Raw genomic sequence first — 56577 nt, 5'->3', positions numbered from 1 at the left:
TCTCTGCGGCTATATCAACGGCCTGCTGATTGCCCGCATGAAGCTGCCGCCGTTCATCGTTACCCTCGGCATGTGGCAGATCGTGCTTGCGACGAACTTTCTCTATTCGGCCAATGAGACGATCCGCGCTCAGGACATCGAAACCCAGGCGCCGCTGCTGCAGCTCTTCGGCAATACGTTCCGCATCGGCGGCGCAGTCTTCACCTACGGCGTCATCGCCATGGTCCTGCTCGTCGCCGTCCTCTGGTATGTCTTGAACCATACCGCCTGGGGCCGGCATCTCTATGCCGTCGGCGACGACCCAGAAGCCGCCGGCCTTTCCGGTGTCAACGTCAAGCGCATGCTGGTTTCGACCTACGTACTCTCGGGTCTGATCTGTGCGCTTGCCGGCTGGGCTCTGATCGGCCGTATCGGCTCCGTCTCTCCGACAGCGGGCCAGTTTGCCAACATCGAGTCCATCACGGCCGTGGTGATCGGCGGCATCTCGCTCTTCGGCGGCCGTGGCTCCATTCTCGGCATGATGTTCGGGGCGCTCATCGTCGGCGTCTTCTCGCTCGGCCTGYGTCTTCTCGGCACCGATGTCCAGTGGACCTATCTCTTGATCGGCGTGCTCATCATCGCCGCCGTTGGTATCGATCAGTGGATCAGAAAGGCAGCAGGCTGATGGCAACCGAACCCCTTCTCACGGCGCGCGGTCTGGTCAAACGCTATGGCCGCGTCACGGCCCTCGATCATGCCGACTTCGACCTCTATCCCGGCGAAATCCTCGCCGTGATCGGCGACAACGGTGCGGGCAAGTCTTCGCTCATCAAGGCGATCTCGGGCGCGATCCGTCCCGACGAAGGAGAGATCCGGCTGGAAGGCCAGCCGATCCACTTCTCGTCACCGATCGAAGCCCGCAAGGCAGGCATCGAGACGGTCTACCAGAACCTCGCTTTGTCGCCGGCGCTGTCGATCGCCGACAACATGTTCCTCGGACGCGAGCTTCGCAAGTCGGGCTTCATGGGCCAGTTCTTCCGAAAGCTCGATCATTCGGCAATGGAAAAGCAGGCACGCGCCAAGCTCTCCGAACTCGGCCTGATGACCATCCAGAACATCAATCAGGCGGTGGAAACGCTCTCCGGCGGCCAGCGCCAGGGCGTTGCCGTGGCACGTGCTGCCGCCTTCGGCTCCAAGGTCATCATCCTCGATGAGCCGACGGCAGCGCTCGGCGTCAAGGAAAGCCGCCGCGTTCTGGAGCTCATTCTGGATGTCCGCTCACGTGGCATTCCGATCGTGCTGATCTCGCACAACATGCCGCATGTCTTCGAAGTGGCCGACCGCATCCACATCCACCGCCTCGGACGCCGCCTGACGGTGATCAATCCCAAGGAATACACGATGTCGGATGCCGTCGCTTTCATGACAGGCGCCAAGGCAGCCCCCACGGAGCCGGTCGCCGCATGAATGTCAGGATAGATGAAATCACCGGCGCGGTTCTTGACCGCGCCGGAAGTGCGAAGCGCTTCCTCGTGGGTATCGCCGGCCCGCCCGGCGCCGGCAAATCGACTATGGCCGACAACCTCGCCAACGGCCTGAAAGCACGCGGCGAAACCGCCGCTGTCTTGCCGATGGACGGCTTTCACATGGACAATGCCGTGCTCATCGAGCGCGGCCTGCTCGCCCGCAAGGGCATCCCCGAGACCTTCGACGTCCGCGGCTTCCTCGATATCGTCCGCGCCGTGCGTCCGGCCGATCAGGAAGTTCTGGTTCCGGTCTTCGACCGCTCCCGCGAACTGTCGATCGCCTCTGCCCGGCCCATCTCGCCGCACGACCGTTTCATCATCGTCGAAGGCAACTACCTGCTGTTCACGCAGGGGAAGTGGGCTGCTCTCGACGGCATCTTCGACTACACGATCATGCTGGCCCCGCCGATGGAAGTGCTCGAGGAGCGCCTCTGGGAGCGCTGGCGCGGCTACAAGCTCACCGAAGAAGAGGCCAGCGCCAAGGTCTATGGCAACGATCTCCCCAACGGCCGCCTCATCCTGGAGAACCGCCGCCCTTCCGACATGACATTGGAGATTGCGCTCTAGGGCCGATCTGGTCACGCCTAAACGGTTGTTTCCATCGGCCTGTTGATGCTATCGAAGCGCCACCCGCAGCGCTCCGGAGGTTCCCATGCAATCGATCACCATCCGCCGTCCCGATGACTGGCACCTGCATCTGCGCGATGGCGCCATGCTGGAGGGGGTGATCGGCGATACCAGCCGCGATTTCGCACGCGCCATCATCATGCCGAACCTCGTGCCTCCCGTCGTCACCACCACAGATGCGCGCGCCTACCGCGAGCGGATCATGAAGGCGCTGCCGCAGGGCGATCGCTTCGAACCGCTGATGACACTTTATCTCACGGAGCATACGAGCGCCGACGATGTCGAAGAGGGCAAGAAGAGCGGCCTGGTCACCGCGGTGAAGCTTTACCCGGCCGGCGCCACCACCAATTCTCACGGCGGCGTGCGCGATATGGACAAGGCAATGCCTGTTCTGGAGCGCATGGCGAAGATCGGCCTGCCGCTCTGCGTCCATGGCGAAGTGACGACGCCGGAGATCGATATCTTCGACCGTGAAGCCGTCTTCATCGAAACCGTGCTCGAGCCGCTGCGCAAGCGTCTGCCGGAACTGAAGGTGACGATGGAGCATGTGACGACGGCCGATGGTATCGACTACATCAAGTCGTCGAAAGCCAATCTGGCGGGCTCGATCACCACCCATCACCTGATCATCAACCGCAACGCCATCCTCGTCGGCGGTATCCGTCCGCATTATTACTGCCTGCCAGTCGCCAAGCGCGAAAACCATCGCCTGGCGCTGCGGGCGGCTGCCGTCAGCGGCGATCTGCGCTTCTTCCTCGGCACGGATTCGGCTCCCCACGTCGATCCGCTGAAGGAATGTGCCTGCGGCTGCGCCGGTATCTACACCTCGATCAATACGATGAGCTGCCTGGCGCATGTCTTCGAACAGGAGAATGCGCTCGACAAGCTCGAGGCTTTTACTTCGCTGAATGGTCCGGCCTGGTATGGCCTGCAGCCGAATGACGAGAAGGTCACGCTGGTCAGGCGTGATGAAGCGATCACGTTTCCGTCAAAGATCGAGACGGGGGCGGGCCCTGTGACAGTCTTCGATCCGATGTTCCCGCTGCATTGGGATGTAGAACGCTAAGGAAAACCGGCTTTACCGTCAATTTCGGCGGGTATCCGTGTTGCCGATACTATGACAGGCTCGCGGTTCGAATATTCGCGTTCGCGGTCCATGATTTTTTAACAGAATGCATAAGACATTCGTCACCAGTGACAGGCTAGTTTCTGGACGAATTGTAGGGCGCGGCAGAAGCCGCGGAGTTTTGAAAGCATGATGCTGGATTATAATTCCCTTTTGCTGGCGCTCGGCGTTTCAGCAACGTGTCTGGCTGTGACCCTGATGGGCAGCTGGTTTGCGCGGCGTGCCGAAACCTTTTTGCTGACCTGCACCTGCGGCCTCGTTCTCGTCGTCAGCGGTATTTTCGTCTACAGCGTCTATGTTTCGTCGCCCGGTCTGATCTCTGGCACCGCCAGCTTTGTCCTCTTTCAAGCGGGCTTCGCTGCCATATGGGGCGCCGGCTATCAATTCCGCACCAGCCGTCTGCCGCTCGCGGGCATTCTCTCATATGCGCTGCTTGCGATGCTGGTGCCGGTCGGCAGCATGATTGCTGGCTACGATGGACTTGGTTTCATCGCTGATAACACGTCGATCACCCTGCTGCTGCTCGCCACCGCCTATCAATACTGGCGGGCGCGGGCCGAGGCGCCGGCACCCATCATGGGTATCACCGTCCTTTACACGCTGACGGGCATATCCTTTGCGCTCTGCGCTGCGGTGCTGATCTATGATGGCAAGATGGTGCTGGGCGCTGCACCCAACAACTGGGCCGAGGATCTGAGCCTTGCCGTCTGCATCGCCAGCATGACCGGTATCGGCGCCCTGTCGCTGGCGCTGCATCAATGGCGTCTGGCGGCCCGCCACAGGCAGGATGCGATTACCGATCCGCTGACCGGCCTGATGAACCGCCGTGCGCTGTTCGATCGTCACGGCGAGAGGCTGATGGGCGCCTCCACGGCCGTCATCATCTTCGATCTCGACCATTTCAAGTCGATCAACGATCGCTATGGCCACGCTGTCGGCGACCGCGTGCTGCGGGTCTTCGCCGGCGAGCTCGGCGCTCATTGCCGCGATGGGGATACAGTCGCTCGTCTCGGCGGCGAGGAGTTTGCCCTCGTCCTCAAGGAGATCATGCCGGGCCGGGCGGAGATGATTGCCGAACGCATCCGCCGCACCTTTGAGGAGCGCGAGATCTATGTCGAAGACGAGACGTTGCGCTGCACCGTCAGCATCGGTGTGGCGCCGGGCCGCGCGACACCGATGGATTTCGACACCATGCTGAGTGAAGCCGACAAGGCGCTCTACGCCGCCAAGCGCGCCGGCCGCAACCGCGTTGAACTTGCCAGCCATCTGCTGGCTGTTCCCGACGCGCCCTCCGTTCGTAGCGCCTCTTGATCATCCAACATTAATCGCTAATCTCGGCGCTGGCCGGATGCAGCCAGCCGTCCCGCGGCGCGCAAGCGCTAAGGTGAATGCATCCAGATGAAATCCTTCACATCCTTGCCAATGGCGAACGATGGCGAACGGGTCAGCAGACGCGGGCACTGATCTTACTGTTCGCCGCCGATGGAAGGATGAAAGATGCGCGATTTTCGCGATGCCAAGACCATGGCAAAAGCACTGCGGCAGGCGCTGGCCAGCCGCGACATTTCCCTGACGCACAGCGAGACGCTGGAGATCGTTGCCAGGCAATTCGGTTTCGATCAATGGAACATCCTCGCCTCCAAGCTCGATGAAACCCAAGATGGCGAGCCATTGATCGCGATCGAGCCGCCGATCCCGATCTTCCGCATTTTCGACGTGGCGAAAGCCATGGAATTCTATTGCGGCTTCCTGGGCTTCACCCTCGATTGGGAGCACCGCTTCGGCGAAAACTTTCCGCTCTATTGCCAGGTGTCGCGCAGCGGCATGATCATGCATCTGAGCGAGCATTCCGGCGATGCCAGCCCCGGGGCCAAGGCTTTCGTCTGGATGAAGGGTGTCCGCGCCTTTCAGGCCGAGCTTGCCGGCAAGGACTATCGCTATATGAAACCCGGTGTCGAAGACGCGCCCTGGGGCGCCGAGATGACTGTCATCGATCCGTTCAGCAACAAGATTGCCTTCTGCGAGCGGGCCTAAACTGACGGATGAGGCGGGAGCTCTGTCTGCCGCCTCGCTTTCAGAGCAGCATCAGCGAGCGCACGAAGGCTATCGCCGAAGCCAGCGATGCCACGGTGCGGACATGATTCCACCAGGTCCAATCCCTCAGATAGACATTCCACACATCGGCCGCTGCGCTGCCATCGCCGCTGACTTTCGCCAGCGCATCGTTCATCGGTACGTTGAAGACGATCGTCGAGACGAACGAGGCAATCAGATAGCAGGCGGCACCGGAAATCATCCAGAGGTTGGCGCTGCCGCGCCAGTCCGTGAAGGCGATGACTGCAATCCCCACGCAGATGATGGCGACCGGGATGAACAGCAGCATGAAGGGCGATCGGACGATGGTGATGTTGATCGAGTTCATTGCCGCGATGCCTTGTTCCGGCGGAATTTTCGCGAAAGCGCTCATGATGAAGGTCGAGAACGCGAAGAATATGCCGGCAATGAGACCGCTGCCGATCGCGGCGGCGACGAGAAGAATGGGAAGGGCGGCGGCCATGGCGAATTCCTCCGGTTAAAATAAGAGAAAATCTCTTATTTGCAAAATGAGATAAACTCTCTTATTTTTCTTGTCAACTTTCGAGAGGCGCACCATGGATGAGAAAATGCCGCCCCGGCGCAGGCGCGCGGATGACAATACCGGCCAGCCACGCCGCATTCCAAGCCAGCAGCGCGGCCGCGAGCGCTTCGAAAAGATCCTGGCGGTGGCCGCCGAACTCATTGAGTCGAAGGGCAGTGACGCGCTGAAAATGAGCGAGATCGTCGAGAGGGCGGATCTGTCTTTCGGAGCGCTTTATCAATATTTCCCCGACAAGAGTTCGATCATCCGAACCCTGGCCGAACGCTTCAACGAGCAGGGCAGGCGTTGCGTGGAGGATGAACTGTCGCGTGTTTCGGATGCCGCATCGCTGCATCGGGCGCTCGCCAATATTACCGACGAATATTACCAGTTTTTCCGCCGCGAACCGGTCATGCGCGATATCTGGCACGCGACGCAGGCCGACAGGCTGCTGCGCGCGGTCGATGCCGAAGACATGGAATTTCACGCGCAGGCCCTGTTTGCAGTCCTCGCAAGGCTCTGGCCCGCGCGGCCGGCGGGCGAGCTTCTGCCGCCCGCGCGGTTGCTGATGCAACTTCTCGCCGCCGCTGTCCGCTATGCAATCTCGCTGGATGAGGACGAGGGGGATAGGGCGATCACGCTCTACAAGAGGATGCTGCCCGCCGGTATCGAAGGGCTGATCTCAAGTGCTTCCTGACCAGGAAGCACTCAGCTTGCAACGCTTTCTCCGGTAATCGATTTCGCCACCGCCCACTGAACCGTATTGCGGCCGCTGTTCTTCGCCGAGTAGAGTTTCCGGTCGGCCGCCGTCAGCATGACCTTCAAGCTTTCATTCGCCGGGTCGCCACGATAGACGCCGAAGCTCGCGGTCACGCGCCCAGCCGGCAGGACGCCGATCGCTCTCGATGCCAGTTCCTTGCGAAGTCGCTCTGCAATGGCGATGGCCGCGGCCGTCCCGGTCTTCGGCAGGACCAGGCAGAATTCCTCGCCGCCGATGCGGGCAGCGATATCGTAGGGCCGGAGATTGTGCTGGATGGTCGCACCCGTCGCCATCAGTACCTGATCACCGACGTCGTGACCGAACTCGTCGTTGATCGACTTGAAGTGATCGAGGTCGAAGACGACGACCGATACCGGCGTGCGCTCGCGCATTGCCCGGGTGATTTCCATGGATCCGATCTCTTTCAGCCAGCGGCGATTGCCGAGACCGGTGAGAACGTCGGTTGTTGCCTGACGGCGAAGCTGGGAGAGTGTTGCATCGAGCTCGGTGATCAGCATCGAAATTCCGTTCGTGACGACGCCCACCTCGTCGGTCCGTTTACTGCGGATCGGTTTGACTGCGCCTGTCGAACGGTACGCTTCGACGGCGACCGAGATTTCATGCAGCGGCTTGATCAGCATCCAGACGGAGGCGAGGCAAAAGCCCGTTCCGAGCAGCGTCGCGGCAAGCACCGTACCGAGAACGGGCATCGCTTCGCTGCGGAAGCCGGTAACCAGATAAACGACCAGTGCCAAGAGCGGAATGTGGGTGGATGCAAAGCAGATAGAGAAAATCTTGAACGTCAGGGAAGCGCTGACCTTCTGAGTAATCTCGGATACCGTCAGACTCATTCTGGACTCCTTGCCCGGTTCTCATAACCGCGGCGAAGGTGACCCGTCAGGTCTCATCCAAATGTTAAATGGATCGTTAAAATTCGAGTAATTTCAGGGATCTGGCGTGGTGAAATGGCTGAACGCTCTGGAATGCAATGAATATCATAAATTACTGAAGTATGCTCGGCATTGTGGAAGAATCGCGGGCTGTATCAGTTTAGGCGCGCTATGGTTTTGTGGTCTGCGCGCCATCTCGCGCCCGCGTCGAAAGGTCAAAAAGTTCCGGCACTGGAAAGATTTTTTGGTTGCTGCTATTGCCGCGTAACACCGTGAGCCAAGGAGAGAGCAATGACCCATACGACATTTCCCGATCGCGCCACTATGGCAGAACTCCTTGCGAAGATGCTCTGGGAAATCAAGGCGGTTCATTTCAACGCCGAGCAGCCCTACAAGCTGGCCTCCGGCATGGCGAGCCCGGTCTATATCGATTGCCGCAAGCTGCTCTCGTATCCGCGCGTCCGCTCGGCCGTGATGGATTTTGCGGCCAGCGTCATCACCCGCGACGCCGGCTTCGAGCGCTTCGATTGCATTGCCGGTGGCGAAACCGCGGGCATCCCTTTCGCGGCACTCCTGGCGGATCGTCTCAGCCTGCCGATGATCTACGTGCGCAAGAAGCCGAAGGGTCACGGCCGCAACGCGCAGATTGAAGGCCATATGCCGGAAGGTTCGCGTGTTCTGGTCATCGAGGATTTGACGACGGCCGGTGGCAGCATGTTCACCTTCATCGATGCGATCCGCGCAGCCGGCGGCATCGTCGATCACGGCATGGCGCTGTTCTACTACGGAATCTTCAACGAAGGTGCCTTGCGCTTTGCTGACGGCAAGGTGAAGCTGCATCATATCGCGACTTGGCGCAACGTTCTGGCTGTCGCCAAGGAACAGAAGCTTTTCGACGAGAAGACGCTGAGCGAAGTGGAAGCCTTCCTGGATGCGCCGCTCGCCTGGTCCGGCCGGAACGGTGGCGTCAGTGAGCTTTCGCTCTAGCCTTTTGACAAAAGCTCACTTAATGGATTGAGGCAACACGGCCTTTTTGGGAGGAAATCCGATGATTTTGTGCTGCGGCGAAGCGCTGATCGATATGCTGCCGCGTGAGACGACGCAGGACGAAAAGGGTTTTGCGCCCTATGCCGGCGGGGCGATCTTCAATACCGCGATCGCGCTCGGCCGCCTTGGCGTGCCGACCGCCTTCTTCACCGGCATCGCCGACGACATGATGGGCGAAGTCCTGCTCAGCACGCTGAAGGCCAGCAATGTCGACTACAGCCCTTGCGCCATCACCCCGCGGCCCTCGACCATCGCTTTCGTCAAGCTCGTCAACGGCCAGGCGACTTATGCCTTCTACGACGAGGGCACGGCGGGACGCATGATCACCACCGACGACCTTCCTGTTCTCGGCGATGATTGCGAAGCGCTGCACTTTGGCGCCATCAGCCTGATCCCGAGCCCTTGCGGCGAGACCTATGAGGCGCTTCTCGACCGCGAGGCCGGCAAGCGCGTGATCTCGCTCGATCCCAACATCCGCCCGGGCTTCATCAAGAACAAGGAAGCCCACATGGCGCGCATCAAGCGCATGGCGGCCAAGTCGGACATCCTGAAGTTCTCCGATGAGGATCTGGAGTGGTTCGGTCTCGAAGGCAGCCATGACGATCTCGCCGCCTACTGGCTGAAGCACGGCGCCAAGCTCGTCGTCATCACCAAGGGCGCCGAAGGTGCATCCGGCTATACGAACGAGCGCAAGGTCACCGTTCCCAGCGAGCGCGTGACCGTGGTCGATACCGTCGGTGCCGGTGACACGTTCGATGCCGGCGTTCTCGCGTCGCTGAAGATGGACAACCAGCTGACCAAGGCGCAGGTCGCCTCGCTCGACGAAAAGGCGCTCGGCAACGCTCTGGCGCTCGGCGCCAAGGCTGCGGCCGTCACCGTCTCCCGTGCCGGCGCAAACCCGCCCTGGGCACGCGAAATCGGCCTCTGAGATCAGGTCCTGCGCTTGAGAAAGCCCAGGACCTCTTCATTGAAGAGCGCGGGACGCTGCAGCGGCGCAAAATGGCTGACGCCGGGGATGAGAATGAACTTGGCGTCAGGAATGGTCTTGGCAAGATATTCCATGTGCTCGCGCCGGATGAATTCGTCGCTCTCGCCGATCGCAACCGTGACCGGCACCTTGATCGCCTGTAGCTCGGACGCCGTATAGTTCGGCTCGCTCTGCATCATCTTCCCGACATCGGCAACGAAGGCTTCGAAGCCTTCGGGTGTTGCCGAGAGCGCCTGATAGTCTTTCCGATGGCGGCTGAAGCAGCGGTCGATGACCGGCGTCGGCCGGAATTTGAGCGTGCCCGTTGCATCCATGTTGCAGGCAAAGAAGAAGACGCCCGACACGCGCTCCGGATGCCGGTCGGCAAGGATCAGCGCCGTACAGGCGCCATCGCTCCAGCCGATCACCGCGGCTTTCCCGATCTCCAGATGATCCATGACGGCAAGCACGTCATCGGACATCAGGACATAGTTGAACGGCCGATCATCGCGCGTGCTGCGTCCATGGCCGCGGCTATCGATGGCGATGACGCGATATCCGGCATCGACCAGCGCTGGCACCTGGTAGCCCCAGTTCCCGGAATTCCCGAGTCCGCCATGCAGCAGGATTACTGCCGGACCGGCGCCATAGCTGGCATACCATATCTCCGCCCCATCATTCGAAATGCGATGATCCGCACCGGAGGCGGGAAGCGGCTCAGCGCCGCTCTCATCGAATTTGAAAAGCTCGTCGTCGGTAAATTCCATGGGCAATCTCCTCGTGCATTTCCCATAGGACGAATAGATGTCCCGTCATTCGACAGCATCAAACAAAAAAGCCCACCCGCGCTGGCGGATGGGCTTGATAGTTGATTGAGGGGTCGCCTACTTGGCAAGCTTCGCCAGCGCGGCGACAAGACCCTGCGTCGAGGAGTCGTGGCTCGCGGCACTTTCCTTTCCTTCGACGACAGGCAGCAGGCCCGTTGCCAGTTCCTTGCCGAGCTCGACACCCCACTGGTCGAAGGAGTTGATGCGGAAGAGCACGCCTTCGACGAAGACCCGGTGCTCATAGAGTGCGATCAGGCGACCAAGCGCGTAAGGCGTCAGCTTGTCATAAACGAAGGTGATCGACGGGCGGTTGCCGGTGAAGACACGGTGCGGCGCGATGAAATCGGCTTGTCTGTCTTCCATGCCCTTGTCGGTGAGCTGCTTCTTGGCTTCCTCGAAGGTACGGCCCTTCATCAGAGCTTCCGACTGGGCAAGCACGTTGGCCATCAGCAGCTGGTGCTGGTGGCGCAGCTCGGGCTCGAAGGCGTTGGCCGCAATCATGAATTCCGCCGGGATGATGCTCGTGCCCTGATGGATCAGCTGATAGAAGGCGTGCTGGCCGTTGGTGCCCGGCTCGCCCCAGACGACGGGACCGGAATTGCCCTCGACCGGCGTGCCGTCGATCGTCACGCCCTTGCCGTTCGATTCCATGTCGAGCTGCTGCAGATAGGCCGGGAAGCGCGACAGGCGCTGGTCATAGGGCAGCACGGCGCGCGTGGGATAGCCGAGAACGTTGCGGTGATAGAAGCCGATGAGGCCGAGCAGCATCGGCAGGTTTTCGGTGACCGGCGCCTTACGGAAATGGTTGTCGACGGCATGGGCGCCATCGAGGAACTTGCCGAAATTGTCGGGGCCGATGGCGATCATGATCGGCAGGCCGATGGCCGACCACAGCGAATAGCGGCCGCCAACCCAATCCCAGAAGCCGAAGACGCGCGCGCTGTCGATGCCGAATGCGGCCACCTTGTCGAGTGCGGTGGAAACGGCCGCGAAGTGGTGCTGGACGGCGGCATCGCCAAGGGCCTTGGCAATGAACTGGCGCGCCGTCTGCGCGTTGGTCATCGTCTCGACGGTGGTGAAAGTCTTCGATGCGATGATGAAGAGCGTGGTTTCCGGCTGAACCAGCTTCAGCGTATCGGCGATGTGCGCACCGTCGATGTTCGACACGAAATGCGCCCGCGGGCCGTCATGGAAAGGGGCGAGCGCCAGCGTGGCCATGACCGGACCGAGGTCCGAGCCGCCGATGCCGATATTGACGACGTCGGTGATCTTCTTTCCGGTCGCTCCCTTCAGCGCACCCGAGCGGACGCCGTCGGCAAACTTGCCCATGGCGGCGAGCACGCCGTTGACGTCAGGCATCACATCCTTGCCATCAACGAGAACAGGTGTGTTGGAACGGTTGCGCAGCGCGGTGTGCAGCACGGCACGGTCTTCCGTGAAGTTGATTGCCACGCCGGAGAACATCTCGTCGCGTTTCTTCGCAACGCCGCCTTCTTCAGCGAGCTTGACGAGAAGCGCCAGGATCTCATCGTTCACGGCGGTCTTCGAGTAATCCATCAAGAGATCGTCGAGAGAGGCGGTGAAGCGCGAGAAGCGCTTGGGATCGGCAGCGAAGGCAGCGCGGATATCCGTTGCTTTGGTGGCGGCCGCAGTGCTCTTCAGCTTTTCGACGATGGCATTCATGGGAGGCTCCTTTGGAGGCGGAGAGGGTTGCGGAAACTATTCGCTTTGTAGGGCGCAAATCAAGTTCAGCCACAGGCTGCCTGCAAAAAATGACACGAGTTGTGCCGCGCTTGATGAAAAGGGAGAGTGCAGGTATAGTTGCGGAGTGGCAGACGGAGTTGTAGCTCCGCCTGCCTAGGCTTATTTTCTGTAAGTTACCCGGACGGACACTGACCAGCTCGTCCGGGTTTTCCTTACCATAAGCGTAACGCTTAGCGGTTTATACCACATGGCATTACCTCCGTTTCGCAAAGCAAGGCTCTTGCCAAAGCCGGTGCGGCCCATCCTCACCGGTGGGCCGGCTGGTCTCGACCCGTGCTGCTTTTGCCTGGAAACGGTGTGATCAGATCACATCTTATGGTTGCTTTCAATTATACGTGAGTTTATCCGCGCAGATCCTTGCGCAGAATTTTCCCGACCGGGCTCTTCGGCAGCTCGGTGCGGAATTCGATGATCCGCGGCCGTTTGTAATTGGTGAGGTTTTCAGCGCAATGCGCCTTCACCTCGGCTTCGCTCAGGTTGGGATCCTTGCGAACAACGAATAGCTTCACCGTCTCGCCGGAGTGGCCATCCGGAACGCCGATCGCGGCGGCCTCGAGAATGCCGGGGTGCATTGCGGCCACTTCCTCGATCTCGTTCGGATAGACGTTGAAACCGGAAACGAGGATCATGTCCTTCTTGCGGTCGACGATTTTCGTATAGCCGCGTTCGTCCATGTAACCCATGTCGCCGGTGCGGAAATAGCCGTCCGGGGTCATCACCCGGGCCGTTTCCTCCGGCTTGTTCCAGTAGCCGGCCATGACCTGCGGCCCACGGATGCAGATCTCGCCGATCTCGCCGAGCGGCAGCGAATTGCCGTCTTCGTCCCGGATATCGAGTTCGGTCGAGGGGATCGGCAGACCGATCGAGCCGGTGAATTCAGCAGAGTCGAAGCGGTTGGCAGTCGCGACCGGCGAGGTCTCGGAGAGGCCGTAACCTTCGGTGATGTGCGAGCCCGTCATCTTCAGCCAGCGCTCTGCCACAGGCCGCTGCACGGCCATGCCGCCGCCGAGCGACATGACGAGCGACGAGAAATCGAGCTTGGCGAACTCGGCATTGTTCATTAGCGCATTGAACAGCGTGTTGAGGCCCGGGAAGATATGGACGTTCGCCTTGCCGAACTCCTTGACGAAGCCCGGAATATCGCGCGGGTTGGCAATCAGGATGTTATGGGCGCCGAGCGACATGCCCATCAGAGAATTCACCGTCAGCGCGAAAATATGGTAGAGCGGCAGGGCGCAGAGGAAGTTCAGCACCTCCGGCTGCTTCTTCTTGTCGAAGGCCGATTTCAGCCACAGCTGCAGCTGCAGCTTGTTGGCAAGCAGATTGCGGTGGGTCAGCATTGCACCCTTGGCAACGCCGGTCGTGCCACCGGTATATTGCAGGAAGGCGATGTCATCGCCGCTGAGCGCCGGACGCTGCAGCGACCGGCCGGAGCCTTCCGACAAGACCTGCTTGAAGGTCTTGTGTTGCGGGATGGACCATGAGGGCACAAGTTTCTTGACCTTGCGCACCACCAGATTGACGATCAGGCCCTTGGCGCCGAGCATCTCGCCAAGCGAGGTGACGACGACGTGGCGCACGTCTGTCTTGACAAGAACCTGCTCCACGGTGCGGGCAAAATTCTCCAGCACAAAGATCGCCTTCGCGCCGGCATCGCGCAACTGATGCTCGAGTTCGCGCGGGGTATAGAGCGGATTGACGTTCACGACCGTCAGGCCGGCGCGCAGGATGCCGTAGACCGCGACAGGGTTCTGCAGCACGTTCGGCATCATGACGGCGACGCGATCACCCTTCTGCAGTCCGAGCCCCTGTAGCCAGGAGGCGACCTTGCGGGTCTGCACTTCCAGCTCACGATAGGTCAGCGATTTGCCCATGCTGGAGAAGGCGACACGATTGGCATAGCGCTCGCAGGACTTTTCCAGCAGTTCGGCCAGCGAATCATATTCCAGCGGCGGCAGTTCGGGGGGCACGATATCCGGATAGGTGGCAAGCCAGGGCCTTTCCCGCTTGTCGCCGCCAGGATGGACGGAAATGCTGTTCATCGTGTCTCTCTCCCTATCCGGCCACGAATGCCGGTTTGCGGCTGCCGGCGGACAATCCTCCATCATCCTTGCGGGCAGCTTATGCCAATGGCCGAATGGTTCAAGCCGCATTCAGCGTTACACTAACTTTGACGTAAACGTCAATAATATGCAATCGCGCATTTGCGATAAGGCGTGGAACAATGACTCCAGCGTGGCGTTCTCCCATCATCAAAAACAGCAAAGGAGCAGACAATGCTTAACCAGGATACAGACGCCAGCCGCCGTGATCCCAACGTCAAGGACACGCATTCGCTGATTGCCAGCGACCGCGTGGAAGGCACCCGCGTTTATGGTGCAGACGGCAAGCATATCGGCTCGATCGAGCGCTTGATCATCGGCAAGCGCGATGGGCGTGTTGCCTATGCCGTGCTGAGCTTCGGCGGCTTCCTCGGTATCGGTCACGATCATTACCCGCTGCCGTGGGAAAAGCTGAATTACGATACCCAGCTGGACGGCTACCGCATCGATCTGACCAAGGAACAGATCGAGGGAGCGCCGAGCTACGCGGATGATGACGACACTTGGTACAACGACAACGGCCGCCGTGTTTACGATTACTATGGCGTGCCGCCCTACTGGATGTAATTCGTTCTTCGGGACGAGCCGGAAAAGGCCCCGCTGTTTGCGGGGCCTTTTGGCGTTTAGGGGAGGAGATCGTTGGCGCAGCGAAGAACGATGCCCGGAGTGATATCCTGAGCCTTTAATGTCTTGCTGGTCTTGATCGCGAACGCATGGCTTTCGCCCGGCAACAGCGTGATCAGCATGCTATCGACAACAGCAGACGGATCCCGCCGGTCCGCCATCAGGCAGAGATCCTTGAGGAAAGTACCCGCCGTGACGATGACATCGACACCATCGGCGGTCGCATTGATCGAAACCGTCATCTCGGGCTTCGGCAATTTCAGATCGATATCCTCGACGAAATAATGGAAGGCGCGCTTGTCGAGCATCTGCACCACCACGACCTCATCCGCCGCGTTGTCCGGCGTCGCAATGTCATCTGCGAGCTCGAATTCCTTCGCCTCGAACCGGTCGCAGAGCAGCCGCCAGAATTCGAATTCCGCCAGCACGGTGCCGTCGAGGCGCATGCGCTTGCCCGATATCTTCGATCGCCAGAACAGCGTTCGCTCATTGACGGCAACCACCGCCAGCTTGCCGCTACGCGGCTGGATGGTTAGCAGACGCGGATCAAAGGCCTGCTGCATCGCATACCAGAGTGGCTTACGGCGGCCGGCGGAATCGAGCGCTGCCCAGGAGGTTACCGGCCAGCAATCGTTGAACTGCCAGACGATGGCGCCCTTGCAGATCGCCCGGTGCGAGCGCATGTGCTCGACTGCGAAGCGGATCGCCCTTGCCTGATTGAGCTGTGTCGCGAAATGCCAGTCATTCATCGTCTCAGGCACCGGCAGGTGGCCCGAGAGGCCGCGGATCAGCTTCTCATTGCCCTGCGTTGCCTTCTGGTGGTGGAAGACACCATGTGACTGCGGCGTCAGCGGCGCATCATGGACGCTCTCTTCCAGAGTTGCCCAGTTCGGCGGCGCCTGCCAGCCGAATTCGGAGCAGAAGCGCGGAATGTAGTTTCGGTAGACTTCCCAGCCAACATCGTTCCAGACGTCCCAGATATGCTTGCAGCCATGCCGGTCATCGTTCGGCTCGATATCCATGCTGCCGGAATAGGGGCTGCCGGGATAGTAAGGCCTATCAGGATCAAGCTCGGCGCAGAGCTTCGGCAGAACATCGAGATAATAGCCAAGCCCCCAGCTGACGCCGTCCTTGATGATCGGCCGCCAGCCCCACTCGTCGAAGCCCCAGATGTTCTCGTTATTGCCGTTCCAGACCATCAGCGAGGCATGTGGCATCAGCCTGACGACATTGTCGCGAACCTCGGCTTCCACCTCGCCACGCAGCGGCTCCTCTTCCGGATAGGACGCGCAGGCAAAGAGGAAATCCTGCCAGACCATCATGCCGGCGCGGTCGCAGGCCTCGTAGAATTCATCCCGCTCGAAGATGCCGCCGCCCCAGACCCGCAGCATGTTGATATTCGCCGCCTTCGCCTCATCGATCCGCGCGGCGTAGCGTTCGGCAGTCACGCGCGATGGAAAACAATCGTCGGGGATCCAGTTGGCACCGCAGGCAAACAGCGGCACGTCATTGACGATGAAGGTGAAAGCCGAGCCGTGCTCGTCCGGCGCGGTGTCGAGGCGGATGGATCGGAAGCCTATCTCCTTCGCATAGCTGTCCAGCACATGGCCGCCGGCATCGCGCAATTCGAGCGACAGCGGATAGAGCGGCTGTGCACCGAGATGGTGCGGCCACCAGATCTGCGGCGAGGGAACCGCCACCTGAAAGCTTGTCTCGCCAGAAGCGCCGACCTCGACAGCATGCGAAACGCCGCCGATCTGTGCCACGATCGAGCAGCCCTGGCAGTCCTGTTGAGCCGCGATCCTGGCGTTGATCGTTACCACGCCATCACCACCGGCAAGCGCCGCTGAAACACGCGTCTCCGCCAGCCGCGCCCGGTCCCAGCTTTCCAGACGCACCGGCTTCCAGATCCCCGCCGTGACCAGCGTCGGACCCCAGTCCCAGCCGAAATTGCAGGCCATCTTGCGCATCAGGTTGCCGGGGCCGGGATAGTTGTTCGGCCGGTAGCCGTATTGCTTCTCCATCTCCGCGCCATAGGCATAGGCTGAGTGGAAGGTGACCGAGAGTTCGTTTTCGCCAGCCTTCAGACGGTCAGAAACATCGAAGCGGTAGGTGCGGTGCTGGTTGAAGGTTCGTCCGATCTCCTCGCCGTTCAGCCGGATCGTTGCGATCGTATCGAGCCCGTCGAAGACCAGCTCCTGGACCTTGCCATCATCGGGCGCCGCCTCGAAGCTCAGCCGGTAAACCCACTCGCAACGGCCGATCCAATCATTGGTGATCTCGTTGACGTCGAGATAGGGATCGGGGATGAGCCGTGCCGCAAGCAGGTCGGTATGGACACAGCCGGGCACGGTGGCCGGAATGTTCTCGGGCAGTCCTGGTCGACCTGTATCGTTGCAGGAAAGGGTCCAGCCGGTATGAAGTTCTGTCTTTTTGATCATCGGATGCTCTTACTGAAAACGGCCGTGGCGCTGCAGGACTTCGATCTTGTAGCCATCAGGATCGGTGATGAAGAAGAACAAGGCGAAAAGCTTGCCGTCGCGATTGAGCTCGACCAGCTTGCCGGGATTGAGCCCGGCCTTCTCCAGCCGCGCGTGCTCGACGGCGACTTCATCGACGGAAACAGCAAGATGTCCGTAGCCATCGCCGAGATTGTAGGCCGCGGTGCGGCCCTTGTTGACGGTCAGCTCCAGTTCGAAGCCGGTCTCCGGATTGCTCATGTAAACAAGCGTGAAGGTCTCGAAGTCGACGCGATCGGCAACCGTGAGGCCGAAGACTCTGCCGTAGAACTCGACGGATCGCGCCTCTTCGACAACGCGGATCATGGAGTGAATCATCTTTGCCAAGGCAGCCTCCTCATGCCGTATCACGGCAGCCTTGGTAGCCGCCGGATCAGGCGGGGCGCAAGCCAATTCTGCGGGTGATCGCGCTTTCGACGAGACCCATCGCATCATAGATCAGCACCGCCATCAGGCCGACGATCAGGCCGCCCTGCAGGATGAAGGCTGTGTTGTCGGAAATCAGACCGGCGATAATGACCTCGCCGAGGCCCTTGGCGGCGACGGTCGAGCCGATCGTTGCCGTGCCGATATTGATGACGGTCGCGACCTTCAAACCCTCGAGGATCAAGGGCAAGGCGAGCGGCAGTTCCACCTTGAGCAGCCGCTGCGTCGGGTTCATCCCCATGCCATCTGCGGCATCGAGAATGGCGGGATTGACCTGCCGGATGCCGGAGACCGTGTTCTCGAAGATCGGTAGCAGCCCGTAGAGGAAGAGCGCAATCAGCGTCGGCGCGGCCCCGAAGCCGGTGGCGGGAACCGCAAGCGCCAGAACCGCGACAGGCGGAAAGGTCTGCCCGGCATTGGCGATTGCACGCGACAGCGGCAGGAAGTCCTCCCCACTCTTGCGTGTCACGAAGACGCCGGCAAGGATCGCCAGAATGGCAGTGAAGACGATCGAGCCGATCACAAGCTCCAGATGCGCCAACGCCAGGGAGGGCAGGCTGTTTTGCGTGTAAACGGGCGGCGCATTGTTATTGGTCAGCGGCACGAGCATGAAGGAAAGCCACTCCGTCCTGAACAGCAGGATCAGGAGCAGCGCGAATGCCGCCACACGGAAGATATTGGCGACGATGAACTTCATGCCTTGCGGCCCAGCTCGAGCAGCTTGGTCATCGAGATCGATCCGACCGGTGTCTTTGCGCCATCCGTGACCGCAGCTTCGTCTGAGCCCTGCCAGATCATCTCGGCCAGCGCATCGCGCAGGCTGAGCGATTGCGGCAGCGAAAAGCCGAGGCCGCTCTTGGCGGGCGCCATGCTTTCCTTGAGCGGTGAGAGTGACATCAGCTTCAGCGCCCGGTCCGAGGTTCCCGTCAGTTGCTGCACGAAGGGATCGGCAGGTTCCGTGAGAATCTTCTCCGGCGTCGAGCATTGCAGCAGCTTGCCGCCGCTCATCACGGCGATCTGGTTGCCGAGATGGAAAGCCTCGTCCATGTCGTGGGTGACGAGGATGACGGTGGTGCCGAATTGCTTCTGGATCGCCAGCAGGTCGTCCTGCGCCTTGCCGCGGATGACGGGGTCGAGCGCGCCGAACGGCTCGTCCATCAGCAGCACTTCGGGTTCTGCCGCCAAGGCGCGCGCAACGCCGACGCGCTGCTGCTGGCCGCCGGAAAGCTGGTGCGGATATTTCTCGGCAAAGGTCGCCGGATCGAGATTGAAGAGGCCGAGCAGTTCTTCGACGCGCTTGGCGATGCGGGCGCCATCCCAGCCGAGAAGCTGCGGCACGGTTGCGATGTTCTGCGCCACGGTGCGATGGGGGAAAAGGCCGTGGCCCTGGATCGCATAGCCGATCTTGCGGCGAAGTTCGGTCACCGGCACGTCCATGACATTCTGCCCGGCGACGAAAATCTCTCCCTCGGTGATCGGCACCAGCCGGTTGATCATCCGCATCAGCGTCGATTTGCCGGAGCCCGAGGTGCCGACGATCACGGTGACCGATCCTTTCTCGACGCGCATCGAGACATTATCGACGACGGTGGCGGCGCCATAGCGCTTGGTGACATTCCTGATCTCGATCATGGTCATGCGGCGGATCCCCGTATGCTGTCGATGACCGCATCCAGGATGACGGCCGATGAGAAGGCGAAGAAGACGGTTGGCACGGCGCCGAGCATGACGAGATCCATCGCCGTCTGGCCGATGCCCTGGAAGATGAAGATGCCGAAGCCGCCGCCGCCGATCAGCGCGGCGATGGTGACAAGGCCGATTGCCTGCACGAGCACGATGCGGATGCCGGTGACGATGACAGGCAGTGCCAAGGGCAGATCGATCCCGGTCAGGATCTGGCGGCGCGTCAGGCCCATGCCCGCCGCCGCATCACGCACCGAGGGATCGACGCCTTCGAGGCCGACCACGGTATTGGCGACGATCGGCAGCAGCGAATAGAGCACCAGCGCGATCAGTGCCGGCGCGGTGCCGATGCCGCGGATGCCGAGCTCGGCAGCCAGCGGCACATGTGTGGCGATGTAACCGAGCGGCAGCATCAGGATGCCGAACAGTGCCAGGCTCGGGATGGTCTGGATGAGGCTGAGCCCCTGCAGAACGGCGGCGCGCAGCTTCGGCACCCAGAAGCAGAAGATGCCGAGTGGCAACCCGATGACGATGGCAATTGCCAGCGACCCGAAGGCCAGCAGTAGATGCGACCAGGCCTCGGACCAGAACTGCGCCGAACGCGTCGAGAATTCCTTCATGATCGACAGGCTGTCGAGCAGCCCGGACGTGAGGCAGACCGCCAGCAACGCGCTGTAGGCGGTAAGTGCTGCCACCCGCATCCAGGGTGTCAGCCGGATTTTCACCAGCGCATCCGAAACGATCAGGCCGACGACGCCGAGCAGGATCCAGAAGCTGCCGCCGGGCGTCATGCGCGCCGCATTGCTGTTGGCGGGTGTGAAGGCTGTCGCGGCAAAGCCGATCGCGGCGATCAGTGCGGCCAGAGACAGCGTGCTGATGGCAAGCCGCAGCAAGGCATTTTGCAGGAAGAGCGCGGCAAAGGCGGTGGCGATGAGCAGGAGGGTGAGAATGATGGTGGCGGGCTGGTCGAGAAGCTGCGTGAGAAGCATCGGCTTGCCTGAAGCAATGCGGTTCGCCTTCACATAGATGAAGGGCAGAAGGGCAGCGGCAACAACGCCTGCAATCACCAACACCACGCCGAGCCGGTCCAGTTTGCGGACCGCTAAGGTTTCTTCCATCGATCCATCCCTGTCCGCCAAGAAGGTAGCTCCGCCCCGAAGGGCGGAGCAATGTGTATTACTTCAGGAAGCCTTTTTCCTTCAGGTACCCCTCGGCAACCGACTTTGCCGGCTCGCCATCGACCTGGATCTTGGCGTTCAGCTTGCGCAATTCGTCGGCGGTCAGGCTCTTGAAGATCGGGGCAAGCACTTCCTCGATCTTCGGATTGGCCTTCAGCACGTCTTCGCGGATGATCGGGGTCGGTGCATAGACCTGCTGCACGCTCTTGTCGTCTTCGAGAACGACGAGCTCGGCAGCCTGGATCGCGCCATCGGTACCATAAACCATGGCGGTGTTGACGCCGTTGGTCTGGTCGGCAGCGGCCTTGATGGTGGCAGCCGTGTCGCCGCCCGAGAGCACGACTTCCTGATCGGCCGTCAGCTTGAAGCCGTAGGTCGTCTGGAAGGCGGGCAGGGCGCCAGCCGAGTTGACGAATTCAGCAGAAGCCGCGAGTTTCGCGGCGCCGCCGCCGGCAACCCATTTGCCGAAGTCGGACATGGTCTTGAGGTTGTTGGGACCGGCGACATCGCTGCGAACGGCGAGCGCCCAGGTGTTGTTGGCAGGCGAGGGTGTCAGCCAGACGATCTTGTTGGCGTCATAGTCGAGCTTCTTGGCCAGCGCATAACCCTGGTCGATATTCTTCCAGGCGGCGTCATCGGCCTTGTTGAAGAAGAAGCCGGCATTGCCGGTGTATTCGGGATAGATGTCGATTTCGCCGGCGGTGATCGCCTTGCGCACGACAGGCGTTGCGCCAAGCGCGATGCGGTCCTTGGTCTTGATGCCGTTGGCTTCCAGAGCGAGCGCGATGACGTTGCCGAGCAGCGTGCCTTCGGTATCGATCTTCGACGAAACGACGACGTCTGCAGCATGGGCCGCACCCGCCGCAAAGGCGGAAATAGAAACGGCAAGTGCGAGTTTCTTCAGCATGGAGTGTCCCCTTGGTTTGCACCGTTTACAAGCGCTAGGGCTCTGGCGGAGCCCTTCACGCGTTAAGTCCCCCGGCTCGGGCGAAAACCGCCGTCATGCCGGACCTGCGAGCATCATGGAAATAGTGTGCGTTCTCGAAAAATCGATGCAACCCCTCTCCAGTATTTGCGATCGCGGCGCGATTATCGCCGTGAAAGCAGTCCCGCGCGCGCAATTGCATTCCTTTATGCAATGCTGGCGGGATTTGTTTTTGTTCCCTTGCGTGTTTCCACGATCATCGAGTGCTCAATGGCTTCATCAGCCATCGCCCCGCTTTTCTTGTCCGGTGACGATAGCCTGCGAATTCCGAAATGGGATATCTTTTTTCGTGAACACACAATAGTGTCCGATTTTCAGTGACTTCCGGAGACCCGCGCATTGCATCTGGGTGCCCTTTTCATCGCCAGCCACGTCCTGTCATCAGGGTCCGTCAGAGAGACCGCGCGGCGCTTCACGCTGGCTGCCTCGACGGTGTCGGCGGCTGTCTCTAATCTCGAAAGCGAATTGGCGCTGAAACTGACGGAACGCAGTTCCGGCGAACTGGTGACGCTGATCGCCAGCAGCAAGGTGGGCGAGGGATTGGTGCCCGTTCTGGAGGCGATCGACCAACTTGCCGATCTCTCGGGTGAGGCACCGGAAGACTTCGAAGGTTGGGCTGCCCGCATCCCGGTGAAGGTTGCGACCATGGAGCGTTTTCTCGAGGTCGCCGATCAAGGCAGCATCAACCGTGCTGCCCGCCGTCTCGGCCTCGGTCAGCCGCAGCTTTCGCTGCAGATCGCCAATCTGGAGAAATTCACCGGCCACAAGCTGTTCGAACGGCAGGCGCAGGGCTCGGCGCTGACCGAGGAGGGCAGGCGCGCCTACGCCATCTTCTCGGCGATCAGCCAGGCATGGAACGACCTGAAATCGGCCGCCGACGAGCGCTATCAGCGCACAGCCCGGTCGCTGAGGATCGGCTCGATCATCCCGACCGGAGCCGAAAGCTGGGTGGCTCGCTGCCTCGGCGCATTGGTGGCAGACTGGAATACCGGCCGTAACAAGAATGCCATCTCGCTGATCTCGATGACCGCCGATGACCTGCGCGAGGCGCTGAAATCCGGCCGTATCGATGTCGCCATTCTCGATTCCGTTTTCGGTCTTGAGAGCTTCCAGAATCGCGAACTGCTGCGCACCGATCTTGTCGCCATCGCCCCGCCGGAGAGCACGGAGACGGATGTCGCCGCGTTGGTCGCCGCTCACCCGATATGCACCCCAAGCGAGCGCACGGGTCTCGGCGATGCTGCGACGGCACTTAGCCGCGCCGGCATGGTGAGCCGCCGCTTCCGCAACCAGGATATCCGTGCGGCGGATTCGCTGCCCGTGATCGTCGATCTCGTCGCCAATCACGGCTATGTCTCGTTCCTCGGCCGCGTCAGCGCGCTGCCGATTGCCGATCGCGTGCGGATCGTCGATCTGGCCGAGCAGATCCCGATTTCCTATCATGTGGCCTTCAATCACCGGAAAGCTTCCGCCGATGCCTGCACGATGATCATCGACGCCGTACGCAAAATCGTCGGCCAACCCATCGCAAAATCGCCGGTCATGGCGTAGAGCGTTCGGCGCGCCAATTCGGGAGATGAGAAATGCCGGTTTTGCTTGAAGTATGCGTGGATAGCGCCAAGGGGCTTGCCGCCGCGATCGAAGGCGGCGCCAACCGCATCGAGCTCTGCTCCGCTCTCGAACTCGGCGGGTTGACGCCTGTTGCAGGCATGATGAAAGCCGCGGCGGCAGCGCCGATCCCTGTTTACGCGATGATCCGCCCGCATGCCGGCCCGTTCATCTTCGATGCGGCCGACGAGGCATCGATGATGGCGGATATCGATGCCGTCAGGGCTTTCGGCCTCGCAGGTGTCGTCATCGGCGCCAACCGGCCGGATGGCACGCTGGACATGCCGCTGATCCATCGCCTCAAGGCACATGCCGCAGGTCTGGGCTCCACGCTGCACCGCGCCTTCGATCTGGTTCCGGATGCCGATGCGGCGCTTGAACAGGCCGTCGAACTCGGCTGCGAGCGTATCCTCACGTCAGGCTGTGTGCCAAAGGCGATGGACGGTCTCGAAACCCTTAAGCGGCTTTCGGCCAAGGCCGCTGGCCGCATCTCGATCATGCCGGGCAGCGGCGTGCGCCCGTCCAATGCAGCCGAAATCCTGCGTGCTACCGGCGCCCGGGAAATTCACGGCTCCTGCAGCTCGGCGCTGGCCAGCATGGACCCGCGCGCGGTTGCCTTCGGTTTCGAAGCGCCGAGCTCGAACCAGACGGATACAGGCATCGTCCGTCAGATGCGTCAGGTCATCGAAGCGGTCTGATCAACCCGCGACCTTGATCACGGCCTTGATCAGGCCGCTCTTCTCATGCGCCCAGCGGGCGAGATCGCGTGGCGCGTCCGCGAGCGTCGTGCGGTGGGTGATCAGCTTGTCGACTGGCACGAGGCCCTTGGCGATCGAATCCGCCACATGTTCGAAATCGATCCGCGTTGCGTTACGGCTGCCGATCACCATCATTTCGCGCTTGTGGAATTCGGGATCGGAGAAGCGGATTTCGTCCTTGACGACGCTGACCAGTACCAGTGCGCCGCCATGGGCAACGAAGGAGAAGGCCTTTTCCATCGACGGGCCATAGCCGGTGGCATCGAAGACCACATCGAAACAATCGCCATCTGTTGCAGCCTTCACTGCATCGGCGGTTGCCTCGTTCGCGACGATGCCCGACTGGAAGCCGAAACGATCGGCGGCCATCTGCAGACGCTCGGCGCTGGTATCGAGCAGCGTAACCTCATGACCGGCGATACGGGAGAAGATGGCCGCCCCGAGCCCGATCGGGCCGGCACCGATGACGAGCGAGCGCGAACCGGCGGCTGCCATCGACCGGCGAACAGCATGCGCGCCGATCGCCAGAAACTCGACGGTCGCCGCCGCTTCGAGGCTGAGACCCTTTGCGGCATAGAGATTGCCCGCGGGTACCGTGATCTCTTCGCAGAAGGCACCATCGGTATGGACGCCGAGAACCTTGATGTTTGTACAGCAGTTCGGCTTGTCCTTCCGGCAGGCAACGCAGGTGCCGCAGGAAAGGTAGGGGTTGACGATCACAGGCATTCCCACCGCCATCGCCACGCCGTCGCCGGTCTCGACGACGGTGGCGGATATCTCATGCCCCATGACGCGCGGATATTCGAGAAACGGATGCTTGCCTTCGAAGATGTGGTAGTCCGTGCCGCAGATGCCGACATGGCTGACCGCCAGCCGCACCCAGCCGGGAGCGGGCGTGCCGGGGGAAGGGCGCTCGACGATTTCGAGCACACCGGGCTTCTGGCAAAGCACTGCTTTCATCTTGTTTCTCGCATTCAGAAGTGAAGAAGCCGGTCGATGACCGGCTTCGCTTTTCGTCTCAGACGCTCCGGCGGCGGCGCAACTGGTCGAAGTAGACGATCACGATGATCAGAAGACCGGTGATGATGCGCTGCCAGAAGGAGTTGACGTTGAGCAGGTTCGCGCCGTTGTTGATGGTCGCCAGAATGAAGGCGCCGATCAGCGGGCCGTGGACGGAGCCGACCGCACCGAAGAGCGACGTGCCGCCGATGACCGAGGAAGCAATCGCCTGCAGCTCCCAGCCGTCCGCCTGTGTCGCGTTGCCGATGGCGATACGGGAGGCCAGCAGCACGCCGACGAAGGCGGCGAAGGTGGCGGAGAGAATATAGGCGAGGAAGATCATCCGGTTGACGTTGACGCCGGAGAGGCGCGCGGCTTCTGCATTCGAGCCGACCGCGAAGAGATAGCGGCCCCAGCGGCTGAGATGCAGGAACACGAAGCTCGGCACCGCGACCAGGATCACCATCCAGAACAGGCTCGGAATGCCGAGGAAGTCGGCGCGGGCGAAGTTCGAGAAGTCCTCGTTGACGATATTGATCGACGAGCCATTGGTGATCAAAAGGCCGATACCACGCAGCGATGTCAGCGTTGCCAGGGTGATGATGAAGGGCGGCAGGCCCATCTTGACGATACCGAAGCCGTGAAAGGTGCCGATCAGCACGCCGAACAGCAGGGTAAGCAGGATAGCCGCCCAGACCGGGACGCCCGCCTGCAAAAGCCAGGCGATAATGACCCCGGCAAAGCCGACGATGGCGCCCACCGAAAGGTCGATACCCGCCGTGATGATCACGAAGGTCTGCCCGAGCGCCAGGATAGCCGTCATCGACCCCTGCCGCAGCAGGTTGCTGATGTTTAGGGGCGTCCAGAAGCTGGCGGTGAAAATTCCGAGCATCAGCCAGAGGAAGAGCAGCAGACCGATCAGGGTCAGGCCGAACAGAATGTTGACCTTGCGGCGTGGCGGCGGAGGCGCAATTTCGGTGGGGGTTGCAGTCACTGTTCTCTCTCCCTCTTATTCTTCTTGCTCAGACGCCGATCGCTTCGCCAAGCACTTCTTCATGCGACGCTGCGTGGAAATCATGGCTGGCGACAAGCTTGCCGCCGCGGAACACATGCAGCCGGTCCGCAAGCTCATAGACTTCAGGCAGGTAGGAGGAGATCAGGATGATGCCCGCGCCTTCCTTCAATAGCTTGGCAAAGAGCCGGTAGATTTCCGCCTTGGTGCCGACATCGACGCCGACAGTCGGCTCATCGAAGATGAATAGCCGCGCGCCGTGGCTCAGCCACTTGCCGATGACGATCTTCTGCTGGTTGCCGCCAGACATGCTGGATGCATTCACGCGGCGGYTCGGCGTCTTGATGCTGAGATCGCGGATCTGCTTGTCGGCGTTCGCCGTCTCGACGGTATGATTGATGACGGGCCCGCTGCTCAGTCGCTTGAAGACAGGCAGGTTGATATTGAGGCCGATCGGCAGGTTGAGGCAGAGCCCCTGGTCGCGGCGGCTTTCCGGCGCCAGCGCGATGCCGAGATCCATGGCCGCGCGCTCGTTCCTGATGTCGACCTTCTTGCCCATCCAGTGAATTTCACCGGCTGTGGTCTTTTCCCGGCCGTAGAGCCCGAGTGCGAATTCGCTGCGGCCGGCGCCGATGAGGCCATAGAGGCCGACGATCTGTCCCGCCTTGACGCTGAGCGATATGTCCTCGAAACCCGGGCCTGAGAGGCCGCGGACTTCGACGATCGTCTCGCCGATCGCGATTTCTTCCTTGTGATAGATCTGCTCGATCGAGCGGTTGATCATCAGCGCGATCAACTCGTTCTCGTTGGTCTCGCCGATCAACCGGGTGCCGACATGTGTTCCGTCGCGCAGCACCGAAACGCGGTCTGCGAGCTCGAACACTTCTTCCATGCGGTGGCTGATATAGACGATCGTCACGCCTTCGGCCTGCAGCCTGCGGATCAGCTTGAAGAGCTGCGCCGATTCCTGGCGCGTCAGATAGGCCGTCGGTTCGTCGAAGATCAGGAACTGTGTGCCGCGCATTGCCGCACGGGCGGTCGCCACAAGCTGCTGTTGGCCAATGGTCAGATCGCTGAGCAGCGCACTGGCGGGCAGCCCGAAGCCGAGATCGTCGAGCACGGTCTGCGCCATGTTGACCATCTGCTTCTTGCGCATCAGGCCGAACTGATTGACCTCGTCGCCGAGGAAGAGGTTGGCGGCAACAGTCAGGTGCGGGCAGAGCACCACTTCCTGGTGAACGGCGTTAATGCCGCGGGCGATCGCCTCGTTCGGCGACGAGAGGCCGACGGGGTGGCCACACCAGAGAATTTCACCGGCCGTGCGGGTGATGACCCCAGTCAGAAGCTTGATGAGGGTAGATTTTCCGGCGCCGTTTTCGCCGACGATCGCGTGAATTTCACCGGCCAGAAATGTCACCGTCGCTGGTTTCAGCGCCTGGACGTAGCCGTAATTCTTCTGCAATCCCTTGAGTTCCAGGATGGGCGAACCTGCCGGAATACGGCTTGCCTCTTTCAGCGTGGCACTGTCATCGTGGCGATGACTGACCTCTTCCAGTCCGTCCATGGACCTCTCCTCCCATATGCGAATTCCTGTTTCTCCACCCAGGTTCCGCGCTCCCACGCGGACGATAACACAGGTGAAGAAAAGGCCGCGCGGAATTTCTTACGCGCGGCCCCGGCTGAAGATTACTTGATCTTCGGGTTCAGAAGAGCGTCGATCTTCGGCTCTGCCATGTTGGCCTTGGTGACCAGGTTGGCGCCGGTGTCGACGTTCTGTTCGACCTTCTCACCCTTGGAGACGGCAAGCGCGGTCTTGATGCCGTCGTAGCCCATGCGATACGGGTCCTGCACCACGAGACCGGCCAGTGCGCCATCCTTCAGGAAGCCGACCGTCTTGTCGTCGCTGTCGAAGCCGATGACCTTGACCTTGTCGCCGAGCTTGTTTTCAGCAATCGCCTGGCCAACGCCCTGCGCCATGATCAGGTTGGACGCGAAAACGCCAACGATGTTCGGGTTGGCAGTGATGAGGTCGGTCATCATGTTGAGGCCGGTGGTTGCCTGGCCGTCAGCATACTTGTCGGCGATCACCTTCAGGCCTGGATACTTGGTCTTGACCTGATCGAGGAAGCCTTCGCGGCGCTGTTCGAGCGAACCTGCACCTGCAATGCTGGTGATGATGGCGATTTCGCCTTCTTCCTTGCCGGTGGCGCCCTTGATGGCAGCGGCAAGACCGTCAGCAGCGATGCGGCCGCCCTGGGTGTTGTCGGTGGTCAGGAACGACTTGAAGGCCTTGGAGTCAGCGCCGGAGTCGATACCGATGATCGGAACGGACTTGGCAGCTTCGTCGATCGGCTTGCCGAGCGCCTTGAATTCGGTCGGCGAGATGACGACAGCGGCCGGCTTGCCGGCAACAGCGTTTTCGAGAATGCTGATCTGGCCGTTGACGTCGGATTCAGACTGCGCGCCGAGTTCCGGCACCTTGACGCCGAGATCGGTACCGGCCTTGCGGGCGCCGGCCAGAACGATCTGCCAGTAGAAGGACGTGGTGTCCTTGACGATGATCGGGATCGTCACTTCGGCAGCGAAGGACGGCATCGGCATTGCCGTTGCGATAAAGGCTGCACCTGCGAGAGCGCTAAACGCCCGGCGGGAAAGGATGGACTTCATGCTCATTGTGGGTTCTCCTCCCAAGTTGCGTTCTCCTCCAGAAAACCAGACCGCTGAACGCCGGCGGACGATTTTTATCGATAAAAAACATTTGCCGGATGAAGCTAGCTGAGGCTTTTTGAAATTGCAAGTGGGGCAATTTCGCCTTTTTCGCTTCCTTCAATCCTCCTTAAGCTGATGTTTTTCCATCAATTCAAAGATACTCTAAAATTGTCGTCAGCCGCGATAGACCTCTTCGGGAAGAACGACGCCCTTCTTCAGGATCAGATTGCCGTAGAGCCGGAATTCGGTTGTCGCGACAATATAGGCGGCCTTGCGCGACCGTTCGTAGAAGGCGAAGCGCTCCAGCGTGGCGATGCGGAAGCTGTCACCCGCCTTGCGGTCGACGATCGCCTGGAACTCGACGCAGACCTCGGGCACGGCTGCTGCGTCACCGACGACTTCCATGCGCCATGCGCTTTCCGGCACGAAAGTGTCTAGCGGGAAGTGGGTCAGGATCGCTTCGGCCATATCGGTGGCGCTCACGCCGTCGGCGCGGATCATTTCCGGGCCCATGCTGGCGGACGGGAAGTTGGCGTCGGCAATAACGATCTCGTCGCCATGCCCCATTCTGGCGATCGCCAGAAGCAGGTCGGGGCTGAGGACGGGGTGGATACCCTTAAGCATGCGTGGCTCCTACATACGAACGGCATCGCTGCCCAATGGCTTGGCAACGAGTGTCTGGCTTTCGAATTCCGGGAAGATGCTGTCGGGCAGGCGCGGCTCGAAGAGCTGCATGTTGCGCTCCAGGCTGGATGCCCTGGCCGTGCCGATCAGCACCGATGAGACGAATGAATCGCGAAGCGGGAATTGCAGCGCGGGCGCGGCAAGCGGAACGCCGTGGCGCTTGGCGATCTCTTCCATCGCGGTCACCTTGGCAACGACATCAGGCGTCGGCGCCATATAGTCGAAATGCGCGCCAGGGACCGGCCCGGTCGCGAGGATCCCCGAATTGAAGACGCCGCCGACCACAAGGCTCGTGCCCTTCTGCTGGCAGAGCGGAATGAGTTCGGCCACCGCGGAACGGTCGAGCAGCGTATAGCGCCCGGCCATCAGGATCACATCGATATCGGCATTGCGCATCACGTCGAGGCAAACAGGCACTTCATTGACGCCAAGGCCGAAAGCCTGGATCGCACCGCTTGATTTCAGCTGCTCCAGAGCCTTGATGCCGCTGTCGAGAAACTGTTTCAGATAAACGGCATTCTTCGCGGCACCATGCGTATAGCCGCCGATATCGTGCACATAGAGAATGTCGATGCGATTGAGGCCAAGCCGCGCATAGCTGAAATCGACCGAGCGCATGATGCCGTCATAGGAATAGTCATAGTCCGCATCGAAGGAGAGCGGATCGACATAGCTGTAATCGGGCACAGTGCCGGTCGGCACCGGCCGCAGCAGGCGGCCGACCTTGGTCGACAGCACATACTCGGCTTCCGGCTTGGCCCGCAGGAAATCGCCGACAGTGCGCTCGGCGAGGCCGAGGCCATACCAGGGCGCCACGTCGAAATAGCGGATCCCGGCATCCCAGGCCGCATCCAGCGTGTCCATCGCCTGCTCGCGCGGGCAGGCGCGGTAGAGGCCGCCGAGAGCTGCAGCACCGAAGCTGATTTCGGTCACCTGCAGATCCGTCTTGCCGATCCTCCTCGTCTTCATCATTCCTCCTCTGAAGACTTGTCCGTCTGTATATTAGAGCGTTGCTCCAAGATGCCACGGCACGAATTCGTTATCGCCGTAGCCGAACTCTTCGCTCTTGGTCTTCTTGCCCGATGCGGTGTTGATGATGAGCTCGAAGATCTCGCGGCCCTTGCCCGAGATCGTCGCGTCACCTGATGCGATCGTGCCGCAGTCGATGTCCATGTCCTCTTCCATCGCCGCATAGAGCGCCGAATTGCTCGACAGCTTCAGCGATGGAGCGGGACGACAGCCGAAGCAGCTGCCGCGTCCCGTCGTGAAGGCGATCATGTTGGCGCCGCCCGCGACCTGGCCAGTTGCGGAGACCGGGTCGTAGCCGGGCGTATCCATGAAGACGAGACCTGGCGCCGTGACGCGCTCGGCATAGCCGTAGACAGCTGTCAACGGTGAGCGCCCGCCCTTGGCGACGGCGCCAAGCGACTTCTCGAGAATGGTCGTCAGGCCGCCGCGCTTGTTGCCGGGCGAGGGATTGTTGTCGAGCGATGCGCCATGCAGGCCGACATACTTCTCCCACCAGACGATCTTCTCATCGAGCTTCCTTGCCACGTCGTCGCTGACTGCACGGCTGCGTAGCAGATGTTCGGCACCGTAGATTTCCGAGGTTTCCGAAAGAATGGGCGTGCCGCCGGCTGCCGCCAGCAGATCAGCCGCGACGCCGAGCGCCGGATTGGCGGTGATCCCGGAAAAGCCGTCCGAGCCGCCGCATTGCAGACCGATGATGATGTCGCTGATCGGCAGCGCCACGCGGCGTTCCTTGCCGACATCAGCGGCGATTTCGCGCAGCATGCCCATGGCGCGCTCGACGGCGCGGCGCGAGCCGCCGGCATCCTGAATGTTGAAATGGCGTTTAGTGTCGCCGGCGCCGCTCTGGCCGTAGAGCGTCAGCTGATTGACCTCGCAGCCGAGGCCGATCATCAGCACGCCGCCGAAATTGACGTGGCGCGTATAGCCGGCAAGGGTCCGGTGCAGAACGGCCATGCCGTCGCCGGTCGAACTCATGCCGCAGCCCTGGTCGTGAACGATCGGCACGAAGCCGTCGATGCCTTCGTAATGCGGCAGGATCGTCCGGTTTGCCTCGTCTGCAATGGCGCGGCAGACGGTGGTGGAACAGTTCACGCTGGCAATGATGCCGATGTAATTGCGGGTCGCGGAGCGGCCATCGGCGCGCTTGTAGCCCATGAAGGTGCGGGCCTTGTCTTCCGCTGTCGCCGCTTCCGGCGCGGAATTGGCGGTCGCTGCCAGGCGGTCGTTTTCGAAATGCAGATTGTGGCTGTGGACGTGGTCGCCCGCCTTCACCTCGGCGGTGGTGCGGCCGATCGCCTGGCCATACTTGACAACAGGCGTGCCGAGCGGGATGTCGGCGATCGCAACCTTGTGCCCGGGGTCGATTTTCTGCCGTGCGGCAACGCCGGCAACAATGGCTCCGGGCTCGATGGCCGACGTGGCAACGGCGACATTATCTCCGGCCGAAAGGATGAGCCAAGGAAGTTTGTCCAATTGTCTTCTCCCTGAAGAAAACGCTCGCTGCATTGGCGAAATGCGCATTGATTTTGTTTTTTATCTACAATAAACATTTTGAAGTCAACGGGAATATTGTTCCTGTGGACGAGGGAGGCAAACAGCCGCAAGCAATCCAGAATAATATAAGGATTGCAATGGATAAGCCCCCGGCGCACTGGCCGCACGATCGCGTGCAGGGTCTCGGCGCACGGGAAGGAGCGGGGTGGCATGGCAAGACAGAATACCGTCTTCAAGGAAGCGTACAACAGGTATGCGGCCGCACTGCGTCCGGATGCCGCGCTGCCGTCGGAGCCCGAAATCGCCGCCCAGCTGGGCATCAGCCGCAGCACCGCGCGGGCGATCCTGACGCGCCTGAGCGACGAGGGGATCATCCGCTGGAACAAGCGCCAGAAGATCGTGCTCAGGGCGCCGACAGCCAAGGATCTTTTCCCCTCCGAGGAAACGGACTCGCTGCACGACATCATCGAGCGCAGCTTCATGCAGCGTATCCTCTCGGATGATGCCGCGCCCGGCATGCAGATCAACGAGCTGGAGCTCGCCCGCGAGATCGGTACCGGGACGACAAGCGTTCGCGAATTCCTGATCCGCTTCTCCCGTTTCGGGCTGATCGAGAAGCGTCCGAACAGTCATTGGATATTGAAGGGCTTCACCCGAGAATTCGCGCTGGAACTCGCCGATGTGCGCGAGATGTTCGAGCTGCACTCGGCCGCCGATTTCGGCCGTCTTCCGAAGGACCATGCCGCCTGGCAGCATCTGGCCGTCATCAAGCAGGACCATCTCGATGTGCTCGCCGATATGGATCGCCGCTATAAGGAGTTCTCGGCACTCGACGAGCGCTTCCACCTGCTGATCCACCGCGCTTCGAAGAACCGCTTCATCGCCGATTTCTACGATGCCATCGCCATCGTCTTCCACTATCACTACCAGTGGAACAAGGCGGCGGCCCGCCAGCGCAACGAGCGCGCCATTCACGAACATCTCGATTACATCGCCGCGCTGGAATCCGGCGATCAGGCGCAGATCGATTTCTCGGCCCGCCTGCACCTGCGCTCTGCCCGTCAGACCCTGCTGCAATCACTGCCGCAGAATCCGGCCGAAGTCTGACCTTTTACTTTTAGTGCGATGCCGCTTCGCTGGCGGAAACACTCGTCGTCTTGCGGCGATGATCGCCGACCGGGATGAGCCAGGTCGAAATCAGCGTCATCACCGCCACCACGACGATACCCCAGAAGCTCCAATGCAGAGACGCATCGAAGATGCCGCGCACAACGGGATCGCCTGCGAGTTCGGTTAGACCGGTCGGCTGGTTCAGGACGTTGTGCAGGTTTTCGGCGGTGTCGCCGCTGGCATAGTGATTGATCCCGGCATTGAGGATCGCCCCGAGCACGGTGGCGCCCAGCGTGTTGCCGAGGCTGCGGGCGAAGATGATCGAGGCCGTGGCGCTGCCGCGCATCGACCATTCGACGCTGTCCTGAACCAGCGCAATGCTGGTGAGGTTGATGAGGCCCATGCCGAAGCCCATGAAGAACGAGCCGGCGCCGGCAACGATCGGTGAGCTGTCAGGCGTCAGGAACAGCAGGAAAAGCGCACCGAACGGAAACAGCAGGCTGCCGAAGCGCAGTGTGTTGCGAATGCCGAAGGCCTTGAACAGCTTGCTCGACATCATCACCGACAGCGGCCATCCGACAACCAGCATGGTCAGCGTGAAACCGGCAACGATCGGCGAGCGGCCGAGCACGCCCTGAATATAGACAGGGAGAATGGTGGAAAGCCCAATCAGCGCCATACCGGCAAGCAGCATGCAGATATTGCTCGTCGCGACGAGGCGACGGCTCCACAGCGCGATCGAGATGATCGGCTCGGGCGCGCGTTTCTCCTGCCAGAAGAACAGGGCGCCCGAAATGACGAAGACGGCGGCGAGCGAGAGCAGGATCCAGGCGCTGGCATCCGTCTCGGTCAGGATCACCAGCACGGCGATGATGGCAATCGAAAACAGGATCGCGCCGAGATAGTCGATGCTGGCCTCCTTGTGCGCCACGGTTTCCTTCAGGAACAGCGAGAAGGCGATGATCGAGAAGACGCCGATTGGCAGATTGATCCAGAAGATCCAGGCCCAGGAAATATTGTCGACGATAACGCCGCCGGCGAGAGGCCCGACCACCGCCGAGGTTGCCCACACGGTTGCCATGATACCCTGGACGCGGCCGCGTTCCTCGAGCTTGAAGAGGTCGCCGATGATCGTCATCGTCACCGGCTGGATGGCGCCCGCGCCAAGCCCTTGCAGCAGGCGGAAGACGATCAGCGAGGTCATCGACCAGGCAAAGCCGCAAAGCAGCGAGCCGATCAGGAACACCACGATGCCGCCGATCAGCACCGGCTTGCGGCCGAAGATGTCGGAGAGCTTGCCGTAGATGACGGTGGTCGTCGATTGCGCCAGCAGGAAGGCCGAAAATACCCAGCTGTAATAGCTGAAACCGCCAAGCTGGCCGACGATGCGCGGCATTGCGGTCGCCACGATCGTGGCTTCGATCGCCACCATGAAGGTGGCAAACATGATGGTCGCGACAACGAGAACGCGGTTCGAGCGCTGGGCCGTATCAGACATGACTTACCTTTCAGGATGCTTCGCTATGCCGTCATCGAAGGCGGCTCGGCAGAAAGGGGCAAGCGCCGGCGCGAAGTGCTGCTTTGGTTTTTAGGCCCTTGCTGCGGGCTCTGTAAAGCCAATTATCCTTCCGGTTACACAACGCAAAACCGCCGCAGCGATGGTTTCGCTGCGGCGGCCATGGTCAATCCCGTTACTGCCTAGAACGACGCTCCGCGCCAGATCGGACCGTTGCTCTCTTCGTCCTTCAGACTGGTCGAGCCGAAGTGATAGCGCATGCCGACGAGGAAGTTGTTGGAGATGTCGCTGTCGCTGCCGAAGTCGTCGACAGTGAGCTTGGCATGCTCGAAGCGGTAGCCCGCGTAGAAGGAGACCGGCGTGCCATCCGGTCGGTAGTTGCCGATCGCGGAGATCTTCCAGATATCGGCCGTCTCGATGTCATCCTGGTAGCGGTCGAATGCAGCTTCGAAATCGGCGCGGATATTGTCTGTGAAGAAATAGCGCAGCCCGGCACGGCCGGCATAGTGATCATAGTCAAAGCCGCCGATATCGGTCGTGCCGAGGCCGGCCTGACCATAGATGGTCATGTCGGTGCCGAGCCATGCGGCTTCCAGGCCGCCGAGATAATCGCGCGCGGTCGTATCCGGCAGGAAGCGCGATTCAAACCGTCCGGTCTGGCCGAAGACGCCGAACGCATAGTTTCCGTCAGGCCGGTAATAGACATGCAGCGTACCGCCGATATTGTCGTTCCAGCCGTATTCCTGGAGATAGGAATGCGCATAGTCGGCATCCGCCTGCAGGTTGAGCCCGGTGTCGGAACTCGCATTCATCGATCCGCGCAACCGCCACGAGCGGCTGTCGAGCTCGGTGTCGCGCGATGTGCCGGTCTCGAAGCCCCCTTCGATATATCCGGTAAACCGGCTCGCCGTTGCCGGTACTTTTTCCGGTTCATCGAGCAGAAACTTCGGGATCATCAGATCGTTAGGCGCCAGATCGGCAGCCATCGCCCCGTGAACACCAACGACCGAAAACGCCGACGCCAAAACCGCGGCAGCCAAACCTTTCATGGAAACTATCCCCCAAATCACAACTGGAGGAAACGATATCAATCAAGGGTTAACCATGTATTTCAATCATTGCGTAACTATGAAAAAGCTTAACAAAGCCATAGGCTGTGCTTTTAGCGGTATCGAAACGACTGGGAAAAGCAAATGGTGCCGCTTGCAGGACTCGAACCTGCGACCCCATCATTACGAATGATGTGCTCTACCACCTGAGCTAAAGCGGCAATCCGTGCGGCCGAACCAGGCGGCCCGCGATTTGCATGGCGCTGATACAGCCATTGTTTGAAGATTTCAAGCGCCGTCTGGCGGCTTTGGTAAAAAAGACCGGCGCTGTGGAAATCGTCCTAGAGGCTGAGGCGGGCGCGGGCGGCACGGTATTCGCTGTCGAGGCGATCGACGAGCTTGGCAACCGGCTCGACAGCCTTGATGGCGCCGATGCCCTGGCCGCTGCCCCAGATATCCTTCCAGGCCTTGGCGCCGCCGACTGCCTGTTCGAAGTCCATCTTCGTGGGATCGGCGACAGGCAGGTTGTCGGGGTCAAGGCCTGCGGATTTCACCGATGGCTTAAGATAATTGCCATGCACGCCGGTGAAATAGTTCGAATAGACAATGTCGTTGGCCGCCCCATCGACGATTGCCTGCTTGTAGGCGTCGCTCGCTCGGGCCTCCTCGGTGGCGATGAAGGGGGTGCCGATATAGGCCATGTCGGCGCCCATCGCCTCGGCCGCCAGGATCGCCCCGCCATTGGCGATGGCACCGGCAAGCAGCAACGGGCCATCGAACCATTCACGGATTTCCTGGATGAGGGCGAAGGGCGACAGTGTGCCGGCATGGCCGCCGGCGCCGGCGGCGACCGCAATCAGCCCGTCGGCACCCTTGCGGATCGCCGAGTTGGCGTGGCGGTTGTTGATGACGTCATGTAGCACGATGCCGCCATAGGAATGCACGGCGGCATTCACCTCCGGCACGGCGCCGAGCGAGGAAATGACGACGGGGACCTTGTATTTCACGCAGAGCATCAGGTCGTGCTCCAGCCGCTTGTTCGACATATGGACGATCTGGTTGACCGCAAACGGCGCGGCCGGCCGGTCCGGATTGGCGGCATTGTGGGCGGTAAGATCCTCGGTGATCATCGCCAGCCATTCGTCGAGCTGGCTTTCCGGCCGGGCGTTGAGCGCCGGAAACGCGCCGATGATGCCTGCCTTGCATTGCGCCAGTGTCAGTGCCGGATGCGAGATGATGAACAGCGGCGAGGCCACCACCGGCAGTCGCAGGTTCTTCGTCAGGATTTCGGGCAGGGCCATGAGGTCACCATGAATTGACGTTTACGGAAGCGTCAATTCGATAACAGATTTGCCGGGTGGGGAAAAGACCGCCCAACCGGGCAGGCTATCGATTTTGCGATTTTCGGATATTCTGAAAGGCGGCGTTTTCCCCTGCCGATCGGCCGGGCGGCGTGCCGGAGGCTTGCGGTTTGGCGCTGTTGCCGCTACCGGATTTTGTTAGGCATTTGTAAAGATTTGAGCGGAATGCCGGTTTCAAGAGTGAAGGATCGCACGTGAGCGGATTAGAAACGGCCATCAGAACGGCACTTGGCAATTCCGATCGCGACAATCCAGAGATCCGCGCCAGAATCTATCAGTCCGCGCGCCAGGCGCTGGAGGCAGGGCTGCGCAAGCAGGACGTCACGGATCGCGACGCCGTCGCCCATCACCGCCACCGGCTTGAGACGACGATCCACATGATCGAGGCCGAGGAGCGCGAGCGCATGCATCCGCGCCAGGGGCCGCCGGAAGTGCCGGTGCCCCCCGTCGTCGAAGTGCCCGAACCCTATCATCATGAAGCCCCGTCGCCTGAGGCGGCCGCGCCGGAACTGGCAGGCGAGACCCGCCATGCAGAAGAGCCGCGCAGCGCCTATGACGATGCGAGCCTCGACGGCGTGCATGCCGGTGCTGCCGATCACCTGGGTGCTGCACCCGCTGCGGAGGAAGGCTTTGCCGCCGAACCGCGTCCGGCGGCCAAGGCTGCGGCTCCCGGCAATATGGATTTCCGCCCGGAAGGGGCGGCCAAGCGCCGAAAGCCGCGCAAGTTTTTCTCCAGGCTTCTGGTCTGGTGCGTGCTGATCGCCTTTATCGGCATGGGGGCCTGGTGGGCGCATAAGTCAGGCCTGCTGCTGACGGCCGCGGAGCGCGATACCAGCGTTGCCAATCCGCCTGCCAGCACCCAGCCTGAGGATTTCGACGGCAGCCAGAGCGAGACGGCAGATAATTCCGGCAACCACACCGACGAGCCTGTAACCATCGACCCGCAGAACAGCTTCTCATCCGAATGGATCGAGGTCTTCAAGCCATCCGATGCCAACAAGATCGCCAATGGTGCGCAGGCGCATACGGAAAACGTCACGGAGAACGACGCGGCTGCCGTCCGGCTGATTTCGCAGAGTAACGGCGCCGACGGCAATATCGGCATCACCGTGCCCGCCGCCGTGCTGCAACAGCTCGCCGGAAAGTCGTCGACCATCGCCATCACCCTGCAGTCGACCACCGACGAGCCGACGCAAATCACCGTCGAGTGCGATTTCCAGACGCTCGGGAACTGCGCCCGGCACCGTTTCAGCGTCACGCGGGAAAAGTCGGATGCGCTGCTGCAGGTCAGGTTTGACCGCTCTCTGGCGCCGAGCTCGGATGGCAAGCTGCTGATCAACAGCGATGTCGATGGCAGGGCTCGCGGGATCAATCTCTACGCGGTGCGTATCCTGCCCGGGCAATAAGCAGGCTCGATCAGCTGCCGGCGGGCGCCTGGCTGAGCAGGATCGAGAGGTCCTGCGGCGTATCCTCGACGATGCCGTCGAAGCCACAGCTTTCACGAACGATCTGCGCCGGTGCGCCGCCGGAAAGCCGCAGGCCGACGATCACGTTGGTATAGCCGTCCCAGATCTGCGGCGCCGGCTTGTATTTCCGTTCCCAGCGCGCCTCGATGATATGGCGCTCGACGCTCTTGCCGGTGAGCACCTGCTCGATCTCAAGACGGAAGAGCGCGTCCTTCTGCTCCGGGCGGCTCTGGTAGCCGACAACTTTAGCCCTGACGATCGTATCTGACCGATAGAGCACGCTGTAATCGACGTCCTGCAGCAGCACGCAGGCATGTGCCTGTGCGGCGAGCACAAATACCGTCAAAAATCCGCCGATCGCCGCTGCAGGCCGCATTAACCCATCCTATTTCAGAAAGCCGGGACCCGAGCCGATGATCTTCTCGTCGAGTTCGCCGAGCGCGCTCTTGTCCTTGCCGTCGTAGTCCATCGTCTTCAGCATGTGGCGAAGCAGGTTGATCCGTGCTCTCCGCTTGTCGTTGGCGCGGATGACGGTCCAGGGCGCGAATTCGGTATGCGTCGCTTTCAGCATCCGGTCGCGCTTGTCGCTGTAGTCGCCCCATTTCGTCAGTGCCGCGATATCCATGGACGATAGCTTCCAAACCTTGAGCGGGTCGTGTCTGCGGTCGTGAAAGCGCTTCAGCTGCATCTCGCGGCCGATATCCAGATAGAACTTGAAGAAATGAATGCCCTCGTGGGCGATCACCTTCTCAAGTTGCGGCGCCTGTTCGAGGAAATCCTCGTACTGCTTCGGCGTGCAGAAACCCATGACCGGTTCGACACCGGCGCGGTTATACCAGGAGCGGTCGAAGAGCACGAATTCGCCGGCCGTGGGAAACTGGCTGATATAGCGCTGGAAATACCATTGACCGGCTTCGCGTTCGGTCGGTTTCGCCAGCGCGACGACGCGGGCAAGACGCGGGTTCATGCGGGCAGACGATGCGGAAATCGCGCCGCCCTTGCCGGCGGCATCCCGGCCCTCGAACAGCGCCATCACCCGCTTGCCAGTTGCCTGCAGCCAGAACTGCACCTTGACCAGTTCGATTTGCAGCTTCTCGAGGTCTTCGAGATAGTCTTCTTCCTTCAGCTTCTTCTTGTAGGGAAAGTCGCCGGATTCGAGCGCGTTGTCGCTGATCCAATCGGGCAGGACCGGATCATCGACGTCGAAGACACGCTTCTTGCCCCTGATCTCTAGTTCGACTGCGCGGCTTTCGACATCCTCGCCCATGATTTCCTCCAGCAACGTCGGCTTTTGAGCAGGCGATCATATTTCGTGTGAAAAATCAAATCTCTCGGGGAATTCAGAAAAAGCTGTGTGTTTCCACGGCTTGTTTCGCAGCTGGTGGCCGCAGCCGAAAACTTCTGTCATGAATCAGCGCTATCAGGCAAAGTTTGAAGCGATAAACAGGACCCGATGCGGGCGAGGGGCACGTGGAAGAGGAAACGCCGTGGACATCGGGGCTGATGGCCCGCATCAGGCAGGAACGGCCAGTGCTTCTGGCCGCGCTCGTCATCGGAATGGTGGCGCTGGCGGCAGACATGAATAAATGGGGCGTCCTGGCCCTTGTTGCCCTCATGCTGCTTGTCGTCATCATGAATGCCGAGCCCGCCGTGCAGGCGAAGCTCGCCGAACTGCCCGTTCCTGAACCGGAAGCGCCGAAAAGCCGTCTGCCGGAGGTTTCCGCAACGCTTGCCGGACTGGACATTCCCGTCATGGTGCTCTCGGGCGATGCCTCGGTGCTGTTCCAAAACCGGGCGGCCGAGAAGGCCTTCGGCGAGATGATCATCGGCGCCCATATTTCCGCCCGTCTCCGTTCGCCCGGCATTCTCGACATGGTGCGCGAAACCATCGTCACCAACGCGCCGAACCAGATCGAGCATTCTGAGAGGCTCCCCTCCGAGCGGGTCTACATAGTCCGCAGCGCGCCGATCGATCTTGGCGGTGGCGAAAATGCCGAGCATTTCTTCATCCTGTCCTTCCGCGATATTTCCGAGGTGCGTCGTATCGACCGCATGCGCTCGGACTTCGTGGCCAATGCCAGCCATGAGCTGCGCACGCCGCTCGCCTCCCTGCGCGGCTTCATCGAGACCATTCAGGGGCCGGCAAAGAATGATGCGAAAGCGCAGGAGCGCTTCCTCGGCATCATGTTCGACCAGACGACGCGCATGAGCCGGCTGGTTGATGATCTATTGTCTCTGTCGCGTCTAGAGCTGAAGTCGCATATCGCGCCGGATGAGAAGGTCGATCTTGTCCCCTTGCTCGGCCATGTCCGGGATTCGCTCGCCCCGCTGGCCAAGGATGTGGGCGTCGAGATCAACCTTCATCTGCCGGAAGGTCAGGCCGAAGTGCTCGGCGATCGCGACGAACTGGTGCAGGTCTTCGAGAACCTGATCGAAAACGCCTGCAAATATGGCCAGGAAGGTAAGGCCGTCGATGTGACGGTCAAGAACGGGTCCGGACAGCCGGTTGAAGTTACCGTCGCCGACAAGGGGCCTGGCATTCCGGCAGAGCATGTTCCGCGCCTGACCGAGCGCTTTTACCGCGTCAGCATCGAGGACAGCCGGTCGAAAAAGGGCACCGGCCTGGGGCTTGCCATCGTCAAGCACATCCTCACGCGTCATCGTGCACGGCTGATCGTCAAGTCCGAGGTTGGCAAGGGAACGGCCTTTACAGTGCGGTTTTGACATAAAGCCGCAACACATCCATAGCATCGAAAATTTTTATTATTACATTTCAATAATTTAACCTGTCACAAATGTTTCACCAAAGTGACATAAAAGCTCTGTGCATCAGGGGCTAAAGAGTGGCTGCCGATGAAAAAAGGCAATGCGAGGGCCCTGGGGGGCCTGCCCACACAAAGCCCAATGCCGGGAGATTTTTTGATGAACACGCTTAAACTTACCGTTGCCGCTCTCGCCGCAACCGTTGCTTTTGCAGGCGCTGCAGCCGCTCGCGACCAGATCCAGGTTGCCGGCTCGTCCACCGTTCTGCCTTACGCAAAGATCGTCGCTGAATCCTTCGGCGAAACCTTCACCAACTTCAAGACGCCGGTCGTTGAATCCGGCGGCACGGGCGCTGGCCTCAAGGAATTCTGCAAGGGAGTTGGCGAAGACACCATCGACGTTGCAAACGCTTCGCGTCCGATCAACAAGAACGAACTGGAAGCCTGCAAGACCGCCGGCGTCACCGACATCCAGGAAGTGAAGATCGGTTATGACGGTATCGTCTTCGCAACCGACTCGTCCAACCCTGACGTCGCCTACGTTCCTGAGGACCTCTACAAGGCTCTGGCCGCTCAGGTCGTCGTTGACGGCAAGCTCGTTGCCAACCCCTACAAGAAGTGGTCGGAAGTCAATCCGAAGCTCCCCGCTGTTGATATCGCTGCCTACATCCCGGGCGAAAAGCACGGCACCCGCGAAGTCTTCGAACTGAACGTTCTGGCCGCCGGCTGCAAGGCTTCCGGCGCACTCGACGTCATCGCCAAGGAAATCACCGACAAGGCCGCTCAGCAGAAGGCTTGTGTCGCAGTCCGTAAGGACGGCGCTGCAGTCGATATCGACGGCGACTATCCGGAAACGCTGGCACGCATCGCTGCCAACAAGACCGGCGTGGGCGTATTCGGCCTCTCCTTCTACGAAAACAACGCTGACAAGCTCAAGGTTGCTTCGATGAGCGGTATCGTTCCGTCGACCGAGACCATCGCTGACGGCACCTACCCGGTTTCCCGCCCGCTGTTCTTCTACGTCAAGAAGGCACATCTCGGCGCCGTTCCGGGCCTGAAGGAATACGTCAACTTCTTCGTATCCGACCAGATGATCGGCCCCGACAGCCCGCTCGTCGAATACGGCCTCGTTGCCGCTCCGGACGCCGAGCGCGAAGAGATCCGTAAGGCCGTCGAAGCCGAAAAGACGATGTAATCAATAAGCCGGCGCGGTGCCTTGGGGGGTGCCGCGCCGGTTTTCGACTGAGGTACCCTTGCCCGGTCAGGCGCAAGGTTTCGAGTTTCTCCATGATTGGGAAGCCGGCGGCGATATCGCAGCTCGTGCTTTTGGGGCCGAGCGCCTGGGGACGTAAAGAATGAGCACATCCATTATACTCTTGTGTCTCGTGGTGCTTGGCGCGCTGGCCTATGTGGCCGCCCGCAGCCGGGCCACGGCACTTGCCGGGGGCAAGTCTTCCGTGCTGCATTCGCGGCCGGGTTATTACGGCGCTTATGCCGCCATCTGGGCCATCCTTCCGGCCCTGATCGTTCTCTGTGTCTGGCTCGCCGCCAGCCCAGGCATCATCGAATCCACCGTCCGCAAATCCTTTCCCGACGATGTAAAGGCGAAGACCACTGCCGAGCAGGATCTGAGCTACAGCATGGTCGCGACCGTCGGCCGCGGCCTGAACCTGCTGACACCGGAAGAAGTCACGGCAGTCGGTTCCGACACCAAGGCGGTTCAGGCTAAGCTCAACGAGAAGGGCGTTCCGCTCGCCGGTGAGCCGCAGCCCTACATGCTCGATGCCGCCAAGCTGCTGAATGCCGAAAGCGCCTCCAGCCGTCTCATCATGAGCGCCATCGTGCTCGTACTTGCTGTCGGCGGCGCGCTCTACGCCCTGCGCGGCGTCAAGCCGCGCTTCAGGGCCCGGAACCGCGTCGAGCGCGTCATGCTATGGGGTCTGTTGCTGTCTTCGTCGATCGCCATTCTGACGACCATCGGCATCGTTCTGTCGATGTTGTCTGAAGCCATTCGCTTCTTCGCCAGCGTTCCCGCCGCAGACTTCTTCTTCGGCACCGTCTGGGATCCGCGCTTCGCGGGTGCCGGCAGCTCGTCCTTCGGTCAGTTCGGCCTGATCCCGCTGTTGCTCGGCACGCTCTATATCGGCGCCGTAGCCATGCTGGTCGCCGTACCGGTCGGCCTTTTCGCCGCCATCTACATGGCCGAATACGCCTCGCCGAAAATTCGCTCGCTTGCCAAGCCGCTGCTCGAAGTTCTGGCCGGTATCCCGACCATCGTCTACGGCTTCTTCGCGCTCGTCACCGTCGGCCCGTTCCTGCGCGATCTCTCCTCGCAGGTCAGCGGTCTCCTGACCGGCGACTACACGAACTTCATCCAGGCACAGAGCGTTCTGACCGCCGGTATCGTCATGGGCATCATGCTGATCCCTTACGTGTCCTCGCTGTCCGACGATATCATCACCGCCGTGCCGCGTGCGCTGCGTGACGGTTCGCTCGGCCTCGGCGCAACGCGCTCCGAAACCATCAAGAAGGTCGTACTACCGGCCGCTCTTCCGGGGATCGTCGGCGCGCTTCTGATGACCGCATCGCGCGCCATCGGCGAAACCATGATCGTCGTGCTTGCGGCCGGTGTTGCCGCCCGTATCCAGATCAATCCGTTCGAGCCGATGACGACGGTGACGGTCAAGATCGTCAATCAGCTGACGGGTGACCTCGAGTTCACCTCGCCGCAGACGCTGGTCGCCTTCGCGCTCGGCATTACGCTCTTCTTCATCACGCTTTGCCTCAATATCTACGCGCTCTACATCGTGCGCAAATACCGGGAGCAGTACGAATGACGAATATTGTTTCTCCCGTTGCAGGCATCACTGTCTCCAAGGCTCCGGCACGCCGCGACATCGGCATCAAGCGCCGCTATGCCGCAGAACGCCGCTTCCAGGCCTATGGCATCGCTGCCATCTCTTTTGGCCTGATCTTCCTGGCGATCCTGCTCTCGACGGTCATCCGCCAAGGCTATACCGCCTTCCAGCAGACGGCGATCACGCTTCCGGTGGAATTCACCGAAAAGACGATCGACCCGAGCAACAAGCGTGCGACCGATCCGTCGGTTCTCGTCTCCGCCAACTACGGTGCCCTGCTGCGTGACGCCATCGTCAAGCAGCTGAATGTCAACGCCGCGAGCCGTCCTGACGTCCGCGATGCTTCGGCCATGCTCTCCAAGGGTGCGCCGATCCAGCTGCGCGACATGGTCGTTTCCGACCCGTCGATCATCGGCAAGACGGTCAATGTCACGGTGCTTGCCGACGCCAATATCGATAGCGCCAGCAAGGGCCAGATCGACCTCAGCGTCGATGAGAAGAACCGCAAGGTGAACGACAAGCAGGTCGGCTGGATGAACGAGCTTAAGGCGAGCGGTGCTCTCTTCAAGCAGTTCAACACAGGCCTGTTCGTCAATGGCAATTCCAGCCGTCCGGAAGCAGCGGGCCTGGGCGTTGCGCTCATCGGCTCGCTCTACCTGATGCTGATCGTTCTGGTTCTTGCTCTGCCGATCGGTGTCGCCGCCTCGATCTATCTCGAGGAGTTTGCGCCGAAGAACAAGCTGACCGATCTGATCGAGGTCAACATCAACAACCTCGCTGCCGTTCCGTCGATCGTTTACGGTCTGCTCGGCCTCTCCGTCTTCATCAACTTCATGGGCCTGCCGCGCTCCGCGTCGCTTGTCGGTGGTCTGGTGCTGACGCTGATGACCCTGCCGACCATCATCATCGCCACGCGTGCTGCGCTTCGTGCTGTGCCGCCGTCGATCCGCTCGGCCGCCCTCGGTCTCGGCGCATCGAAGATGCAGATGGTGTTCCACCACGTTCTGCCGCTTGCCATGCCGGGCATCCTGACCGGTACCATCATCGGCCTGGCGCATGCGCTCGGCGAAACCGCGCCGCTTCTCTTGATCGGCATGGTCGCCTTCGTTGCCAATGCGCCGACCACGCCGCTCGATCCGTCCACGGCACTTCCGGTCCAGGTCTATATGTGGGCCAACGAAGCCGAACGCGCCTTCGTGGAGCGTACCTCGGGTGCCATCATCGTCCTGCTCCTGTTCCTAATCGTCATGAACATCGGAGCCATCCTCTTGCGCCGTCGCTTTGAGCGCCGCTGGTAAACGGAGTAGAAACCCATGAACATGTTGACAGAAGCAGCAGTTGAGAAGGCTCTGGACCAGAAGATGAACAGCATCCCTTACAAGATGATCGGCCAGGACGTTTCGGTCTATTACGGCGAGAAACGTGCGCTTTTCGACGTCAAGCTGAACATCCGCGAAAACACCGTGACTGCGCTCATCGGTCCGTCCGGCTGCGGCAAGTCCACCTTCCTGCGCAGCCTGAACCGTATGAATGACACGATCGACAATTGCCGCGTCACCGGCAAGATCACGCTCGATGGCGATGATATCTACGATCCGGATATCGACGTCGTCGAACTTCGCGCCCGCGTCGGCATGGTGTTCCAGAAGCCGAACCCGTTCCCGAAGACGATCTATGAAAACGTCGCCTACGGCCCGCGCATCCACGGTCTCGCCAAGTCGAAAGCCGACATGGACCAGATCGTCGAGACCAGCCTGCAGCGCGCCGGTCTCTGGAACGAGGTCAAGGACCGTGTGCATGAATCCGGCACCGGCCTCTCCGGCGGTCAGCAGCAGCGTCTCTGCATCGCCCGCGCCGTCGCCGTCAGCCCCGAAGTCATCCTCATGGACGAACCCTGCTCGGCGCTCGACCCGATCGCCACGGCAAAGGTCGAGGAGCTGATCCACGAGCTGCGCGAAAGCTACACGATCGTCATCGTGACGCACTCCATGCAGCAGGCGGCCCGCGTCTCGCAGCGCACCGCCATGTTCCACCTCGGCAACCTCGTCGAGGAGAACGACACCGACAAGATGTTCACCAATCCGGACGATCCGCGCACCCAGGACTACATCATGGGCCGCTTCGGCTGATCTTTGGCGTCACGACTTCCGATAGAGACACTCAAGGACATTTCCCATGGCATCGACACATATCTTTTCTGCATATGACGAAGATCTGAAGTTCCTGACCCGCCGCATTTCCGAAATGGGCGGCCTGGCGGAACAGATGGTCTCCGACGCTGTGCGCGCGCTGGTCAACGGCGATGGCGCACTGGCGCAGAAGGTCATCTCCGACGACGTGATCCTCGATCACGCCGAGCGCGAGATCAACGACAAGGCGATCGTCACCATCGCCCGCCGCCAGCCGATGGCGTCGGACCTGCGCGAGATCATGGGTTCGATCCGCATCGCCGCCGACCTCGAGCGCGTCGGCGATCTCGGCAAGAACACCGCCAAGCGCGTCATCGCCGTGCAGAGCACCGGCGTTCCGCGCAAGCTCGGCCGCGGCCTGGAGCATCTCTCCGAACTGGCGCTCGTCCAGCTCAAGGAAGTGCTCGACGTTTACACGACGCGCGCCGCCGACAAGGCGAAGTCGATCCGCGAGCGCGACGAGGAAATCGACGCGATGTACACCTCGCTGTTCCGCGAGCTCCTGACCTACATGATGGAAGATCCGCGCAACATCACCAGCTGCACGCATCTGCTGTTCTGCGCCAAGAACATCGAACGCATCGGCGACCACGCCACCAACATCGCAGAAACCATCTACTACATGGCGACCGGCGCCCAGCCGGAGGGCGAGCGTCCGAAGGACGACACCGCCAACACCGTCGGCGCGGTCACGGAATAATATCCGGACCGGGCCTCAGGAGACAGAACAGAATGATCCCGAGAGTTGCAGTCGTTGAAGACGAAGAAGCACTGAGCGTGCTTCTTCGTTACAATCTCGAAGCCGAAGGTTTCGAGGTCGACACCATCCTGCGCGGCGATGAGGCGGAAATCCGCCTTCAGGAGCGGACGCCGGACCTTCTTATCCTTGATTGGATGCTGCCTGGCGTATCAGGCATCGAGCTTTGCCGTCGGCTGCGCATGCGCCCGGAGACCGAGCGTCTGCCGATCATCATGCTGACGGCGCGCGGCGAGGAAAGCGAACGCGTTCGCGGCCTCTCGACCGGTGCCGACGACTATGTCGTCAAGCCGTTCTCGACGCCCGAGCTCGTCGCTCGCGTCAAGGCGATGCTGCGCCGCGCCAAGCCCGAAGTTCTCTCGACCGTGCTGAAATGCGGCGATATCGAACTCGACCGTGAGACGCACCGCGTTCATCGCAAGACCCGCGAAGTCCGTCTCGGACCGACCGAGTTTCGCCTGCTGGAATTCCTGATGGCCTCTCCCGGCCGCGTCTTCTCGCGCTCGCAGCTTCTGGATGGCGTCTGGGGTCACGACATCTATGTCGACGAGCGCACCGTCGATGTCCATGTCGGCCGTCTGCGCAAGGCGCTGAACTTCTCCAACATGCAGGATGTCATCCGCACCGTTCGCGGCGCTGGATATTCGATGGAAGCTTGAAGCTCTCAGGTATGGGACACAAAAAAACGGGCCGTAAGGCCCGTTTTTCGTTTGTGCTTACCCGGCTCAGTTTGCCCGTGCCGCTGCCCTGCGGCGCTCGTTGACCGGCTGGTAGGCCAGGCGCTGGTGGTAGGTGCAGTAAGGCGAAGAATCCGGGCTTTCGCAGCCGCAGAAGTGGAAATCGTCCTTCAAGGGATCGCCGACCGGCCACTTGCAGGTGCGCTCGGTGAGCTCCGTCAGGCCGAGACGGCGGGAAATCGGGACGATCACGTTCTTGGCGGGACGGTATTCCATCTCCTCCATGACGTCGATCTCGATCTCTTCCTTCAGCATCGTCGCGCCCTGCTGGCGGGTGACCGTACGGGTCGTCGCCAGACGCGATGCGTAGGTTGGGGCGCGGGGTGCTGCCGCCGTACGCTTGGGAGCGCGGGCAGCCGTGGCGTTGCCGCCGGCCTTCGCACGGCCCGGCAGCGCCAGACGGTGAACCTTGCCGATAACGGCGTTACGGCTGACGCCGCCAAGCTGGGCAGCGATCTGGCTCGCGCTCAGCCCTTCGGACCACAGTTTCTTGAGTTTCTCGACCCGCTCGTCTGTCCAGTTCATGCCCTGTGTCTCCGCCGTTTAAGCGTTGCGAAGGCAGAATCCCTCACTGTTTGCCCCGAACGAATCCGGCACAAGAAACGCTTGACTAATTTTGGTGACTAGTTCCGCCGCATGCAGTCTAGTAATTGAGTTTTAACCTAGTGTGAGGCTGACTCCGTGACAAGAGTCGCAGGAATCCGGATGAATCGAATTCGGGGTTTTCCCCAACTTGCTTCCCCTGAGAGTCATTTCTGCAACATTAGCTGTTGATAAAACGCGACATTGCTTGAGCGTCTCTCAGAAGCCACGAAAGCCGCAGTTTTGTTGACATTGCAGTGCGAAAAGTAAATAGTGCCAGTCGCCGCCGAAAGGCGGCATTTTTAATTTTTCGGACCTGGTTTTTTAGCCGGAGTCCGGTTGCCCGTAACGCTGACAGGAGACCGCGCCATGGCTGAAGCCGCGCCGCTATATGATACCTATTCTCGTGCCCCATTGCGGTTCGAGCGAGGTGAAGGCGTGTGGCTGATCACCGAAACTGGCGAACGATATCTGGATTTCGGTGCCGGCGTCGCGGTGACCTCGGTCGGCCACAGCAATCCGCATGTCGTGGATACCCTGAAGGCACAGGCCGACAAGGTCTGGCACCTGTCCAACATCTATGAAATCCCCGGGCAGGAAAAGCTCGCCAGGCGGCTGACGGAGGCGACTTTCGCCGACAAGGTGTTCTTCACCAATTCAGGCGCGGAAGCCCTGGAATGCGCGATCAAGACCGCACGCCGCTACCAGTATTCGAAGGGCCATCCCGAGCGCTTCCATATCATCACGTTCGAAGGCGCCTTCCACGGCCGGACGCTGGCAACGATCGCTGCCGGCGGGCAGGAGAAGTATCTGGAAGGCTTCGGCCCCAAGGCGCCGGGTTTCGACCAGGTGCCCTTCGGTGATATCGACGCCGTCCGCGCCGCAATCACTGATGCGACCGCAGGCATTCTGATCGAGCCGGTTCAGGGCGAGGGTGGCATTCGCCCGGTGACCACCGAGTTCATGAAGGCGCTGCGCGCGCTCTGCGACGAGAAGGGCCTGCTGCTCATTCTCGACGAGGTCCAGACCGGCGTCGGCCGTACCGGTAAGTTCTTTGCCTATGAGTGGTCCGGCGTGACCCCTGATATAATGGCTGTCGCCAAGGGCATCGGTGGCGGCTTCCCGCTCGGCGCCTGCCTGGCAACGGCGGACGCTGCGTCCGGCATGAAGGCCGGCACCCACGGTTCGACTTATGGCGGCAATCCGCTGGCCATGGCCGTCGGCGGCGCCGTACTCGACATCGTCCTTGCCGAAGGCTTCCTGCAACATGTCCGTGATGTGGCTCTGGTCTTCCGCCAGGGCCTCGCGTCGCTCAAGGATCGTTATCCCGACGTCATCGAGGATATCCGCGGCGAAGGTTTGTTGCTCGGCATCAAGGCTGCTGTCCCCTCGACGGAGCTCCTGGCTGCCATCCGCGGCGCGCATCTGCTCGGCGTTCCCGCCGGCGACAACGTCGTGCGCCTGCTGCCGCCTTTGGTCGTCACTGCCGAGGAGGCCCGCGAGGGTCTTGCCCGCATTGAGCAGGCTGCCGAAAGCATTCGCGCATCGAAGGCCAAGAAGACGGCTTGAACGGATAGATGCCTTCCGGGGCAAACAGGTAAGGACGACATGGCTTCCCCCAAACACTTCCTCGATCTTTCGGCGATGAGCTCTGCCGATCTGCGCGTCATCATGGACGACGCGATGCTGCGCAAGCAGGCGTTCAAAGCAGGCAAGGGCGACAAGCCGCTGGCCGGCAAGATGCTGGCGATGATCTTCGAAAAGCCCTCCACCCGGACGCGCGTCTCCTTCGACGTCGGCATGCGCCAGCTGGGCGGTGAGACGCTGTTCCTCTCGGGCACCGAGATGCAGCTCGGCCGCGCCGAGACGATCGGCGACACGGCCAAGGTTCTGTCGCGCTATGTTGATGCGATCATGATCCGTACGACCGAGCATCACCGGATGCTGGAACTTGCCGAACACGCGACGGTACCGGTGATCAATGCACTGACGGACGATACGCATCCCTGCCAGATCATGGCCGACATCATGACCTTCGAAGAGCATCGCGGCCCGGTCAAGGGCAAGACGATCGCCTGGACCGGCGACGGCAACAACGTGCTGCATTCGCTGGTCGAAGGAGCTGCCCGTTTCGGCTACCGCATGAACATGGCTGTCCCCCTTGGTTCCGAGCCGAAGGATCACTATCTGAACTGGGCCCGCAATGAGGGCGCCGAAATCATGCTCAGCCATGATGCCGACCGTGCGGTCGAAGGCGCCGATTGCGTGGTAACCGATACCTGGGTCTCCATGAATCAGGAACATCGGGCTCGCGGTCACAACGTCTTCCAGCCCTATCAGGTCAATCAGGCTTTGATGGCGAAAGCAGGCAAGGATGCATTGTTCATGCATTGCCTGCCGGCCCATCGTGGTGAGGAAGTGACGGACGATGTGATCGATGGCCCGCAATCCGTGGTCTTCGATGAAGCGGAAAACCGTCTTCATGCGCAGAAGTCGATTCTTGCATGGTGCCTGGGCGCGATCTGAACCATATTGGACGCCACATCCGGCCTGATGGCCTGGTGGCCGCGCGAGCGGGAAGACAGCTTGGTCTGCCGCTCTGACGACTAGGAGTAAGACCATGGCAGACACAGCCGCCGCTCTCAACGAGCTTCATTTCGCCGGCGATGATCACGTCGTCCCCTTTCAGGTCGAAGGCCTGGATGTGCGTGGCCGCGCCGTCCAGCTCGGCCCGATGCTCGACGCCATCCTTGAGCGCCACCACTATCCCGCACCCGTCGCCCGGCTTCTGGCCGAAGTCGTGGTCCTGACGGTTCTGCTCGGCACGTCGCTGAAATTCGAAGGCAAGTTCACGGTGCAGACCAAGGGCGATGGCCCGGTCGACCTGCTTGTTGCCGATTTTGCCACACCCGAGAACGTACGCGCCTATGCACGCTTCGATCAGGCGCTGCTCGATCAGGCGATCGCCGCCGGGCAGACCGAACCTGAGCAGCTGCTCGGCAAGGGCGTGCTGGCCTTCACCATCGATCAGGGTAAGTTTAGCCAGCCCTATCAGGGCATCGTCGAACTCGACGGTACCTCGCTCGAGGATATCGCCGGTGTCTATTTCCGGCAGTCGGAGCAGATCCCGACGCGTGTCCGTCTGGCGGCTGCCGAACTTCTCGACCGCGACAGCAGCGGCAAACCGCGGCATCGCTGGCGGGCAGGGGGGCTTGTCGCTCAGTTCCTGCCGGAAGCGCCCGAGCGCATGCGCCAGCCGGACCTGCATGGCGGGGATGGCGACGAGCTCGCGGCGGGCGTCAAGGAAGACGATGCCTGGGCAGAAGCCCGCGCCATGGTCGAGACCATCGACGCCGACGAGCTGACGGATCCGCTGGTCGGAACCGAGAGGCTTCTCTATCGCCTGTTCCATGAACGCGGCGTGCGGGTTTTCGAGGCCAAGCAGGTCTATGACCGCTGCAGCTGTTCGCGTGAAAAGATCGGCGGCGTTCTGAAGGGCTTTTCGGTCGAGGAAATCGAGGCCAGCCAGGAAAACGGCGAGATCGCCGTAACCTGTGAATTCTGCTCGACCACCTATCGTTTCGAGCCGGCGGAACTGCAGCCGGCCGAATGACGGTCAGTTCAGCACTCTGAGAAGGCCGGGCGAATCCAGGGAGAAGGCGGGTATCTCGACATCGAAGAGCTCGCCTTCGTCCGTTTCCATCTGGTAATGGCCGAACATCAGCCCCGATGGCGTATCGAGCGGGCAGCCGGACGAATATTCATAGGTATCGCCGGGCTCCAGCCGTGGCTGCTCGCCGACGACTCCAGGTCCCGTTACCTCGTCGACCACACCGTTCTGGTCCGTTATGTTCCAGTAACGGTTGACGAGTTTGACCGATAGGCCGGAATTGTTGCTGATGACGATGCGGTATCCCCAGACATAGCGATCGTCGTCCGGATCGGATTGCTCCTCCAGATAAAACGGCTCGACAACAACTTCTATATCGCGTGTGAGGGCCCGGTACATGCCTTACACCTTAGTCGGGATATCTTACTCGTATCTTATACGGCATTGGCTCCGTCAAGAAATGCCACCGTATCATCAGCCAAATACAGGCGATTGCACGCCGTTTTGATTGTTAATCCTAACATTCAAAGTTAATGACTCTAATAAAGCAGAGCTGACTGAAGCTTTAGGTGGGGCGGGCCGCCGGACCGGCAAGTCCGGCGGCTTACTGCTTAAGCCGGGATCTTCGACAGAGCCTGGGCGAAATCTTCAAGCAGATCGTCGGTATCTTCGATGCCTGCCGAAAGACGCACGGTGCCGGCCGAAATGCCGAGTTCGGCACGCGCCTCATCCGAGAGGTTCTTGTGCGTTGTCGTCGCCGGATGCGTGATCAGGCTGCGCGTATCGCCGAGATTGTTGGAGATCGTCACCACATCGAGTGCGTTCTGCAGCTTGAAGGCAGCTTCCTTGCCTCCCTTCAGCTCGAAGCAGACCAGCGTCGAGCCGCCGGTCATCTGCTTGGCGATGATGTCGGCCTGCGGATGGTCCTTGCGGCCGGGATAAATGACGCGGGCAACCTGCTTCTGCTCGGCCAGGAAATCGGCAATCTTTGCGGCATTCCTGGTCTGCTGGGCCACACGCAGCGGCAGCGTCTCGATGCCCTTCAGGAGCGTCCATGCGTTGAACGGCGACATGGCCGGGCCAGTATGGCGGAAGTAGTCGTGCAGGTGCTCGTCGATCCACGCCTTGTCGGAGAGCACGACGCCGCCGAGGCAGCGGCCCTGGCCGTCGATATGCTTGGTCGCCGAATAGATGACGATGTGAGCGCCGAGCTCCAGAGGCTTCTGGAAGAGCGGCGTCGCAAAGACGTTGTCGACCACGACCTTGGCGCCGACCTGGTTGGCGAGCTTGGCAACGCCGGCGATATCCACGATCTCGAGTGTCGGGTTGGTCGGGCTTTCCAGGAAGAACACTTTGGTCTTCGGCGTGATCGCCTTTTCCCAGTTTTCCAGGTATCGGCCGTCAACGAGCGTGCATTCGATGCCGTATTTCGGCGCCAGCGTCTCGACCACCCAGCGGCAGGAGCCGAAGAGGGCGCGGGCCGCAACGATATGATCGCCAGCCTTCAGCTGGCAGAGGATTGCAGCGGTGACGGCGGCCATGCCGGAGGCCGTGGCGCGTGCATCTTCCGCACCCTCGAGTGCGCACATGCGCTTCTCGAACATGTCGTTGGTGGGGCTGCCGTAGCGGGCGTAGATGAAGCCTTCGGTCTCGCCCTTGAAGCGGGCCTCGGCCGCCTCCGACGTGTCGTAGACGAAGCCTTGCGTCAGGTAGATTGCCTCCGACATCTCGCCATATTGCGAGCGCAGAGTGCCTCCGTGAACGAGTTGGGTTGCAGGGCGCCAGGACTTGCTCATGCCATCACCTCAAAAACAAAAAAAACCGGCCGCAAAAGCAGACCGGTTTCATACCCGGTCTTTTTAGCCACTTATTTAACGTGGCTGCAAGCCGACCGGCCAAATCACCACGGGATAAAGCTGCAATACTGCCGTTAGCTGCTTGCGTCAATTCCCCGTATTTGGTTTTGTCGGCCACGAACTATGGATGGAGCATGATGGCTCGCGAAACTGGAATTTTGGCCGACCGTGCCATTGCCGCGTTGTTTGAGACCGGCCGACTGATCTCCGAACGGGAACTCGACCGTGACCAGATCCAGCCGGCAAGCCTCGATCTGCGCCTCGGCGCCAAGGCGTTCCGGGTGCGCGCCAGCTTCATGCCTGGCCCTTCGCATCTGGTGTCGGACAAGCTCGATCGCCTGAGCCTGCATGTCATCGACCTCTCCGAAGGGGCTGTCCTCGAAACCGGCTGCGTCTATATCGTTCCCCTGATGGAGCGTGTCGATCTGCCTGCCGACATGTCGGCCTCCGCCAATCCGAAGAGCTCCACCGGCCGCCTCGATATCTTCACCCGCGTCATCACTGATTACGCCCAGGAATTCGACAAGATCCCGGCCGGCTATTCCGGCCCGCTCTATCTCGAAATCAGCCCGCGCACTTTCCCGATCGTCGTGCGCCGCGGCTCGCGCCTGTCGCAGATCCGCTTCCGTGTCGGCCATTCCATTCTCGGCGAACCGGACCTTCAGGCGCTGCATGACAGCGAGACGCTGGTGGCCAGCGCCAAGCCGAATGTCTCAGGCGGCGGCATTGCCCTATCGATCGATCTCGCAGGCGACAAGGAAGGCCTGATCGGCTATCGCGGCAAGCACCACACCGCCGTCGTCGATGTCGACAAGAAGGCCCAGCACGACATTTTCGATTTCTGGGAGCCGCTCTATAGCCGCGGCCGCAACGAGCTGATCCTCGACCCGGACGAATTCTATATCCTCGTCTCGCGCGAAGCCGTGCACGTGCCCCCGCATTACGCCGCTGAGATGACGCCCTTCGACCCCTTGGTTGGCGAATTCCGAGTCCACTATGCCGGCTTCTTCGACCCGGGCTTCGGCCACGCACCGGCGGGCGGTCGCGGCAGCCGCGCCGTTCTCGAAGTGCGCAGCCACGAGGTCCCCTTCATCCTCGAAGACGGCCAGATCGTTGGCCGCCTGATCTACGAGCACATGCTGGAAAAACCCGAAAGCCTCTACGGCTCCGGCCTCGGCTCCAACTATCAGGCCCAGGGCCTCAAGCTGTCGAAACACTTCCGCATCTGACCGCCTTGACACCGCCTCCCATCTGTTGGAAGGCTTCAGGCATGCGGGTGTAGCTCAATGGTAGAGCAGCAGCTTCCCAAGCTGAATACGAGGGTTCGATTCCCTTCACCCGCTCCAGCAACTTCAATAACTTAAGTATATCGGCGTTTCACTTGCGCGAGTCGGCTCGTGCTTTGGCAATCGCGCGGCTGGTTTCGAGCCCGTCGCCGCAGCTGTACTTTTTCGTCATTTTTCGGTCGTATGGGTGGCGAGATCGCTTGCTAGTTTCAACGATCCAGTAGCCTCGACTGTTTCGGAAACAGCTCCCGCTCGCGTGTCCATGGACCATACGTTACTGGGAACGCCGGCAGCATCGCGAACCTTCCGGAACTTCTCTGCGTATCGATTTCCCCCTAAAGGCTGTCGGTGGGTCAGGCGCAGATCCGGCCATTAACAAGGCGGCATTGGAAGCTGCGCTCGCGGCTGGTCCAGTATTGCTGCCTGCTAAGACCTACCAAGTCTCGGGCATATCCGTCACGGGAAAGTTGGTGCTGGAAGGATCCGGAGCCGACAGTAAACTCGTAGTAACTGGCGCTGCAGCGGGCATCTATGTTGCCGTCCCGGCCTGGAATGTTGGGACCATCCTGCGAAATTTCTCCATCGAACCCGCTCTTTCCGGCGGCGGTACCAATGGCATCCACTTCGAGCAGACCCATGCAGATGGTTACATGGCTGGCTGGGGTATCAGCGGCATTCATATGGACCTCACGAAGAAATGGGGATCGAGGTCGATATATTTAGATAATGCGATAGCATTCCCGGATGGCTTCTTCACCGGTCTAATCGAGCTTTGCAAGATGACCTGTGGCCCGAACGGGGGCATCGTTGGGAATTATATTGGCGACAGCATCACAATCCAGAAAAACGCTATCAACGACGGCACGGGTGTCGCGATCAATTGCAAACAGGTTTCTGGTGCGCGGCAGTTGGTTATTGAGGACAACAACCTGACATCGAGAAACGGACAAATCTACCTTGAGGCCTGCGGTCAGGCGATCGTCAATCGCAACTGGTGCGAACATCCAGCTTATCTCGGCGAATTCACGGGGGGCAGCGTGGTCAAGGGTGAGGTAACTCTTGCCAGCTGCTACATGTGCGACGTCAGCTATAACACGATCGTCGGAGGCTCCGGGCAGCCCGGTCCAGATGGCGTTACGCCGATCGGCGACGCATCGTATGGTGTTCACCTTACCGGCACGACCCAGCTATCATTGGTTGGCCCGCGAAACTGGATTGCCGCATGTGGGATCAGCCGCATTCAGGACGTTTCGTCGAGTGGTACCAATTCAGGGACTGGGGCTAATGTACTGGCGTAAAGGCACCCGGATGAGATTGACCTAGCCGTGCAATCCTCTATCGGTATCGTGCAACCGTGAGAGGGTTCAATGCCAGCAGTCAGCGTCATCATCCCAACCTACAATCGCGCGCATTTTATTCTCGATGCGGTTCGAAGTGTCCTGGACCAGTCATTTCAGGACATTGAGGTTTTGGTGGTGGATGATGGCTCCACGGA

The 56577-nt window shown here is 60.9% G+C and carries 53 protein-coding genes, 2 tRNA genes and 1 riboswitch (2 of these 56 cut by a window edge); of the genes, 28 read left to right on the top strand and 27 right to left on the bottom strand.

Annotated features, from left to right (window positions below):
* From AC1DJO_RS10170 to AC1DJO_RS10145, 6 genes are all read left to right on the top strand, one after another.
* Window positions 1-664, top strand: the 3' portion of a protein-coding gene (locus AC1DJO_RS10170) for an ABC transporter permease (protein ID WP_477970248.1). It extends 416 nt beyond the left edge of the window; the window shows 664 of its 1080 coding nt (coding positions 417-1080); its start codon lies beyond the left edge, outside the window; it ends in the stop codon at window positions 662-664.
* A complete protein-coding gene (locus AC1DJO_RS10165; protein ID WP_477970246.1) occupies window positions 664-1446 on the top strand; it encodes an ATP-binding cassette domain-containing protein in 783 nt (260 codons plus the stop codon). The genes AC1DJO_RS10170 and AC1DJO_RS10165 overlap by 1 nt, the downstream gene beginning before the upstream one ends.
* The gene (locus AC1DJO_RS10160; protein WP_477970244.1) at window positions 1443-2072 is read left to right on the top strand and encodes a nucleoside triphosphate hydrolase; all 630 of its coding nucleotides are present in this window, start codon (window positions 1443-1445) and stop codon (window positions 2070-2072) included. The genes AC1DJO_RS10165 and AC1DJO_RS10160 overlap by 4 nt, the downstream gene beginning before the upstream one ends.
* Window positions 2073-2157: 85 nt before the next feature.
* Window positions 2158-3198, top strand: coding sequence for a dihydroorotase (gene pyrC / locus AC1DJO_RS10155; protein WP_477970242.1), 1041 nt, complete (start codon window positions 2158-2160; stop codon window positions 3196-3198).
* Between the two features lie 189 nt (window positions 3199-3387).
* Window positions 3388-4569, top strand: coding sequence for a GGDEF domain-containing protein (locus tag AC1DJO_RS10150; protein ID WP_112538469.1), 1182 nt, complete (start codon window positions 3388-3390; stop codon window positions 4567-4569).
* 186 nt (window positions 4570-4755) lie between these two features.
* The gene (locus AC1DJO_RS10145) at window positions 4756-5292 is read left to right on the top strand and encodes a glyoxalase superfamily protein (protein WP_477970240.1); all 537 of its coding nucleotides are present in this window, start codon (window positions 4756-4758) and stop codon (window positions 5290-5292) included.
* 40 nt (window positions 5293-5332) lie between these two features.
* On the opposite strand, the gene AC1DJO_RS10140 is transcribed toward AC1DJO_RS10145, so the two are convergent.
* Window positions 5333-5815 (bottom strand): anthrone oxygenase family protein, encoded by a 483-nt coding sequence (locus tag AC1DJO_RS10140; RefSeq protein ID WP_477970238.1) that lies wholly within the window; start codon window positions 5813-5815, stop codon window positions 5333-5335.
* A gap of 94 nt (window positions 5816-5909) precedes the next feature.
* Between AC1DJO_RS10140 and AC1DJO_RS10135 the strand changes: the two genes are divergently transcribed.
* Entirely contained in the window at window positions 5910-6572 is a 663-nt protein-coding gene (locus AC1DJO_RS10135) for a TetR/AcrR family transcriptional regulator (protein ID WP_477970236.1), read from the top strand.
* An 11-nt stretch (window positions 6573-6583) separates the two neighbouring features.
* Here the strand turns inward: AC1DJO_RS10135 and AC1DJO_RS10130 are convergent, their stop codons facing one another.
* The gene (locus AC1DJO_RS10130; RefSeq protein WP_477970234.1) at window positions 6584-7486 is read right to left on the bottom strand and encodes a GGDEF domain-containing protein; all 903 of its coding nucleotides are present in this window, start codon (window positions 7484-7486) and stop codon (window positions 6584-6586) included.
* Window positions 7487-7816: 330 nt separating this feature from the next.
* Between AC1DJO_RS10130 and AC1DJO_RS10125 the strand changes: the two genes are divergently transcribed.
* Both AC1DJO_RS10125 and AC1DJO_RS10120 read left to right on the top strand, forming a co-directional pair.
* Entirely contained in the window at window positions 7817-8512 is a 696-nt protein-coding gene (locus tag AC1DJO_RS10125) for an orotate phosphoribosyltransferase (protein WP_112385318.1), read from the top strand.
* A gap of 61 nt (window positions 8513-8573) precedes the next feature.
* Window positions 8574-9500 (top strand): carbohydrate kinase family protein, encoded by a 927-nt coding sequence (locus tag AC1DJO_RS10120; protein WP_477970232.1) that lies wholly within the window; start codon window positions 8574-8576, stop codon window positions 9498-9500.
* Window positions 9501-9502: 2 nt separating this feature from the next.
* On the opposite strand, the gene AC1DJO_RS10115 is transcribed toward AC1DJO_RS10120, so the two are convergent.
* The 3 genes from AC1DJO_RS10115 to AC1DJO_RS10105 form a co-directional block, all read right to left on the bottom strand.
* Window positions 9503-10306: an alpha/beta fold hydrolase gene (locus AC1DJO_RS10115; RefSeq protein WP_477970230.1), complete on the bottom strand. Its 804-nt coding sequence runs from the start codon at window positions 10304-10306 to the stop codon at window positions 9503-9505.
* Window positions 10307-10423: 117 nt separating this feature from the next.
* The gene (pgi, locus tag AC1DJO_RS10110; RefSeq protein WP_477970228.1) at window positions 10424-12049 is read right to left on the bottom strand and encodes a glucose-6-phosphate isomerase; all 1626 of its coding nucleotides are present in this window, start codon (window positions 12047-12049) and stop codon (window positions 10424-10426) included.
* A 422-nt stretch (window positions 12050-12471) separates the two neighbouring features.
* Window positions 12472-14172, bottom strand: a complete 1701-nt coding sequence (locus AC1DJO_RS10105) for a long-chain-fatty-acid--CoA ligase (protein WP_477970226.1) — start codon at window positions 14170-14172, stop codon at window positions 12472-12474.
* Between the two features lie 234 nt (window positions 14173-14406).
* Here AC1DJO_RS10105 and AC1DJO_RS10100 point away from each other — a divergent pair, with 234 nt between their 5' ends.
* Window positions 14407-14799: a PRC-barrel domain-containing protein gene (locus AC1DJO_RS10100; RefSeq protein ID WP_112385323.1), complete on the top strand. Its 393-nt coding sequence runs from the start codon at window positions 14407-14409 to the stop codon at window positions 14797-14799.
* Between the two features lie 56 nt (window positions 14800-14855).
* Here AC1DJO_RS10100 and AC1DJO_RS10095 read toward each other — a convergent pair whose 3' ends face one another.
* From AC1DJO_RS10095 to osmF, 6 genes are read right to left on the bottom strand one after another with little or no spacing between them, the layout of a single operon-like run.
* Window positions 14856-17297, bottom strand: coding sequence for a glycoside hydrolase family 2 protein (locus AC1DJO_RS10095; RefSeq protein ID WP_477970224.1), 2442 nt, complete (start codon window positions 17295-17297; stop codon window positions 14856-14858).
* 9 nt (window positions 17298-17306) lie between these two features.
* The gene (locus AC1DJO_RS10090; RefSeq protein WP_477970222.1) at window positions 17307-17702 is read right to left on the bottom strand and encodes a VOC family protein; all 396 of its coding nucleotides are present in this window, start codon (window positions 17700-17702) and stop codon (window positions 17307-17309) included.
* Between the two features lie 46 nt (window positions 17703-17748).
* Entirely contained in the window at window positions 17749-18498 is a 750-nt protein-coding gene (locus AC1DJO_RS10085) for an ABC transporter permease (protein ID WP_477970220.1), read from the bottom strand.
* Entirely contained in the window at window positions 18495-19439 is a 945-nt protein-coding gene (locus AC1DJO_RS10080; protein ID WP_477970218.1) for an ABC transporter ATP-binding protein, read from the bottom strand. The genes AC1DJO_RS10085 and AC1DJO_RS10080 overlap by 4 nt, the downstream gene beginning before the upstream one ends.
* Window positions 19436-20602: an ABC transporter permease gene (locus tag AC1DJO_RS10075; RefSeq protein WP_477970216.1), complete on the bottom strand. Its 1167-nt coding sequence runs from the start codon at window positions 20600-20602 to the stop codon at window positions 19436-19438. The genes AC1DJO_RS10080 and AC1DJO_RS10075 overlap by 4 nt, the downstream gene beginning before the upstream one ends.
* Before the next feature lie 58 nt (window positions 20603-20660).
* Entirely contained in the window at window positions 20661-21569 is a 909-nt protein-coding gene (gene osmF / locus AC1DJO_RS10070; RefSeq protein ID WP_112385329.1) for a glycine betaine ABC transporter substrate-binding protein OsmF, read from the bottom strand.
* A gap of 417 nt (window positions 21570-21986) precedes the next feature.
* Between osmF and AC1DJO_RS10065 the strand changes: the two genes are divergently transcribed.
* Together AC1DJO_RS10065 and AC1DJO_RS10060 are read left to right on the top strand one after the other, a co-directional pair.
* Window positions 21987-23198: a LysR family transcriptional regulator gene (locus AC1DJO_RS10065; RefSeq protein ID WP_112514042.1), complete on the top strand. Its 1212-nt coding sequence runs from the start codon at window positions 21987-21989 to the stop codon at window positions 23196-23198.
* 32 nt (window positions 23199-23230) lie between these two features.
* Window positions 23231-23953: a copper homeostasis protein CutC gene (locus AC1DJO_RS10060; protein WP_477970213.1), complete on the top strand. Its 723-nt coding sequence runs from the start codon at window positions 23231-23233 to the stop codon at window positions 23951-23953.
* Here AC1DJO_RS10060 and AC1DJO_RS10055 read toward each other — a convergent pair whose 3' ends face one another.
* From AC1DJO_RS10055 to AC1DJO_RS10025, 7 genes are all read right to left on the bottom strand, one after another.
* Complete coding sequence (locus AC1DJO_RS10055) at window positions 23954-24973, bottom strand: zinc-binding alcohol dehydrogenase family protein (RefSeq protein WP_310293175.1); 1020 nt, start codon at window positions 24971-24973, stop codon at window positions 23954-23956.
* 58 nt (window positions 24974-25031) lie between these two features.
* On the bottom strand, window positions 25032-26006 hold the full coding sequence (locus tag AC1DJO_RS10050; RefSeq protein WP_112385333.1) for an ABC transporter permease: 975 nt from the start codon (window positions 26004-26006) through the stop codon (window positions 25032-25034).
* A gap of 28 nt (window positions 26007-26034) precedes the next feature.
* Window positions 26035-27588, bottom strand: a complete 1554-nt coding sequence (locus AC1DJO_RS10045) for a sugar ABC transporter ATP-binding protein (RefSeq protein ID WP_477970211.1) — start codon at window positions 27586-27588, stop codon at window positions 26035-26037.
* Window positions 27589-27710: 122 nt separating this feature from the next.
* Complete coding sequence (locus tag AC1DJO_RS10040; protein ID WP_112385335.1) at window positions 27711-28697, bottom strand: ABC transporter substrate-binding protein; 987 nt, start codon at window positions 28695-28697, stop codon at window positions 27711-27713.
* Between the two features lie 210 nt (window positions 28698-28907).
* Window positions 28908-29357: an RbsD/FucU family protein gene (locus AC1DJO_RS10035; RefSeq protein WP_477970209.1), complete on the bottom strand. Its 450-nt coding sequence runs from the start codon at window positions 29355-29357 to the stop codon at window positions 28908-28910.
* A gap of 9 nt (window positions 29358-29366) precedes the next feature.
* Window positions 29367-30386 (bottom strand): aldo/keto reductase, encoded by a 1020-nt coding sequence (locus tag AC1DJO_RS10030; RefSeq protein ID WP_477970207.1) that lies wholly within the window; start codon window positions 30384-30386, stop codon window positions 29367-29369.
* A gap of 33 nt (window positions 30387-30419) precedes the next feature.
* Window positions 30420-31922: a UxaA family hydrolase gene (locus AC1DJO_RS10025; RefSeq protein ID WP_477970205.1), complete on the bottom strand. Its 1503-nt coding sequence runs from the start codon at window positions 31920-31922 to the stop codon at window positions 30420-30422.
* Window positions 31923-32153: 231 nt separating this feature from the next.
* Here AC1DJO_RS10025 and AC1DJO_RS10020 point away from each other — a divergent pair, with 231 nt between their 5' ends.
* On the top strand, window positions 32154-33050 hold the full coding sequence (locus AC1DJO_RS10020) for a GntR family transcriptional regulator (RefSeq protein ID WP_112514036.1): 897 nt from the start codon (window positions 32154-32156) through the stop codon (window positions 33048-33050).
* 10 nt (window positions 33051-33060) lie between these two features.
* Here the strand turns inward: AC1DJO_RS10020 and AC1DJO_RS10015 are convergent, their stop codons facing one another.
* From AC1DJO_RS10015 to AC1DJO_RS10000, 4 genes are all read right to left on the bottom strand, one after another.
* Entirely contained in the window at window positions 33061-34551 is a 1491-nt protein-coding gene (locus tag AC1DJO_RS10015; RefSeq protein ID WP_477970203.1) for an MDR family MFS transporter, read from the bottom strand.
* Between the two features lie 200 nt (window positions 34552-34751).
* Complete coding sequence (locus AC1DJO_RS10010; RefSeq protein ID WP_477970201.1) at window positions 34752-35618, bottom strand: hypothetical protein; 867 nt, start codon at window positions 35616-35618, stop codon at window positions 34752-34754.
* 145 nt (window positions 35619-35763) lie between these two features.
* Window positions 35764-35839, bottom strand: a tRNA-Thr gene (locus AC1DJO_RS10005).
* A gap of 120 nt (window positions 35840-35959) precedes the next feature.
* Window positions 35960-36919 (bottom strand): NAD(P)H-dependent flavin oxidoreductase, encoded by a 960-nt coding sequence (locus AC1DJO_RS10000; protein ID WP_477970199.1) that lies wholly within the window; start codon window positions 36917-36919, stop codon window positions 35960-35962.
* 254 nt (window positions 36920-37173) lie between these two features.
* Between AC1DJO_RS10000 and AC1DJO_RS09995 the strand changes: the two genes are divergently transcribed.
* Window positions 37174-38385, top strand: a complete 1212-nt coding sequence (locus tag AC1DJO_RS09995; protein WP_477970197.1) for a regulator — start codon at window positions 37174-37176, stop codon at window positions 38383-38385.
* A 10-nt stretch (window positions 38386-38395) separates the two neighbouring features.
* On the opposite strand, the gene AC1DJO_RS09990 is transcribed toward AC1DJO_RS09995, so the two are convergent.
* Window positions 38396-38821 carry a hypothetical protein gene (locus AC1DJO_RS09990; protein ID WP_477970195.1) on the bottom strand — a complete coding sequence of 142 codons (426 nt, stop codon included), beginning with the start codon at window positions 38819-38821 and terminating at the stop codon, window positions 38396-38398.
* 9 nt (window positions 38822-38830) lie between these two features.
* Window positions 38831-39712 carry a polyphosphate kinase 2 gene (ppk2, locus tag AC1DJO_RS09985; RefSeq protein ID WP_112514029.1) on the bottom strand — a complete coding sequence of 294 codons (882 nt, stop codon included), beginning with the start codon at window positions 39710-39712 and terminating at the stop codon, window positions 38831-38833.
* Window positions 39713-39948: 236 nt separating this feature from the next.
* Here ppk2 and phoR point away from each other — a divergent pair, with 236 nt between their 5' ends.
* The 7 genes from phoR to phoB all read left to right on the top strand — a co-directional run bounded on the left by phoR (window position 39949) and on the right by phoB (window position 47670).
* Window positions 39949-41169, top strand: coding sequence for a phosphate regulon sensor histidine kinase PhoR (gene phoR, locus AC1DJO_RS09980; RefSeq protein ID WP_112514028.1), 1221 nt, complete (start codon window positions 39949-39951; stop codon window positions 41167-41169).
* A gap of 198 nt (window positions 41170-41367) precedes the next feature.
* Window positions 41368-42402 (top strand): substrate-binding domain-containing protein, encoded by a 1035-nt coding sequence (locus AC1DJO_RS09975; protein WP_112385348.1) that lies wholly within the window; start codon window positions 41368-41370, stop codon window positions 42400-42402.
* 160 nt (window positions 42403-42562) lie between these two features.
* Complete coding sequence (gene pstC, locus AC1DJO_RS09970) at window positions 42563-44044, top strand: phosphate ABC transporter permease subunit PstC (RefSeq protein WP_477970193.1); 1482 nt, start codon at window positions 42563-42565, stop codon at window positions 44042-44044.
* On the top strand, window positions 44041-45363 hold the full coding sequence (gene pstA, locus AC1DJO_RS09965) for a phosphate ABC transporter permease PstA (RefSeq protein WP_477939077.1): 1323 nt from the start codon (window positions 44041-44043) through the stop codon (window positions 45361-45363). The genes pstC and pstA overlap by 4 nt, the downstream gene beginning before the upstream one ends.
* Before the next feature lie 15 nt (window positions 45364-45378).
* Window positions 45379-46194: a phosphate ABC transporter ATP-binding protein PstB gene (gene pstB / locus AC1DJO_RS09960; RefSeq protein WP_112385351.1), complete on the top strand. Its 816-nt coding sequence runs from the start codon at window positions 45379-45381 to the stop codon at window positions 46192-46194.
* A gap of 46 nt (window positions 46195-46240) precedes the next feature.
* Window positions 46241-46954: a phosphate signaling complex protein PhoU gene (phoU, locus tag AC1DJO_RS09955; RefSeq protein ID WP_112385352.1), complete on the top strand. Its 714-nt coding sequence runs from the start codon at window positions 46241-46243 to the stop codon at window positions 46952-46954.
* A 32-nt stretch (window positions 46955-46986) separates the two neighbouring features.
* A complete protein-coding gene (gene phoB, locus AC1DJO_RS09950; RefSeq protein ID WP_112385353.1) occupies window positions 46987-47670 on the top strand; it encodes a phosphate regulon transcriptional regulator PhoB in 684 nt (227 codons plus the stop codon).
* Window positions 47671-47736: 66 nt separating this feature from the next.
* On the opposite strand, the gene AC1DJO_RS09945 is transcribed toward phoB, so the two are convergent.
* A complete protein-coding gene (locus tag AC1DJO_RS09945; RefSeq protein WP_112385354.1) occupies window positions 47737-48273 on the bottom strand; it encodes a GcrA family cell cycle regulator in 537 nt (178 codons plus the stop codon).
* Between the two features lie 426 nt (window positions 48274-48699).
* On the opposite strand from AC1DJO_RS09945, the gene AC1DJO_RS09940 reads away from it, so the two are divergent.
* The 3 genes from AC1DJO_RS09940 (at window position 48700) to AC1DJO_RS09930 (ending at window position 51943) form a co-directional block, all read left to right on the top strand.
* Entirely contained in the window at window positions 48700-49899 is a 1200-nt protein-coding gene (locus tag AC1DJO_RS09940; RefSeq protein WP_477970191.1) for an acetylornithine transaminase, read from the top strand.
* A gap of 39 nt (window positions 49900-49938) precedes the next feature.
* Window positions 49939-50856, top strand: a complete 918-nt coding sequence (gene argF / locus AC1DJO_RS09935; RefSeq protein WP_112385356.1) for an ornithine carbamoyltransferase — start codon at window positions 49939-49941, stop codon at window positions 50854-50856.
* 94 nt (window positions 50857-50950) lie between these two features.
* Complete coding sequence (locus AC1DJO_RS09930; protein ID WP_477970189.1) at window positions 50951-51943, top strand: Hsp33 family molecular chaperone; 993 nt, start codon at window positions 50951-50953, stop codon at window positions 51941-51943.
* A 3-nt stretch (window positions 51944-51946) separates the two neighbouring features.
* Here AC1DJO_RS09930 and apaG read toward each other — a convergent pair whose 3' ends face one another.
* Both apaG and AC1DJO_RS09920 read right to left on the bottom strand, forming a co-directional pair.
* Window positions 51947-52339, bottom strand: coding sequence for a Co2+/Mg2+ efflux protein ApaG (gene apaG, locus AC1DJO_RS09925; protein WP_112385358.1), 393 nt, complete (start codon window positions 52337-52339; stop codon window positions 51947-51949).
* A gap of 212 nt (window positions 52340-52551) precedes the next feature.
* Window positions 52552-53736, bottom strand: a complete 1185-nt coding sequence (locus AC1DJO_RS09920; RefSeq protein WP_310293145.1) for an O-succinylhomoserine sulfhydrylase — start codon at window positions 53734-53736, stop codon at window positions 52552-52554.
* Window positions 53737-53778: 42 nt separating this feature from the next.
* Window positions 53779-53857, bottom strand: a riboswitch (SAM riboswitch).
* A 73-nt stretch (window positions 53858-53930) separates the two neighbouring features.
* Between AC1DJO_RS09920 and AC1DJO_RS09915 the strand changes: the two genes are divergently transcribed.
* The 4 genes from AC1DJO_RS09915 to AC1DJO_RS09900 all read left to right on the top strand — a co-directional run.
* Window positions 53931-55025 (top strand): 2'-deoxycytidine 5'-triphosphate deaminase, encoded by a 1095-nt coding sequence (locus AC1DJO_RS09915; protein ID WP_477970187.1) that lies wholly within the window; start codon window positions 53931-53933, stop codon window positions 55023-55025.
* A 43-nt stretch (window positions 55026-55068) separates the two neighbouring features.
* Window positions 55069-55142, top strand: a tRNA-Gly gene (locus tag AC1DJO_RS09910).
* Between the two features lie 326 nt (window positions 55143-55468).
* Window positions 55469-56380, top strand: coding sequence for a hypothetical protein (locus AC1DJO_RS09905; RefSeq protein WP_477970185.1), 912 nt, complete (start codon window positions 55469-55471; stop codon window positions 56378-56380).
* 69 nt (window positions 56381-56449) lie between these two features.
* Window positions 56450-56577 carry the beginning of a glycosyltransferase family 2 protein gene (locus AC1DJO_RS09900; protein WP_477970183.1) on the top strand. Its footprint extends 871 nt past the window's final position, so 128 of the gene's 999 nt are visible here — the first part of the coding sequence; its start codon is at window positions 56450-56452; its stop codon lies off the right edge, out of view.

It is taken from the genome of Rhizobium sp. 05N430 (assembly GCF_056396985.1).
This window is presented reverse-complemented; position numbering and strand designations above follow the sequence as displayed.

What these genes read in the sequence shown, in the direction of transcription:
- AC1DJO_RS10160 (WP_477970244.1), top strand. Translation starts at nt 1,443, where the DNA reads ATGAATGTCAGGATAGATGAAATCACCGGCGCGGTTCTTGACCGCGCC.
- AC1DJO_RS10010 (WP_477970201.1), bottom strand. Translation starts at nt 35,618, where the DNA reads ATGAAAGGTTTGGCTGCCGCGGTTTTGGCGTCGGCGTTTTCGGTCGTT.
- AC1DJO_RS10055 (WP_310293175.1), bottom strand. Translation starts at nt 24,973, where the DNA reads ATGAAAGCAGTGCTTTGCCAGAAGCCCGGTGTGCTCGAAATCGTCGAG.
- AC1DJO_RS10140 (WP_477970238.1), bottom strand. Translation starts at nt 5,815, where the DNA reads ATGGCCGCCGCCCTTCCCATTCTTCTCGTCGCCGCCGCGATCGGCAGC.
- AC1DJO_RS10150 (WP_112538469.1), top strand. Translation starts at nt 3,388, where the DNA reads ATGATGCTGGATTATAATTCCCTTTTGCTGGCGCTCGGCGTTTCAGCA.
- argF (WP_112385356.1), top strand. Translation starts at nt 49,939, where the DNA reads ATGGCTTCCCCCAAACACTTCCTCGATCTTTCGGCGATGAGCTCTGCC.
- apaG (WP_112385358.1), bottom strand. Translation starts at nt 52,339, where the DNA reads ATGTACCGGGCCCTCACACGCGATATAGAAGTTGTTGTCGAGCCGTTT.
- AC1DJO_RS10145 (WP_477970240.1), top strand. Translation starts at nt 4,756, where the DNA reads ATGCGCGATTTTCGCGATGCCAAGACCATGGCAAAAGCACTGCGGCAG.
- AC1DJO_RS10020 (WP_112514036.1), top strand. Translation starts at nt 32,154, where the DNA reads ATGGCAAGACAGAATACCGTCTTCAAGGAAGCGTACAACAGGTATGCG.
- AC1DJO_RS10075 (WP_477970216.1), bottom strand. Translation starts at nt 20,602, where the DNA reads ATGGAAGAAACCTTAGCGGTCCGCAAACTGGACCGGCTCGGCGTGGTG.
- AC1DJO_RS09920 (WP_310293145.1), bottom strand. Translation starts at nt 53,736, where the DNA reads ATGAGCAAGTCCTGGCGCCCTGCAACCCAACTCGTTCACGGAGGCACT.
- AC1DJO_RS10135 (WP_477970236.1), top strand. Translation starts at nt 5,910, where the DNA reads ATGGATGAGAAAATGCCGCCCCGGCGCAGGCGCGCGGATGACAATACC.
- pstB (WP_112385351.1), top strand. Translation starts at nt 45,379, where the DNA reads ATGAACATGTTGACAGAAGCAGCAGTTGAGAAGGCTCTGGACCAGAAG.
- ppk2 (WP_112514029.1), bottom strand. Translation starts at nt 39,712, where the DNA reads ATGGGCGAGGATGTCGAAAGCCGCGCAGTCGAACTAGAGATCAGGGGC.
- pstA (WP_477939077.1), top strand. Translation starts at nt 44,041, where the DNA reads ATGACGAATATTGTTTCTCCCGTTGCAGGCATCACTGTCTCCAAGGCT.
- AC1DJO_RS09915 (WP_477970187.1), top strand. Translation starts at nt 53,931, where the DNA reads ATGATGGCTCGCGAAACTGGAATTTTGGCCGACCGTGCCATTGCCGCG.
- osmF (WP_112385329.1), bottom strand. Translation starts at nt 21,569, where the DNA reads ATGCTGAAGAAACTCGCACTTGCCGTTTCTATTTCCGCCTTTGCGGCG.
- phoB (WP_112385353.1), top strand. Translation starts at nt 46,987, where the DNA reads ATGATCCCGAGAGTTGCAGTCGTTGAAGACGAAGAAGCACTGAGCGTG.
- AC1DJO_RS10165 (WP_477970246.1), top strand. Translation starts at nt 664, where the DNA reads ATGGCAACCGAACCCCTTCTCACGGCGCGCGGTCTGGTCAAACGCTAT.
- AC1DJO_RS10035 (WP_477970209.1), bottom strand. Translation starts at nt 29,357, where the DNA reads ATGCTTAAGGGTATCCACCCCGTCCTCAGCCCCGACCTGCTTCTGGCG.
- AC1DJO_RS10100 (WP_112385323.1), top strand. Translation starts at nt 14,407, where the DNA reads ATGCTTAACCAGGATACAGACGCCAGCCGCCGTGATCCCAACGTCAAG.
- AC1DJO_RS09990 (WP_477970195.1), bottom strand. Translation starts at nt 38,821, where the DNA reads ATGCGGCCTGCAGCGGCGATCGGCGGATTTTTGACGGTATTTGTGCTC.
- pgi (WP_477970228.1), bottom strand. Translation starts at nt 12,049, where the DNA reads ATGAATGCCATCGTCGAAAAGCTGAAGAGCACTGCGGCCGCCACCAAA.
- phoR (WP_112514028.1), top strand. Translation starts at nt 39,949, where the DNA reads ATGGCCCGCATCAGGCAGGAACGGCCAGTGCTTCTGGCCGCGCTCGTC.
- AC1DJO_RS09945 (WP_112385354.1), bottom strand. Translation starts at nt 48,273, where the DNA reads ATGAACTGGACAGACGAGCGGGTCGAGAAACTCAAGAAACTGTGGTCC.
- AC1DJO_RS10095 (WP_477970224.1), bottom strand. Translation starts at nt 17,297, where the DNA reads ATGATCAAAAAGACAGAACTTCATACCGGCTGGACCCTTTCCTGCAAC.
- AC1DJO_RS10030 (WP_477970207.1), bottom strand. Translation starts at nt 30,386, where the DNA reads ATGAAGACGAGGAGGATCGGCAAGACGGATCTGCAGGTGACCGAAATC.
- AC1DJO_RS10040 (WP_112385335.1), bottom strand. Translation starts at nt 28,697, where the DNA reads ATGAGCATGAAGTCCATCCTTTCCCGCCGGGCGTTTAGCGCTCTCGCA.
- phoU (WP_112385352.1), top strand. Translation starts at nt 46,241, where the DNA reads ATGGCATCGACACATATCTTTTCTGCATATGACGAAGATCTGAAGTTC.
- AC1DJO_RS10120 (WP_477970232.1), top strand. Translation starts at nt 8,574, where the DNA reads ATGATTTTGTGCTGCGGCGAAGCGCTGATCGATATGCTGCCGCGTGAG.
- pyrC (WP_477970242.1), top strand. Translation starts at nt 2,158, where the DNA reads ATGCAATCGATCACCATCCGCCGTCCCGATGACTGGCACCTGCATCTG.
- AC1DJO_RS10125 (WP_112385318.1), top strand. Translation starts at nt 7,817, where the DNA reads ATGACCCATACGACATTTCCCGATCGCGCCACTATGGCAGAACTCCTT.
- AC1DJO_RS10080 (WP_477970218.1), bottom strand. Translation starts at nt 19,439, where the DNA reads ATGACCATGATCGAGATCAGGAATGTCACCAAGCGCTATGGCGCCGCC.
- AC1DJO_RS10085 (WP_477970220.1), bottom strand. Translation starts at nt 18,498, where the DNA reads ATGAAGTTCATCGTCGCCAATATCTTCCGTGTGGCGGCATTCGCGCTG.
- AC1DJO_RS10000 (WP_477970199.1), bottom strand. Translation starts at nt 36,919, where the DNA reads ATGGCCCTGCCCGAAATCCTGACGAAGAACCTGCGACTGCCGGTGGTG.
- AC1DJO_RS10060 (WP_477970213.1), top strand. Translation starts at nt 23,231, where the DNA reads ATGCCGGTTTTGCTTGAAGTATGCGTGGATAGCGCCAAGGGGCTTGCC.
- AC1DJO_RS09975 (WP_112385348.1), top strand. Translation starts at nt 41,368, where the DNA reads ATGAACACGCTTAAACTTACCGTTGCCGCTCTCGCCGCAACCGTTGCT.
- AC1DJO_RS10015 (WP_477970203.1), bottom strand. Translation starts at nt 34,551, where the DNA reads ATGTCTGATACGGCCCAGCGCTCGAACCGCGTTCTCGTTGTCGCGACC.
- AC1DJO_RS10130 (WP_477970234.1), bottom strand. Translation starts at nt 7,486, where the DNA reads ATGAGTCTGACGGTATCCGAGATTACTCAGAAGGTCAGCGCTTCCCTG.
- AC1DJO_RS09940 (WP_477970191.1), top strand. Translation starts at nt 48,700, where the DNA reads ATGGCTGAAGCCGCGCCGCTATATGATACCTATTCTCGTGCCCCATTG.
- AC1DJO_RS10105 (WP_477970226.1), bottom strand. Translation starts at nt 14,172, where the DNA reads ATGAACAGCATTTCCGTCCATCCTGGCGGCGACAAGCGGGAAAGGCCC.
- AC1DJO_RS10115 (WP_477970230.1), bottom strand. Translation starts at nt 10,306, where the DNA reads ATGGAATTTACCGACGACGAGCTTTTCAAATTCGATGAGAGCGGCGCT.
- AC1DJO_RS09930 (WP_477970189.1), top strand. Translation starts at nt 50,951, where the DNA reads ATGGCAGACACAGCCGCCGCTCTCAACGAGCTTCATTTCGCCGGCGAT.
- pstC (WP_477970193.1), top strand. Translation starts at nt 42,563, where the DNA reads ATGAGCACATCCATTATACTCTTGTGTCTCGTGGTGCTTGGCGCGCTG.